Genomic DNA, 40,589 nt, shown 5'->3' with positions numbered 1-40,589 from the left:
CCGACGGACACACCCACCTCGCCACCTACTACACCACCAACACCCCCACACCCCCCACCCCCACCCAACTCCGCACCCACCTCACCCACCACCTCCCCCCCGCCATGATCCCCACCTACCTCACCCACCTCACCACCCTCCCCCAACACCCCAACGGCAAGACCAACACCACCCAACTCCCCCCACCCGTAGCGGACTTCGAGGGTCAGGGTTCGGTGGGCGCGGAGCGCGTGGAACCGAGGGACGAGGTGGAGCGGGAGCTCGCGCTGATCTGGACCGAGGTGCTCGGGACGCCCGCGTCGGTGGGAGTGCGCGACGACTTCTACGCGCTGGGCGGCCACTCGCTGCTCGCCGTGCAGATCGTCTCGCGGGTGCGTGACACCTTCGGGGTCGAGCTGCCGCTGGAACGGATGATCAGTGGTCGGCCCACGGTCGAGGCGCTCGCGGCGGCCGTCCAGGAGATTCAGCTCTCCGACACCGACGAGGCCGAACTGCTCGCCGCCCTGGCCGCCTTGTAACCGTCGGCGCGCGCCGAACGGCCCCGGGGGACATCCGCCCGGGGCCGCTCGACGAGAGGTGCGGTGGTCAGCCGCGTACGGTCAGACCCACCGCTGTGACGTCGGTCAGGCTGGCGCCCCAGGTGCCCCACGTCAGGTCCTTGGGAAGGGACCCCGCGCCCTGCGGGAGGCCGCGCGAGTACGCGGTGACGCGCAGCGGGATCTCTCCCTTGCCGGTGACCTTCACCGTGATGTCGAAACCGGCGGCGGGGATGCTGTAGAGGGCGAAGCCCCACTTCCACGGCCCGGCGGACGTGGGCCGGTTGGTGCCGCCCTTCACATGGGCGCCGATGACATCGGCCCCGGCGACGGTGTGCGCGGAGGTGTCGGCGAACAGGCTCACGTACGAGGTGCCCGGCTCAGGCTTGATGTGGAGGCGTACGGTGCGGGCCCCGCCCCGTCCCGCCGGGCCGGGTTTCACCGTGACGGTCGGCGCGGCCGGGCCGCTGCCCGACGCGGCCGTCGCGATGTGCGTCTGGGTGGCGAGACCGCCTGCGAGGGTGGTCGGGAAGGTGGGGAACTCGGCCCGGATGTCGGCGTGTTCGGACCCGGCCAGGGCGCTCGTCCACTTCGGCGGGGCGTTGTCGGAGCTGATCCAGTGCCCCGTGCCACGGTCGGCGTCCCACGCGTAGGCCAGGTTGGTGTGGCGGGGGTGGTTCGCGTCGAAGGTGTCGAGGCGTACGCCGGTGAGGACAAGGGCGACTCCGGCCGCCAGGGCCAGCCATGTGGTGATCGGTGCGGTACGGCGCGGCAGCAGGCCGAGCAGCGGTACGGACGCCGTGGCGAGCAGCGCCATCACGGCCAGCGGCGCCACCGCGAGGGACAGGCCCAGCGTCGGGAAGACCAGCACGATCACCGGCAGCAGCAGCGGCAGGGCGGTGAGGGCCGCCACTGATACGGCCACCGTGCGCCAGGTGTCCCCGGACTCCGTGGGCTCCGTGGGCTCCGTGGTGCGCAGCGCGACGCACAGGGCCGCACTGCCGAGGAGTACCGGCCAGGTGAACAGGTAGGCGGCGCCGGGCGCGAGGAAGGCGGTGAGCAGTCCGAGGCCGGTGAGCCAGCCCCAGCCGCCCAGGGCGAGTTGAGGGGCCGTCACCTTGCGGCGCAGCAGCAGGTACCAGCCGAGTACGGCCGCCGCGGTCAGCGTCAGGAACGCGGCACGGAACCACCCGGGGCGGTAGCTGTCGCCCATCGAGAGGTCGGCGTATCCGGGCCGTATCGCGCACAGCAGCTCCCAGCCGCCGAAGCCGACCACGGCGGCGGCGAGCAGCGCGAGCGGGAAGGTCAGCGCGGCGCGGCCGATTCCGCCGCGGGCCATGCCTCGTCGGCCCGCGTACCAGACCGTGACCGCGTAACCCGCCGCGGCGAGCAGCGCGAGCGGCAGGACGAGGTAGCGCGGGTAGTGGACGAGCAGGCCGGTCACCGTGAAGTAGGTGTCGTCGCCGCCGTCGCGCAGTTCGGTGAGGTCACGTCCTGACAGGTCACGGGCGGCGGCCAGGGTGTTGTCGCCCTGGCTCTGGATGCTCGCGGCGGAGAGGTTCGCGACCGAGTCGCCGGGCGTGTGGTAGTTGGCGGACCCGTCCACGAAGGCGAAGTTGAGACCTCCGAAGCCCTCCTTCTTGAACTCGGAGAAGTCGGTGTCGTTGGGCAGGTACGTGTAGACCTCGTCGGCGAGTGACGTGGCGATGGGCCGGTCCGCGCCGCTCAGCGCGGACAGCGCTCCGCTGTTGCGGGGGCCCGACTCGAACATGATCGACGGGCCGGATGTGCCGCGTGCCTCCAGGTTCAGGACGACGGTGTTCGCCGGGTCGAGCGAGCCGCCCGCCACGAAGGCGTGCGCGCCGAGCAGGCCGGGCTCCTCGCCGTCGGTGAACAGCACGTCCACGGTGTTGCGGGCCGTCCTGCCGTCCGCCCGCAGGGCCCGCACCACTTCGAGTACGGCGGCCACGTTGGCGCCGTTGTCGGACGCTCCCGGCCCGGCGGGCACAGAGTCGTAGTGCGCCATCAGGAGCAGATGTCCGGCGTCGGCGCCCGCCGTGCCGGGGAAGACGGCATGGATGTTGGCGACCGTGGCCACCAGCGCGGTGCCCTCCTCGTCGCGGGACACCGGCTGCGCCTGCGCCTTCACCCTGCCGCCGAGATCGGTGAGGCGCCGGGTGAGGTAGTCGCGGGCCGAGGCCGAAGCCGGGCTGCCGAGCGGGCGCGGCTCCTTGCCGATCACCTTGGCGTCTTTCAGGGCGCGTGCGGCGGAGAACTCAGTGGGCGACGCGCCGGCCGGCTTCGCGTCCGGCGCCTGCAGTGTCCACACGGACGCACCGGTCAACAGCGCGAACAGGGCGAGGACCACGAGCGCGGCCCAGCGCGCTTTCGACGGTGCCTTCGTGTCCGACGGCGCCTTCGTGTTCGACGCTGCCTTCGTGTCCGATGGTGTCATCGTGCGCGCGGGAACAGGGGCGCTGGCCCCGGAATTGGGCATGGTGAAGCACCAGTCTCTCCGTGTCTCGGAATGTTCGGCAATTCGGGCGGTCGGCTCGGAACGCGTACTTCACCGGAATTATCGAGAGGCCCAAGGTGCCTTGTCGCTCCCATCTGACAAGGTGTTTCGCCGAGTTGACATAGTCCGGGCGGTCCGCCGGGGCGAATTGACAAAGTCCGGCCGTCGTTCTGGCGGCCCCTCGTTCGCTGGCTAGCTTTACGTCGGTATTGAACTTCCCCGTCGAATGCAGAAGCCGGAGAAAAACAATGATCAATGCTGCCGTTGAGACCTACTGGGTCGTCGTCAACGACGAGGAGCAGTACTCGGTGTGGCCGACCGGGCGTGAGGTGCCGGAGGGCTGGCGCACCGTCGGGGTGACCGGTCCCAAGGACGAGTGCCTCACCTGGATCGACGCGAACTGGACCGACATGCGGCCGCTGAGTCTGCGCCGTTCCATGGGTGACGCTCCGGCCGCCTCCGCCTGACCTCTCCCGCCGAACCGCCCAACCGACCAACGAGGGGGAACGAGCTGTGATGGCCCATTGGCAGCAACTGCTCGATGAGCTACTGGCCCAGGGTGGATCCGCCCGTGGGCTTGAGATCGCCGGGGACGCCTGGAGCGGCAAAACCCGCCGCCTGGACGAACTCGCCCGCCGTGCCGCGAACAGCGGCTGGTCCGTCGCCCGTGGCCGTCCGGGCCGGCTCCAGGACTCGGCGCCGTTCGGGCTGTTCCTCGATGCCCTGGACGATCTGGTGACCGCGCGGGGCGGGGAGCTGCGCGCCCGGCTCGGCGAGGAGGAGCAGGAGCGGCTCGCCGCCCTGTTCCCCTCGATGAGTCAGGGGGTGCCGCACGACCACCCCTCTTGCGATCTGTACCGCGAGTGCCGGGCCATCCGTACTCTGATCCATGAACTGGCAGGAGAAAGCGGCCTGTTGCTGATCCTCGACGATCTGCACCGGGCCGACGCCGACTCGCTCGACCTGCTCGGCTACCTCCTTGAGCGGCCGCCGGGCGGGCCCGTGCTCATCGCGGTCGCCCACCGCCCGCGCCAGCTCGACCACCGCACCCACACCCTGCTCGCCGACGCGGCGGCCCGCGGTTTCGCGCACCGCGTCGAGCTGGCCCCGTACGCCCTGGACGACCCCGAGCTCACCGCGCTCGTGCCGTCCGGCGCCGACGACCGCACCCGGCGTACCCTGCTGCGGCGCAGCGGCGGCAACCCCGGGCTGCTGCTCGCGCTCGCCGCGACCGGCACCCAGGCGCCCTTCGCCGTCCCGGCCGAGCCGCCCGCCCGGGTGGCCGCTGCCGCGCTCGGTGACTTCCAGGGGCTGGGACCCTCCGGCCGTGCCATGGTCGGCGCCGCCGCCGTGCTCGGTGACGCCTTCGACTTCGCCATCGCCGCCGCCGTCGCGGGACTCGACGAGAGCGCCGCGCGCGCCGGGCTCGACGAGGCGCTCGCCGAGGACCTGGTGCGGCCCGTCGGCGAGGGGGCCGACTACTGCTTCCGGGACGCCGTCGTGCGGGCCGTCGCCTATCACTCGGCGGGCCGCGGCTGGCGCTCGGGCGCCCACGCCCGTGCCGCCGCAGCCCTGCGCTGCCACCAGGGCCCGGCCGAACTCCGTGCCCAGCAGCTCCTGTACGCCGTCGAGGTGGCCGACGACGAGGACGTACGCGCTCTGGTGGACGCCGCCGAGGACGCCGCCCCGCGCGATCCCGACGCGGCCGTGCGCTGGGCCCGGCACGCGCTGCGGCCCGCCGTCACCGCCGACGTCGCGCTGCGGGCCCGCGCCCAGAGCGTGCTCGGCCGGGCACTGCTGCACAGCGGTGAGTTCGAGGAAGGCGCGGCCGTGCTGCAACGCCTCCTCGCCCCCGGTGCGGACGTTCCGGCCGCGCAGCGCTCCGAGGCCGTCGCCTCGCAGGCACTGGCCCACCGCTTGATGGGCCGCCCGGAGGCCGCACGCCAATTGCTGCACGCGGAATTCCCCTCCCTCACCACGTGCGAGGGGGACTGCGCCGCTTCCGCTTCCGCTTCCGCCGACACCGAGGACGCCGCCGGGGCTGGCTGCTGTGCTCTCCGGCTCGCCATGACGGCGCTGGTCCTGGAGGCCGGCGGCTCGTGGAGCGGGGCCGACCGGGCCGCTCTCACCGCGCTGGGCGCCGCCGCTCCCCGCGACCCGTCCGCGCTCGCCGCGCTCGCCGCCACCGAGGCGCAGTTCGGGCGTACGTCCGCGGCCACCGAGCACGCCGAGCGGGCCGCCGCCGTTGTCGACTCGCTCCCCGACGAGATGCTCGCCGCCCACCTGGAAGCCTTCCAGTGGCTGGCCGGGACCGAGCTGTTCCTCGGCCTGCCGCGCGCGGCCGAGACCCACCTGGAGCGGGCGGTCGCACTGGCCCGGCGCTTCGGGCAGGAGCACCTCGCGCCCCGGCTGCTCGTCGGCCTCGGCCAGGCACGGCTGCGCCTCGGCTACTTCCCCGAGGCGCTCGCCTGCGCGGACGAGGCCGAGCGCATCGCACGTGGCACCGGAGCGACGCCGATGCTGGCGCTCGCCGCGGGGCTGCGCGAGGAACTGGACCTGCTGCACGGCGTCGCCCGTCCCGCCCCTCAGGAGCCCGCGCCGCTGCTGCCCGAACTGAGCGGACGGGAGCGGGAGATATCCGTCCTGGTCAGCCAGGGCCACACCAACCAGCGCATCGCCCGCACCCTCGAACTGAGCCCGAAGACCGTCGAGACCTACCTCGCCCGCATCTTCAAGAAGCTGGGCGTGTGCTCACGGGCCGAGGTCGCCGCGATGGTCGGCCGCGCCGCCCACCTGGTCGCCCAGGAGCCGGTGCCCACCGCAAGGCCTGCCGCGTGAGGCGGCGCCCGGTGCGCCGGAGTACCGGAAACGACCTGGGAGTCCAGAGCCCCCAGGGTGCCCCGCGAGAAGGGACGGCGTCATGACGGCCGCGCCCGAGGAGGCCGAGCTGACCGGCGGGGCGGCGACAGCCCCCACCAGCCTCGGCGGACCCTTCTGGCGGCTGTGGACCACCACCTTCGTCGCCTCCTGGGGCGACGGACTGCGGCTCGCCGCGCTGCCGCTGACCGCCGCGCTGTTCACCCGCGACCCACTGCTGCTCTCCCTCGTGACCTTCGCGGGCCAGCTCCCCTGGGTGCTCGCGGGGACCTTCGCCGGAGCCTTCGTGGACCGGCACGACCAGCAGCGCGTCATGTTCTGGTCCGACGTCACGCGCGGCGGGGTCGCCGCACTGTTCACCCTCGCCCTGTTCACGGGGCACGGTCACATCGCGCTGCTCATGGCGTTCGCCCTGGTGATGGGGGTGGTGGAGACCCTGCGCGACAGCGCGGCGCTCGCCCTGCTTCCCCGCCTGGTCGCCGAACCCCTGCTCGACAAGGCCAACAGTCTGCTGCAGGGCGGCGCGATGCTCTGCGTGGAGCTGGCAGGGCCGCCGCTCGCCGCGCTCCTCCTCGTCTCCGGTACGTCCTTCCCGTACGCCGTCGACACGGCCACCTTCGTCCTCTCCGCGTTCCTGATCGCGGGCCTCGCGGGTCGTGTGCCGCCACCGCCCGCCCGTACCGCGCAGACCTCGCTCCTGGCCGACGCGGGAGAGGGGATCCGCTGGCTGTGGCGGCACAAGGCCCTGCGGACGGTGTGCGCGCTGGTCGGCGCCTTCAACTTCGCGCTCAGCGCCGTCGTCGCGGTGGCCGTCCTGTACGCCTACGACGTCCTGGGCGTCGACAGCGTCGGCTACGGACTGCTCATGGCCGTCATCGCGGTCGGCGGGGTGGTCGGCGTGATCGTCACCCCGGCGCTGACCCGCAGGCTCGGCCGCGAGCGGACGGTGCTCCTCTTCTGCGGGCTCGCCCCGCTCTCCTTCGCCGTCGCCGGCGCCACGTCGCAGCCGCTGTTCGCCGCCGGGGTGCTCAGCACCGTCGGCATGGCGCTCGCCGTCATCACCATCGTCACCACCTCGCTGCGCCAGGTCCTGGTCCCCGCCCACCTGCTCGGCCGGGTCGGCAGCTCCTACCGGCTCGTCGCGGTCGGCATGTCCCCGCTCGGCGCCCTCGCGGGCGGCGCCACCGCCTCCCTCGCCGGGATGCGGGCCCCCTTCTACCTGGCCGCCGCCGTCCTCGCCGTGGCCTGGGCGTTCAGCCTCCCCGTGCTCTCCCGCACCCCGAAAGGAACCTCATGACCACCCCCAGGACCGCGCGCACCGGCCCGGCCGTGATCGCCATGTGGAGCCCCCCGCGCTGCCGCTCGACCGCCTTCGAGCGCATGATGATCGAGCGCGGAGACGTGACCGTCCTGCACGAGCCGTTCAACGTCCTCGTCAGCAAGGGCAGTTACGAGATCGAGGGCCGCGCCCTGCGGAGCCAGACCGAGCTCCTTGACGCGATCATCGATCTCGCGAGGACCGGTGGCCGCCCGGTCTACTTCAAGGACACCACCGACTTCCGGTACGCCGAACTGCTCGCCGACGCCCGGTTCACCACCGAGATCCAGCACACCTTCATCATCCGCGACCCCGCCGAGGCCATCGCCTCGCACTTCGCCCGCAACCCCGAACTCACCGTGGACCAGGGCGGGTTCGGCCTCTGCCACGAGATCTTCGAGACCGTCCGCGCCGCCACCGGCACCGTACCGGCCGTCGTGGACGCCGACGACCTGGTGGCGGACCCGGCGGGCACGGCAGCCGCGTACAGCCTGCGCACCGGACTGCCGCACCGGCCCGACGCGCTCAGCTGGCAGGCCGGTGAGCGCGGCGAATGGCAGGTGTTCGAGGAGTGGCACCGCGACGCGGCAGCCAGCACCGGCATCCACACCCGGTCCGGCGACTACGCGGACACCGTCCACAACAACCCGCGCCTCGCCGCCCTGCACGCCGCCCAGCTCCCCTTCCACGAGGAGCTGCGCGCCCACCGCATCGGGGACCGCGTCGCCACGCGGGGAGGAGCCGCCGTATGACAAGCCGCTTCGAACAGCTCGCCGTGGACTGCCTTGAGCCGCGCAGGCTCGCCGCGTTCTGGTGCGCCGTCCTCGACTACACCGTGCACGAGGACCGCGACGGCGAACTCGTGGAGATCGGCCCCGCCGCACTCGCCCCGCTCGACGAACTGCGCCGCACCCCGGTCGCCCCGCAGATCGTCTTCGCCCGCGGCCACACCACGAAGATCCGCAAGAACCGGCTGCACCTGGACGTCTGCCCCATCGACAGCGATCAGGCGGCCGAGGTGCAGCGCATCATCGCGCTCGGCGCCCGCCCCATCGACATCGGCACGGCCAAGGAGGCGAGCTGGACGGTGCTCGCCGACCCCGAGGGCAACGAGTTCTGCGTACTGCGCAGCCTCGCGCCCGGTCACTTCGAGGAATAAGAGGAGCGGTAGGGGCATGAGCGGTTCATCCATCCCATCCTCGGCGCAGACGCAGACGCAGACGCAGACGCAGACGCAGACACAGACGCAGACGCAGACGCAGACGCAGGCGCAGGCGCAGGCGCAGGACGAACAGCGCCGTGCGGTGGGGGCAGGCTCGCCCTGGCTGCGGACCTGGCACTCCGGCGGCCGCACCCGGCGGCGTCTGCTGTGCCTGCCGCCGGCCGGTGGCGCCGCGCACGTCTACGGCCGGTGGGCGACTCGGTTGCCCGCCGGGACCGAGGTGGTCGCCGTCGAGCTGCCCGGCCACGGCACGCGCATCGGCGAGCGCCCGCTGACGCGGATGGCCGACGTCGTCACCGGCGTCGAGACGGCGCTCGACGGCCTCCCCGAACTCCCGCTGGTGATCTTCGGCCACAGCATGGGCGCGGTCGTCGGCCTGGAACTCGCCCGTTCGCTGCGCCACCGCCACGGCCACCCGGTGCACGCGGTGATCGCCGCCGCGTCGCCCGCCCCTTCGACGCCGCCGCCCGACCGCTGGGCGAAGGGCGCGGCCACCCCCGACGAGGAACTGCTCGCCCTGCTCGACCACTCCGGCAGCCTGCCGGACCAACTGCGCGAGCACAGCGAGTTCCTCGACCTCTACCTGCCGGTGCTCCGCGCCGACCTGGAGATCCTCTCCGGCCACCGCTCCCGCCGCGAAGAACCCCTGCCGTGCGCGCTGCGCGTGTACGTGGGCGCCGACGACCCGCTGGTCTCCGAGGCCGAGGCATGGCCCTGGTCGCCGAGCGACATCGCGGGCGACCGCCGCCTCCGCCTCTTTCCCGGCGGCCACTCCTTCCTGCACGAGCACCCCGGCCCCGTCCTCGACGGCCTCGCCCGCGATCTCGCCCTCGTCACACCCGGCGCCTGAGCCCAGGAGCAGCAGATGAACCCCCAAGCCCCACTCGCCGAGACCCTGGCCGGGCTCACCCCGCAGCAGCGCGCGCGGCTCACGCTCGAACTGGCCCGCCGCAAGGCCGCGAAGAACCCGGTGGTCCCAGCCCTGCCGCGCACCACCGGCGGCGAACAGACCTTCCCCGCCTCGCCCGGCCAGGAGCGGCTCTGGTACCTCCACGCCCTGGAGCCCGACTCCACGGCGTACGTCCTGCCCATCGTCCTGCGGCTCGGCGGCACCGTCGACACGGCCGCCCTGCGAGGAGCACTCAGTACGCTCGTCCGGCGCCACGAAGTGCTGCGCACCGTGTTCCGCGAGGACGCCAACGGCCTGATCCAGCAGGTCGTGCGGCCCGCGGGCGAGGTGCCGCTGCCGGTCACCGAACTCGCGCCGGGAGTGAGCGACGACGCCCTCTGGGAGCGGGTGCGCGGTGAGACGGCCCACCCTTTCGACCTCGCCGCCGGACCCCTGGTGCGGGCCTCGCTGCTGCGCCGCACCCCGACCGAGTGGGTGCTCGTGCTGTGCGTGCACCACATCGTGGTGGACGGCTGGTCGCTCGGCGTCCTGGTCGGTGAACTCGCGCAGGCCTACGAGGCCTGCGCCGAGCGGCGCGCCCCGCGGCTGCCCGAACTCACCGTGCAGTACGCGGACTTCGCCGTCTGGCAGCGCGAGCGCCTCTCGGGCGAGCAGCTCGCGGAGCACCTGACGTACTGGCGTGGCCACCTCGGCGGCGCCCCGGTGCTCGACGTGCCGGGCGACAGGACGCGCGCCGCGGAGCAGTCCTTCGCCGGGGACTCGGTGCCGCTCGACCTGCCCGCCGCCCTGGTCGGACGGCTGACCCGCCTTGCGGAGAGCGAGTCGGCGACCCTGTTCATGGGGCTGCTCGCCGGGTTCTCGGCGGTCCTGGGACGCTGGGCCGGGCAGCCGGACGTCGTCGTGGGCACCCCGGTCGCGGGCCGTACCCGTACGGAGCTTGAGCCGTTGGTCGGCTTCTTCGTGAACACCCTCGCGCTGCGCGTCGATGTGGGGGGTGGTGCCTCGTTCCGTGAGGTGGTGCGGCGGGCACGGCGGACCGCGCTCGACGGCTTCGCCCACCAGGAGGTCCCGTTCGAGCGCGTGGTCCAGGAACTCGGCGTCGAACGCGGCACCAGTCACCCCCCGGTCGCCCAGGTGATGCTCGCGCTGCGCAACGTCCCCATGAGCCCGCCCGCCCTTGGTGACCTGAGCGTCGAGGTGGTCGAACTTCCCCGTCCCGTGGCCCAGTTGGACCTGAGTGTCGAGTTGGCGCCCACGCCGGACGGCGGCCTGAGCGGCGCCCTCGAATTCTCCTCCGAGCTGTACGACCGTGCCACCGCCCGGCGTCTGGCGGCGGGCGCCGTCGCGCTCCTGGAGGCGGCCGTCGCGGACCCGGAAGCCCCGGTGGCGCACCTCGACATGGTCGGCGATCAGGAGCGCGCGTTGCTGCACGCCTTCGGGGGCAGGGACATCGAACCCTTCGCGCCCGCGTTGTTGCACGAGTTGGTGGAGCGCCGGGTGGACGTGGATCCGGCCGCGACGGCGGTCTGTGGTGACGGTGCGGATGAGACCGGCAAGTGGTCTTACTCGTACGGCGAGTTGGACGAGCGGGCCAACCGGTTCGCGTGGTGGTTGCGCGAGCGCGGGGTGGGTGCCGAGTCGCTCGTGGGGGTGTGCCTGGAGCGCGGTCGTGACCTGGTTCCGGTGCTGCTCGGAGTGCTGAAGTCGGGCGCCGCCTATCTGCCGCTCGATCCGTCGTATCCGGCGGACCGGATCGGTCATCTGGTCGCGGACGGGCGTCCGGCCCTGGTGCTGACATCGGCGGGCGCGGACGCGGTGCTCGCGGGCATGGCCTCGGACACCCTGATCGTCCGTGTCGAGGGCATCGCCGACGAGCTCGCGACCCGGCCCACGACCCGCCCCGCCGTCCCGCTGCACCCCCTGAGCGCGCTCTGCATGCTCTACACCTCCGGCTCGACCGGCCGCCCCAAGGGGACGCTGCTGCACCACCACGCCCTCACCAACCGGCTGCGCGGCATGGTCGACCAGTACGGCTTCCACCCCGGGGACCGGGTCCTGCACAAGTCGCCGCTCGGCTTCGACCCGCACCTGTGGGAGTGCTTCGTCCCGCTGATGACGGGCGCCCGCGTGGTCATGGCGGCGCCCGGCGGTCACCGCGACCCGGGGTACCTGCTCGACCTGTGCGAACGCGCCCGGATCAGCTGCGCCGACGTCGTGCCGTCCATGCTGCGCGCGCTCCTCGGCCACGGCGGGCTCGACGCGCGCGCCGCCGGCCTTCGGCTCATGCTGTGCGGCGGCGAGGAACTGCCCCCGGACCTGGCCGCGGAGTTCGTACGCCGTCTGCCGGGCGCCGAGCTGCACAACATGTACGGGCCGAGCGAGACCACCATCGACGCGACCACCCACCACCTCACCGCCCCCGTCCCCGACGGCCGCGTCTCGATCGGCCGCCCGGTCCCGGGCTCCCGGGTGTACATCCTGGACGAGGCCCTGTGCGAACAGCCGGTCGGCGTCCCCGGTGAACTCTGCGTCGGCGGCGTGCCGTTGGCGCGGGGGTACCACGCCCGGCCGGGCCTGACGGCCGACCGCTTCGTGCCCGACCCCTTCGAGGCGGGACAGCGGCTCTACCGCACCGGCGACCTGGCGCGCTGGCGGCACGACGGCACGGTGGAGTACCTCGGCCGCCTCGACCACCAGATCAAGATCCGCGGCCAGCGCATCGAACCCGCCGAGGTCGAGGCCGCGCTGCTCGACCACCCCGCCGTCGACCAGGCCCTGGTCACCACGGAACCCGGCGCGGACGGCGCCGCCCAACTGGTCGCCCACCTCACCGGCACGGGTGCCCTCGACGCCGCCGAGCTGCGCGGCTTCCTCGCCGAACGGCTGCCCCCCGCCATGCTGCCCAGCTCCCTGGTACGCCTCGACGCGTTCCCGCTCCTGGCCAACGGCAAGGTCGACCTCAAGGCCCTGAGTGCCGCGCCGGGCGAGCGCCTGGTCACCGTGACCGCCTACGAGCCGCCCCGCGACGCCCTCGAAGAGGTACTCGCCGGGATCTGGGCCGATGTCCTGAAGGCCGAACGGGTCGGCGCCCAGGACGACTTCTACGACCTCGGCGGACACTCCCTGCTCGCCACCCAGGTGGTCTCCCGCATCACCGCGATGCTGCGCGTCGAAGTCCCGCTGCGGGCCTTCGTCGGGGTGTCCACCGTCCGCAGGCTCGCCGCCGTGGTGCGCGAGGCCGCCCGGGGCGAGGGGCTCGACGTCGACCAGATCGCCGGACTCGTCCTCCAGATCAGCGGCCTGGCCGCGGACGAGATCACGCAGCAGCTCAAGGACTGACCAGCCCACGGCTCCACCACTTTGGAGGTACGACACCGATGGCCCTCGCGCCCTTCTCCGCCGAACAGCAGAAACTCCTCGATCAGCTCCTCGACGGCCAGGGAGTGGCCCGCCGGTCAAGCGCCATCGAGCGCCGCCCCGACCCCGCGGCCCCGGCCCCCCTCTCGTACGCGCAGGAGCGCCTGCACTTCTTCGACCGGATGCAGCCGGGATCGCCGCTCTACTCGATGACCGGCCTCGTCAGGCTGCGCGGCGCCGTGGACGTATCGGCCCTGGAGGGCGCGCTCGGCGACGTGGTGGCCCGGCACGAGGTGCTGCGCACCGTGTTCCGCCCGGCGGCCGACGGTACGGTCCACCAGATCGTGCGACCCGCGACGCCGGTGACGCTGCCCGTCACCGAGGCGCGGGACGGCGGCGAGGCCCCGGACGGCGCTGAGGACGCGGTGCGCGAGCGGGTGCGACAGGAGAACGAGCGCGGCTTCGACCTGGCCGAAGGCCCTCTGCTGCGCGGCTCCCTGATCCGGCTCGGTGACACCGAGTGGGTGCTCGTGCTGTGCGTGCACCACATCGTGGTGGACGGCTGGTCGCTCGGCGTCCTCGTCGACGAACTCGCCGAGACCTACGCGGCCAGGGTGTCGAACCGTCCCGACGAACTGCCCGAACTTCCCGTCCAGTACGCCGACTTCGCCCTCTGGCAGCGCGAGTGGCTGACCGGCGAGCGCCTGGAGCGTCAGCTCGCCTACTGGCGCGGACAGCTCGACGGCGCCACCGCCCCGGAGGTCCCCGGCGACCGGCCCCGTCCGGCGGTGGACTCCTTCGCGGGCGACTCCGTACGCGTGGAGGTACCCGCCCCCGTGGTCGCGGGCCTCACGCGGCTCGTGGAGGACGAGTCGGCGACCCTGTTCATGGGCCTGCTCGGCGCCTTCTCGGCGGTCCTGGGCCGCTGGTCGGGCCGTGGTGACGTGGTGGTCGGCACGGCTGTCGCGGGCCGTACCCGTACGGAGCTTGAGCCGTTGGTCGGCTTCTTCGTGAACACCCTCGCGCTGCGCGTCGATGTGGGGGGCGGTGTCTCGTTCCGTGAGGTGGTGCGGCGGGCACGGCAGAGCGCGCTCGACGGCTTCGCCCACCAGGACCTGCCCTTCGAGCGGATCGTGCAGGAGCTGAGCCCCGAACGGCACAGCTCGGGCCGCATCCCCTTCGTCAACCACATGCTGGTCCTGCACAACACGCCCTACCCCGAAGTGCGGCTGCCCGACGTCACGTTCGAGGTGGTGCCGCAGCACACCGGCACCGCCAAGTTCGACCTGGAGCTGGAACTGACGCTCACCGCCGACGGCTCGCTCACAGGCGCCCTGGAGTTCTCCTCCGAGCTGTACGACCGGTCCACCGCCGAACGTCTGGTCGAGGGCGTGATAGCCCTGCTGACCGCCGCCGTCGAGAACCCCGACGCGCAGGTTGATCTCCTGGACGTCATGGACCGCGAACAGGAGGCTCGTGTAAGGGAGTTCAGTGGCCTCGGCGTCGCGCCATTCGCTCCTGCGCTGCTGCACGAACTGATCGAACGCCGGGTGGATGTGGATCCGGCGGCGGTGGCGGTGTGCGGTGATGGTGTGAGGGAGGCCGGTAAGTGGTCTTATTCGTATGGTGAGTTGGATGAGCGGGCGAATCGGATCGCGTGGTGGTTGCGCGAGCGTGGGGTGGGTGCCGAGTCGCTTGTGGGCGTGTGCCTGGAGCGTGGCCGCGATCTGATTCCGGTGCTGCTGGGTGTGCTCAAGTCGGGCGCCGCCTATCTGCCGCTCGACCCGTCCTACCCGGCGGAGCGGATCGGTCAGCTGGTGACGGACGGGCGTCCGGCTCTGGTGCTGACATCGGCGGGCGCGGACGCGGTGCTCGCGGGCACGGCCTCAGACATCGGGATCGTCCGTGTCGAGGACATCGCCGACGAGCTCGCGACCCGGCCCACGACCCGCCCCGCCGTCGCCGTCGACCCGCACAATCCGGCCTACGTCCTGTTCACCTCAGGCTCCACCGGCCGTCCCAAGGGCGCCGCCAACTCCCACCACGCCATCACCAACCGGCTGCTGTGGATGCAGGAGCGGTACCGGCTCGACGCCACCGACCGGGTGCTGCACAAGACGCCGATCGGGTTCGACGTGTCCGTGTGGGAGCTGACCTGGGCGCTCCTCACCGGCGCCCGGATCGTACTCGCCGACCCGGGTGGCCAGCGCGACCCCGAGTACCTGGCGCGGGCCGCCGCTGCCGCAGGCGTCACCACCGCCCACTTCGTGCCCTCCATGCTGAAGGTGTTCCTCGACACCGCGCAGGCTCCGGGCACTGCCGGGGCCGTGGGCGCCGCGCTGCCGGAGCTGCGTCGCGTGGTGTGCAGCGGCGAGGAGCTGACACCGGAGGTCGCCGGGCGCTTCCACGCGCTGTTCCCGCACGCCGAGCTGCACAACCTGTACGGGCCGACCGAGGCGTCCATCGACGTCACCGCCCACCACGTCACCGCTCCGGTCACCGGCCGCATCCCGATCGGCACCCCGATCACCGGGGCCCGTATCCACATCCTCGACGCGGCCCTGTGCATGCAGCCGATCGGCGTCGCGGGCGAACTGTGCATCGGTGGCGTGCCGTTGGCGCGCGGCTACCACGGACGGCCCGGCCTGACGGCCGACCGCTTCGTGCCCGACCCCTTCGAGGCGGGGGAGCGGCTCTACCGCACCGGCGACCTGGTGCGCCGCAGGGCCGACGGCGCGGTCGAGTACCTCGGCCGCCTCGACAACCAGATCAAGATCCGCGGCCAGCGCATCGAACCCGCCGAGGTCGAGGCCGCCCTCGTCGGCCACCACGCGGTCGACCAGGTCCTCGTCACCACCGCGCCCGACGCGGACGGCACACCCCAGCTGGTCGCCTACCTCACCAAGTCCGCGAAGCCCGCCGCCGCCGGGCACGACGCGCAGGTCGACCGGTGGAGCGAGGTCTTCGACCAGATCTACCGGGCGGGCGAGCAGCAGACCGCCGACCCGACGTTCGACATCTCCGGCTGGATCAGCTCGTACACCGGGGAGCCGCTCGGCGCGGACGAGATGCACGGGTGGGTCGACTCGATCGTGGACCGCGTGCTCGCGCTGCCCCACCGCCGGGTCCTGGAGATCGGCTGCGGCACCGGCCTGCTGCTCTTCCCCATCGCCCCGCACACCGAGTACTACCGCGCCGTCGACGTCTCCGAGGTCGCCGTGCGCGACCTGGCGGCCAAGCTGCACCTGCTGCCGCCGGGCTCGGGCGAGGTGGAGCTCGTGCACGGCTCGGCCGAGCAGTTCGACGGAGTGGCCGACAACAGCTTCGACACCGTCCTCATCAACTCGGTCGCCCAGTACTTCCCCAACGCCGACTACCTCGCCGACGTACTGACGCGGGCGCTGCGGGTAGTCAGGCCCGGCGGCGCGGTGATCGTGGGCGATGTCCGCAACCACGCGCTGCTCGACACGTTCCACGCCTCGCTCCAGCGGACCGACCCGGGCGGCGAACAGGAGCAGGGCCAGGAAGGGGAGGAGTTCGAGCGGGCTGTCGCCGAGCGGGTCGCCCAGGACGCCGAACTCGTCATCGACCCCCACTTCTTCACCGCGCTCGCCGGTGACCGCCCCGAGATCGAGGGCGTCTCCCTGCTCGCCAAGCGCGGCCACCACCGCAACGAGCTGGTCAAGTACCGCTACGACGCGGTTCTGCACCTCGCGGACGAGCACCCGGCCACCCCGCCCGCCGACGCACCGGCCACCTGGTCCTGCGCGCCCGTCGCCGACCTGGCGGCGCGCCTCGACGCCGAACGGCCCGAGAGCGTACTGATCCCGGACGTCGCGGACCAGCGGCTCGGCGCCGACCTCGAAGCCGCCCGGGGCGACAGCGCGCTCGACCCGGCGGAACTGGCCGCCGCGGTGGCCGACTTCGGGTACGAGGTGGTGCCGGCCCTGCGTCCGGAGCGCCCCGGCCACCTCGACGTACTGCTGACACGGGACGCGGACCGCGCCCTGCGTCCCGTACGCGATCTGCCGCTGCGGGCCCCCGACCGGGGCTGGGCCGCGTACTCCAACAACCCGATGGAGGCCGCCTGGCGCAGCTCGCTCGTGCCGGAGCTGCGTGCCCACCTCCAGGACAGGCTGCCCGAGTCGATGGTCCCGCGGCATTTCCTGGTCCTCGACGCCTGGCCGCTGAGCGCCAACGGCAAGCTCGACCGCAAGGCGCTGCCCGAGCCGAGCGCGGGACGCGATGCCACCACCGCCGTGTACGTCGCGCCGCGCACCCCCACCGAGCGGGCCGTCGTCATGGTCTGGTCGGACGTCCTGGGAGTGAGCCGGGTCGGCGCCCTGGACAACTTCTTCGAACTGGGCGGCCATTCGCTGCTCGCCACCCGGGTCACCGCCAGGCTCGCCGACGCCTGCGGCACCGAGGTACGCCTCGGCGCCTTCTTCCAGCACCCGACGGTCGCGGCGCTCGCCGCTCACATCGACGAGGAGGCAACTCGGCAGGTCACCGTCCGCGCCCCCGTCCGCAGGGCCGACCGCAGCCGCTACCGCGGCACCCGTCCGGCCCCCGCTGCCACCCCCGTCCCCACCGAGGCGACGGCCTGAGAACCGGGCCCAACCCATCAGGAGAGTGACCACCACTGTGACCACGACGACCACGGCCGGGCCCGAGACCGCGCCCGCCCCTCCACACCTCCCCCCGGCCCCGACTCCCTGCCACTGCACCTGCGGTGCCACGGTCTGGCTGACCGGCCTGCCCAGCGCGGGCAAGAGCACCATCGCGGGACTCCTCGCCGACCGGCTCCGCGCCGCGGGCCGCCGCGTCGAGGTCCTCGACGGCGACGAGATCCGCCGCTTCCTCTCGGCGGACCTCGGCTTCTCACGCGCCGACCGGGACACCAACGTGCGGCGGATCGGCCTGGTGGCAGAGGTGCTCGCCGCCAACGGCGTGATCGCACTGGTCCCGGTGATCGCGCCGTACGCCGACAGCCGCGCCGCCGTCCGCGCCCGCCACGCCGCCCGCGACGCCGCCTATCTGGAGGTGCATGTCGCCACCCCGGTCGAGGTGTGCGGCGCCCGCGACGTCAAGGGCCTGTACGCCAGGCAGGCGTCCGGCGAGCTGACCGGCCTGACCGGCGTCGACGACCCCTACGAGATCCCCGTACGCCCCGAACTGCGCCTGGACACCCACCGCAGGAGCGAACGGGATTCGGCGGACGCGGTCTGGGCGCTGCTGGCCGACAGGGGGCTGGTGTGATGACCACCCTGACGAGCGAGATGACGACGGCTCCGACGACGGCACCCCCCGCCCCGCTGACCCACCTCGACGACCTGGAGTCCGAGGCGGTGCACATCTTCCGTGAGGTGGCGGGGGAGTTCGAGCGGCCGGTGATCCTGTTCTCCGGCGGCAAGGACTCCATCGTCATGCTGCACCTCGCGCGCAAGGCGTTCGCCCCCGCCGCGGTGCCGTTCTGCCTGCTGCACGTCGACACCGGGCACAACTTCCCCGAGGTGCTCGACTACCGCGACCGCGCCGTCCTGCGGTCGGGCCTTCGTCTGCACGTGGCGTCCGTGCAGGAGTACATCGACGCGGGCAAGCTGCGCGAACGCCCGGACGGGACACGCAATCCCCTCCAGACGGTGCCGCTGACCGAGGCGATACAGGAGCACCGCTTCGACGCGGTGTTCGGCGGCGGGCGCCGTGACGAGGAGAAGGCCCGCGCGAAGGAGCGCGTCTTCTCCCTGCGCGACGAGTTCTCGCAGTGGGACCCGCGCCGCCAGCGCCCCGAGCTGTGGCAGCTCTACAACGGCCGCCACGCCCCCGGCGAGCACGTCCGCGTCTTCCCGCTGAGCAACTGGACCGAGCTGGACGTCTGGCAGTACATCGCCCGCGAGAACATCGAACTGCCGCAGATCTACTTCGCGCACGAGCGGGACGTCTTCCAGCGCTCCGGCATGTGGCTGACAGCGGGCGACTGGGGCGGCCCGAGGGAGGGCGAGAGGGTCGAGCGGCGTCAGGTCCGCTACCGCACGGTCGGCGACATGTCCTGCACCGGCGCCGTCGACTCCGACGCCACCACCCTTGACGCCGTCATCACCGAGATCGCCGCTTCCCGTCTCACCGAGCGCGGCGCCACCCGCGCCGACGACAAGATGTCCGAGGCCGCCATGGAAGACCGTAAGCGCGAGGGGTACTTCTGATGACCACGATCGACCTGAGGGCGGCGGCAGCGACCGCCGCCGCCACCGGCGCCACGCCGACACCGCCCGCCGCACCGACACCGCCCGTCGCACCCGCCGTCGACACCCTGCGCCTCGCCACCGCCGGATCAGTCGACGACGGCAAGTCCACCCTGGTGGGCCGGTTGCTCCACGACTCCAAGTCGGTCTTCACCGACCAACTGGAGGCCGTGGAGGCGGCCTCCCTGCGGCGCGGCCAGGAGACACCGGACCTCGCGCTGCTCACCGACGGCCTGCGCGCGGAACGCGAGCAGGGCATCACCATCGACGTCGCCTACCGCTACTTCGCCACCGCGCGACGCCGCTTCATCCTCGCCGACACCCCCGGCCACGTGCAGTACACCCGGAACATGGTCACCGGCGCCTCCACCGCCGAACTGGCGGTCATCCTGGTCGACGCGCGCAACGGCATCGTCGAGCAGACCCGTCGGCACGCCGCGGTCGCCGCCCTGCTGCGCGTCCCGCAGGTGGTGCTCGCCGTCAACAAGATGGACCTGGTCGGCTTCGAGGAGCGGGCGTTCGCCGCCATCGCCGACGAGTTCACCACGTACGCGGCGTCGCTCGGTATCCACGACGTGACGGCCATCCCGGTATCCGCGCTGCTCGGCGACAACGTGGTGGACGCGTCCGCGAACATGGACTGGTACGCGGGCACCACCGTCCTCGAACACCTGGAGACGGTCGCGGTGGGCGGCCGTGCCACCGAGGCGCCCGCCCGCTTCCCGGTCCAGTACGTCGTGCGCCCGCAGAGCGCCGAACACCGCGACTACCGCGGCTACGCGGGCCAGATCGCGTCCGGGGTCCTTCGGGTCGGCGAGCGGGTCACGGTGCTGCCCGCCGGACGGACCAGCACCATCACCGGCATCGACGTCCTCGGCGAGCCGAGCGCGAGCGCCCGCGCCCCGCAGTCGGTGACCTTGCTGCTCGCCGACGACATCGACATCTCGCGCGGCGACCTGATCGCACCGAGCGCCTGCGCTCCCGCGGTCACCCAGGACGTCGAGGCGACCGTCTGCCACCTCGCCGACCGGCCGCTCACGGTGGGGCAGCGGGTACTCCTGAAGCACACCACCCGCACCGTGAAGGCGATCGTCAAGGACATCCCGTCCCGGCTGACCCTGGCCGACCTCAGCCGCAGCCCCGAGCCGGGTTCGCTGTCGGCCAACGACATCGGCCGGGTGGTGCTGCGCACCGCGGACCCGATCGCGCTCGACGCGTACGCCGACTCGCGCCGCACGGGCTCGTTCCTCCTGATCGACCCGGCGGACGGCACGACGCTGGCCGCCGGGATGGCGGGGGAGGAGGACCTCTCCACCGACTGACGCCAAGTCGGCCTGCCCGCGCCCGACTCGGGCACGGGCAGGCCGTCACTGCGTCCGGTACTCCTGCTCGGGCCGCCCCGTGGTCCCGTACCGCAGGCTCATCCGCAGGAGGCCCGAGGTGACGAGCGAGGCGAGGTAGCGCTGCGCGGTGGCGCGTGAGACGCCGATCAGTTCGCCGACCTGCCCCGCGGACAGCGACGTGGGAGAGTTCCGTACGGCGGTCAGCACCGCGTCGGCCGTCACGGTACGGGTGGTGGGCCGACGGTCGGGGCGGCGGCCGACGGTCTCCCGCAGTGCGCGGTACGTGCTCTCGACGGTGCTCTGGTCCACGGACTGCGCATCCGTCAGCTGCCGGAACCGGGCGTAGCCCCGCAGCTTCTCGGCGAGCAGCTCCGGCGGGAACGGTTTGATCAGATACGCCAGTGCGCCCGCCGACAGCGCGCGCCGCACCACGGGCCCCTCGGCCGCCGCGCTGAGGACGAAGGCGTCACAGTCCAGGCGGCGCAGCAGGTCGATGCCGGAACCGTCGGGCAGATAGATGTCGACCAGGGCCAGATCGACGGTGGCGCCGGCGGCCGTGAAGGCGCCGACGGCCTCCAGCGCCGCCGTCGCGGTGTGCGTGGTACCGGCCACCCTGAAGCCCGGCACCTCTTCGACCAGCGAGGCGTGGATACCGGCGACGCGGAAGTCGTCGTCGACCACGAGGACGGAGAGGGGGGAGAGGGGCTCGCGTTCGGCGGCTGCGCGGTCGGTCATCGTTCGTCGTCCTTAGTCCTTCGTCCTGCCTCCACGACCTCCATGACACCGGGGAGCCGGGCCACGAAGACCGCGCCGCCGGAGATCTGTTCGGGGGGCCGGTTGATGGTCATGTCGGCGTCGGCCTTCGGGGGCGGCGGGGGCGTACCGGGTTCCGCGATGTACACGTCGCCACCCCTGGTGCGGGCGATCTGGCGGGCCAGGGCGAGGCCGATGCCACGTCCGCCGACGACCGAGGCGTGGTTCTTCGTGGACACGCCTTCGCGGAACACGTCGTCCTCCGCCTCCGGGTCGGCCGGGTCGACCCGGCCGACCGGAACACCGTCACCGGTGTCGGCGACGGTGATGAGCAAGGTGGTCTCCTCCGTCATGAGTTCCACTTCGACGAACTTGGCGGCCCGCTGCCCGTGCTGGGCTGCCTCGATCGCGTTGTCGACGAGATTGCCGAACACGGTGGTGACATCCACGGGCGCGTCGAGGGTGCCGTCGACCCAGGTGGCGCTCCCGATGACCACGGTCACCCCGCTCTCCCGCGCCTGTGCGGCCTTCGCCGAGAGGAAGGCGCGCAGGTAGGAGTCACGGACCGCGTCGATGCCCGGCAGCGCTTCGCCGAGCCGTCCCGTACCGAGGATCGTGTCGATGTACTCGGTGGTCTCGGCGAGGTGCCCGCCGTGGGCGAGCGCGGAGACGACGTGCAGCCGGTTGGCGAACTCGTGGCGCTGCGCGCGCAGCGCCGAGCTCATGGCCTGCACCGCGTCGAGCTGGCGCGTCAGGGACTCCACATCGGTACGGTCCTTGACGGTCAGGAGCGTGCCGAGATCGCGCCCGTCCCGGCGCACCGTGCGGGACGAGATCACAAGCACCCGCTCGCCGACGGCGGTGATGACAGGACCGTGAGCGGGTCCGGGTCCGGGTCCGGGACTGCGCAGCGCATCGACCACCCGGGGAGTCAGCCCCAGTTCCCCGAGGTCACAGCCGGAGGCGGCGTCGGGCACGAGCAGCAGGCGACGTGCCTCGTCATTGACGACCGTGACCTTGCCCTCCGTGTCCAGGGCGAGGACGCCTTCGCCGATGCCGTGCAGGACCGCCTCCTGTTCCTGCACGAGCCCGGCCAGTTCCTCCGGTTCGAGCCCGAGCGTCAGACGCTTCCACCGCCTGGCGAGCAGCGCGGACGCGGCGACGCCGAGCAGCAGGGCGATCACGAGCCAGCCGAGGCCACCGAGCAGGACGCGCAGGAACTGGGCCTGCACGGCGGATACGGCGAGCCCCGCGTTCGCCTCGCCGACGACCTCGGTGGTCGAGCCGGGTGCGTACACGGGAACCTTCGCGACGACCTCTTCACCGAGGTGGGCGCGGTGCCGCGCGAGGACTTCGTTTCCGGCGAGCGCGCCGGACGGGTCGGTGCTCACTTTCCTGCCCAGCTGTGAGCGTTCCGGGTGGGCGAGCCTGATGCCACGGTCGTCCGTGACGACGACGAACAGTGATCCGGTCCTGACCCGGGCGGCCTCCGCCACGGTCTGCGCCGTGCCCTTCGCGAGCGTGGCACGCGCGGTGTGTGCCGCGCCGCTTCCGGGGCGGTCGTTGGCCGCGGAGAACTCGGCGGTGGCGCGCCGGACGGACGGCTCGGAGGCGATGGTCCTGGCCACCGCGAGCGCACGCAGCTGGTACTCCCGGTCGAGCCGGTGCTCATTGGAGTACGCGAAGGCGGCGAAAGCCGCGGCGACGGTGATCGCGACCACCGCGCACTGCAGGAGCAGCACCTGGGTCCGCAGCCGAAGCCGGGTCCGTGGCCGGGTCCGCGGCCGGGGACCCGGCCGGGGACCCGGCCGGGGGCGTTTCCGACCCGGCGGTTCGACGATTCTCACCAACCGAAGGTAACCCCGGCGCGGGCCGTGCACAGAATGCGCAGAACGCTCAGATCAGGGGTTTCACGGGTTACGAGCACAACCTGGAGGCGCCGGGTGACCGGCCGATACGTTCCCGCCGGGACACAACGAGCCGCATACCAGGAGTTTCTTCAATGACGACGGCACTCACCGCATCACGCCCGCGTACGGGCCTGTCCACGGGCCCCGACGGCCGCTCGGGAGGCCGACTGTGACGGGCCACACGTGGACGCTGTTGATCATCCTGGCGGCGGCCATCGCCGCGCTGATCACGCTGATCAACTCACGGCTCCGGTTCCACCCCTTCATCGCTCTGATGACCGTCTCGGTCGGGGTCGCCCTGGCGGCGGGACAGCCGGTCGAGAAGATCGCCGAGTCCCTGGAGTCGGGCGCGGGCGGCATCCTCGGCGACGTCGGCGTCACGCTCGCGTTCGGCGCGATGCTGGGACGGCTGCTCTCGACATCGGGCGCCACGGACCGGATCGCCCGCCTGATCGTCGACCGTGCGAGCGCCCGCTCGCTGCCCTGGTACGTGACGGGCGCGGCCTTCGTCATCGGCATCCCGATGTTCTTCGAGATCGGCCTCATCGTCCTGCTCCCGCTGATCTTCAGCGTGGCCCAGCGCCTGGAACGTACGCACAAGATCAACGGATCCCCGTACGTGTACCTGGCGGCGCCCGCGATCGGCGCCCTGTCCACCCTGCACGGCATGGTGGCCCCGCACCCCGGCCCGCTGGTCGCGGTGGAGGGCCTGCACGCGAATCTCGGCATGACCATCGCCGTGGGCCTGATCTGCGCGATCCCCACGATCATCATCGCGGGCCCGGTGTACGGCCGGTGGATAGCCCCGCGCCTGGACGTGCGCCCCGACCCGGAGCTGATAGCCAAATTCACGGGGAGCGGCGACGAGCCCCAGAAGCCCCAGAAGCCCCAGAAGCCCCAGGAATGCGAGGAGCCCCAAGAGGCTCCGGAAGCTCAGGAACCGCGGAAGAACAAGGTCCGCACGGGCTGGGCGCTGGCCGCCGTACTGGTCCCCGTGGTCCTGATGCTCCTGCGCACCATCGCGGAACTCGCGTACGACGAGTCCAGCCAGGTGCGGCACGTCCTGACCTTCACCGGTGAGCCGGTGATCGCCATGCTCATCGGCTTCCTCTTCGCACTGTTCGCCCTCGGATACCGCAGCGGTCTGTCCCCGGACTCGATCCGCTCCTCGCTCGCGGACAGCCTGAAGGCCGTCGCGGGCATCCTGCTGATCATCGCGGGCGGCGGGGCGTTCAACCAGGTCCTGGAGGACTCAGGGATCGGCAAGGCCGTCGAGTCCGCGGCATCCGGCATGCACATCAACGTGATCGTGCTCGGCTGGCTGATGGCCCTGCTCCTGTCCTTCTCCACCGGCTCCGCCACGGTGGGCATCGTCGCCGCGACGGGCATCCTCGCCCCTCTCGCACAGGGCGGCAGCACCCTGCACACCTCGCTGCTCGTGGTGGCCATCGGCGCCGGTTCGATCGGCCTCAACTACGTCAACCACGCGGGCTTCTGGCTGGTGAAGGAGTCCTTCGGAATGACACTGGGCCAGGCCACGAAGTCCCACACGGCCATCCAGACCATCGTGAGCGTCTGCGGACTGCTGATGGCACTGCTGGTGTCGACGCTGGCCTGACCGTTGCACGTGATGTACGCGACGGTGCCCTGCCCGGGATGTGCGTCCCGTCCGGGCAGGGCACTCGCGCATGCGTCGGCGGCGTCAGTGCCGCGCCGCGTACGAGAGGAAGCGCTGCCCCGCCCGACCCGCGTCCGGCGTGTGCCGCGTACCGCCTCCATCGTCGTGCGCTTTGATCTGTGAGGGAAGCGTCGTGTCGCGGATCGCGTCCGGCAAGGCAAGGCCAGGCCAGGCAAGGCCAGGCAAGGCAACAGATCGTCAACGGAGCGCTCGGCATGACTGCGGACGAGGCGGAGAAGGTGGGGGAGGCGGAGGAGGCAGGGGAGGCGGGGGAGGCGGGGGAGCCCGGTACTCCCCACTGGCTCTTCGGCGACCAGCTCGGTCCCCATTTCGTCGATCCGGCGCGGGGCGGCCCGCACAGGGACGCGCCGCTCCTCATGATCGAGGCCCGCGGCGTCTTCCGGCGGCGGCGGTTCCATCGTGCCAAGGCCCACCTGATCCTCTCGGCGATGCGCCACCGGGCCGCCGGATACGAGCAGACAAGAAGCGGCGGAGAGGAACAGCACGTGGGTCAGTCGGCCGGAGAGCCCGCCTCGGGAGAGACCGCCCCGAGAGCACCTGAGCAGCAAGCGCTCTTCGGGTGGTCGGACGCCCCACCGGCCCATGCCCCACCGGCCCATGCCTCACCGGCCCAGTCCGCATCGGCCCAGGCCGCGCACGGGTCGTTCCGGGACAGTCCGCAGGCGCGTCGGATGCTCGACGTACGCGAGGTCTACGCGGAACCGGCGGCCCTCGACTCACCGCGCGGTCAGCAGATCATGGCCCGGCTGCCGGAAGCCCGCGTGACCGAGGTCGCCAGCCACTGGAACATCCCCGCCCTGCACGGCAACGACGGCAACATCGCCCGGTGGGTCCGCATCAAGACCGAGACGCTCGTCCTCGGGGTCAAGCACACGCTCGCGACGCGCCCCAACGGCAGATCGGCCGACTGGATCGCGCCGGGCCCCTCCAACGGCTGCGCGATGGCCTGCGCCTACTGCTACGTCCCCCGTCGCAAGGGCTTCGCCAACCCCATCACACTGTTCACCAACATCGAGGCGATCGTGGCCCATGTCCGGCGTCACGTGCGCGCCCAGGGCCCCAAGACGGAGCCCAACCAGTGCGATCCGCGGGCTTGGGTCTACGACATCGGCGAGAACGGCGACTGCTCCGTCGACGCCCTTGTCTGCGACAACACGGCAGATCTCGTCGCCGCGTTCCGCCGCCTTCCGACCGCCAAAGCCTCCTTCGCGACCAAGTTCGTCAACCCCGACCTGCTCGCCCTCGACCCGCGGGGACGTACTCGCGTGCGCTTCTCCCTCATGCCGCCCGACGACGCCCGCCTCCTCGACATCCGCACCAGCCCGGTCGACGAGCGGATCGCCGCGGCCGCCGACTTCCTCGACGCCGGATACGAGGTCCACTTCAACCTCTCACCCGTCGTCCTGCGCCCCGGGTGGCAGCGCGACTGGGCCGACCTGCTCACCCACCTCGACGACGTCCTGCCCGCCCGCGTGAAGGAGCAGGCGGCGGCCGAGATCATCATGCTGACCCACAACGAGCAGCTCCACGAGGTCAACCTGGGCTGGCACCCCCGCGCCGAGGACGTGCTGTGGCAGCCGACCGCACAGGAGACCAAGCGCTCCCAGAACGGGGCCGTGAACGTTCGCTACGCCCTGGAGGTCAAGCAGCAGGCCCTGACACGAATCCAGCAACTCCTGGCGGCACACGCACCGTGGCTGCGCGTCAGATACGCCTTCTGAGGCGGGGCCCTGAAGGCATTCGGGCGGGCGGAGTCATGTGAGTGCTCCCGTTGGAGGCGGCGGCACTCGGATCACTGGGCGGTTTGGAAGCGTTTCGGTTCGGCCAGAGCGGCGCGTGCCCCGTCGAAGTCGGCCAGCCTCGCCGACAAGGTGGCCACGGCCAGTCGTTGGGGGAGCGCTGCCGAGAACTTCAGGCCGCGCACCGCCCGCTGGTCGACTTCGGGAAAGACCAGTGCCGGCCCGCCCTGTGAGGCGTTCAGTGCTGGCCCGGCCTGGACGGCGTCCAGCGCTGTGCGCCACATGCCGGGGCTCAAGTCCTCCCGTAGCCGCAGGTAGCAGTCCGTCGGCCGCTGAACGGGATCAGCGATGGACGAGAGTGTCGCGCCCAGCGTCGCGTTGGCCCGATAGCCCGCCCACGTCCACCAGCGGACGTCGTTTCCGCGCCGCGAGATCAGCGTCCCGCCGGGGTGGACCAGGTGCTGAGCGTCCTCGTCACGCCACTCCTGGAGGCAGACCTCGGCTCGTCGGGTGATTGAGACCTGCGGGTCCGTGCCCAGGAGGACATCCCGCATGGCCCGCGTCATCTGGTACGAGAGCCCGACGAGTGTGCCTCCGGACCACTTGGCGATCCCACCGCCGTCGACCGGTTCGACGAAGACCCGCTTGCGCCCCCAGTCGATGTATGTCACCTGCCAGCTGCGGCCCGCCAGAAGCAGTCTTCGCGGGCCTGGACGTTCCTCCGTGAGCACGGACGGATCCATCCGGCCGATCTCGGAGCGTCCGGACAGGACGGTGAACTGCGGTGGCGCGGTGAAAGACGCGGTGAGTTCGATGAAGTGGCGTCGCCCGAAACGCCGTTCGGCCTCCAGGCCGATGAACAGCATGCCTTCGTCGGTGTCCAGGAAGCCTTCCTCCGTCAGGTGACGCAGGATGGGAGTGGCGGAACGGTCGAAGGGGGCGAGGCCGTTCCACTGCTCGGGCCACACCTGATCGCCCAGCTTGTGCTCCTGGAGTGTCGCGGCCAGCAGCTGCTGTGCGACGAGGTGGCGCGGCGCAGGTGGTGCGACAACCGGTTCGACCCAACCGCGGCCCCACAGGAGCAGCAGCGCGGCGGCCTGCAGCAGGGTGTCCTTGTGGGTGGCCAGGAACAGGCAGTTGCGGGTGTTTCCCTCGCGACGCCCCGTACGCCCGACGCGTTGGAGGAAGGAGGCGACTGTGCTGGGCGAATCAATTTGGACGACTCGGTCGAGGTCGCCGACATCGATGCCCAGTTCCAGGGTCGACGTGGCCACGATGACACAGTCACGGGCCTCGGCGAATGCCTGCTCGGAGCGGGCCCGCTCGTCGGCGGAGAGAGAGGCATGAGACAGGAACACCGTGACGTCACGCGCCCGCAGCGCCGCGCCCAGCTCCTCGACTTGCCTTCGCGACTCACAGAAGACCAGCCGCTTCTCGCCTCTGTGCAGGGCCGCGATGACCTTGGCGGCATTGGACAGCGAGCCTACGTAGTCGAGTTCGATCTCGCCGGGTGGGGGCCCGGTCGCGTCCTCCGTGGGCACCTGGGCGGACGGCACAACCGACGGGGCCGTGAGCTCCGGGCCGATGACCCGCCCTACGCGCCGACCGGCGCCGGATCCTTGTAACCAGGTGAGCAGTTGGTGGGGATTTCCGACGGTCGCCGACAAGCCGATCCGCTGAATGGGCCGCCCGGTGACCCGTTGGAGGCGTTCGAGGACCGCCAGAAGATGCCATCCCCGGTCGTCGCCCGCGAACGCGTGGACCTCGTCGACGACGACGGCCCGGACGCCGCCCAGCAGGTGCGCGTGATCCGTCTTCACCCCGATCAGCATGGCTTCCAGCGACTCGGGCGTCGTCAGCAGGATGTCGGGCCTGTCGGTGCGGATGCGCTGGCGCTGCGACTCCTGTGTGTCCCCGTGCCACAGTGCCGCGCGCCGTCCGAGCCATTGCGCGTAACTGTCGACGCGTGTCACGAGGTTGTTGAGGAGCGCCTTGAGGGGGCAGAGGTACAGAACCGAAGTGCCGGTCCAGCCCCGTTCGGACATGGCCGACAGGATCGGCAGACAGGCCGCCTCGGTCTTGCCGCCGGCGGTGGGCGCGAGGAGCACGGTGTCCTCGCCGTCCATCACCGGATTGATCGCAGCCCGTTGCAGGGGCCGCAGGTCCGGCCAGCCGAGCGTGTTGACCACGTGGTGCAGGATGACGGGGTCGAGCCGGTCGACAGGATCCGTGGCCGAAGTCATCACAGCTCCAGGTCGATGTCGTCGGCCGACGGCGATCCGGCCAGATTCCGCTCCACATCGGTGAGTTCACTGCCGCCGACCGTGAGCCGATAGTGCTGCCGTGGGTCGAAGTCCGGGAACTGGTCGATCCGGTCGAGGACATCGCCGACCAGCTTCTTGAGGAAAAGCCGGGGCGCGACGCCCACCTTGCCACCGAGGGCTCCGCCCACCGCACGGGCAAGATCGGCAACATACGCGTCGTCCGCCAGCGCTTTGACCCGGTCGGGAGAGTCTGCTCCGGACGCGAAAAGATCCCGGATGGTCACACCGAGGCCGGTCAACGACTCCAAACTAAAACCGGGAAGGCGCAGTTGGACCGCCCGCGGGTTGTCGAAGCGTGGATCGGTCGTGAAGTCCGTTGCGAGCCGCTGGGCGAGCGGCGGGAGTCGCTGCACGCCCTGCTGGCCGTCGTAGAAGGCGGGTGTGCCGGTGATGACCAGATAGAGGCCGGGGAACCGTCCCGAGTGGACTTCGTCGATCAGCTGGCGCAGGGCGTTGAGTGCCTTGTCCCGGGCATCCGATCGCACTCTCTGAAGGGTTTCCACCTCATCCAGTACGACGAACAGCCCTCGGTGGCCGGAGTCCCGCAGGACGGTGAGCAAGCCCTGCAGGAAACCCAGGGCCCCGAAGTGGTCGAGGTCGCCGCGTACCCCCGCGGAACGGCGGGCCGCAGCCGCCACATGGGGCTGACCGCCCAGCCAGGCGAGGATGGCCGCTGCCGTCGCCTCGTCGCCCTCGGCGAGCGCGGTCCGGTAGCCGCGCAGCGCGGCAGCGAAGGACGGTGCGTGCCGGGACACCTCAGTCAGCCGGGCGGCCAGCAACTCCTCCACCGCGCTGCTCAGATCGTCCTCGTCGGCACCGGCGGCGAGGGCGTCCTCCTCCAGGGCGTAGAACCATGCGTCCACCACAGGCCGCAGGGCACTCGGCGGGAAGCTCGGGGTGGACAGCCGTTCGGTGAGACGCCGGTAGACGGTCTCCAGCTTGTGCAGCGGAGTCTCCGTCTCCGAGACCTGGACCTCGGCAACGGCGAAGTTGCGCTGCTTGGCGCGCTCTCCGAGCCACCGGGTGAAGAACGTCTTGCCGGAACCGTACTCACCTCGCACAGCCTTGAAGACCGAGGCACCCGAGGCGACCGCGTCGAGTTCCGCGTCGAGCGCGGACTCGAAACGGTCGAGGCCGGTGGCAAGAAGATCCAGGCCGCTCTCGGGCACCGCACCACGCCGGAGCGCGTCCAGGGCTGTGCGCCGCCGGGCGGCGGAGACGGGAGAGGGGCGGGGATCGATCACTCGCTCATTGTCCCATCCGTGCATGGTGAAGAACCGTTCTCCCGCATGGTGAAGTACCCCCCTCGGGGGTCACCTGCGGCGGTGGCTGCCGTATCCGAGGTTGGTCGTGAGGTACGAGACGAATTCGCTGCTCTTCGCGGTCTTGTCGGCCCCCGACCGGTTCTCTCGCTGGAAGTTCTCGAACTGCTCCTGTAGCGATGCCCACAACGATTCGAGGCGCGCCGCGCTCGGAAAGACCTCTTCTCTGGCGGCGTTGTCCAGGGCCTCCGGCTTGCTGAACACGCGGCCCATGAGGTCGACCGCGCCGAGCATGGCGAGATGGAAGTGGAGATTCGTGTGCAAGGAGCGGGCGGCGGGATCCGACATCGACTGCAGGAACTCGTCCACTTGGCGCTGGGCTTTGGCCAGCCACAGGTAGACGGGAAGTTCCGTCTTCGCCGAGAAGACGCGCCGGTAGTCGGTGTCGGACTTCAGCAGGCTGGAGGGGCGGGCGCGGGCGTCGTCGGGCCGTCCCAACGCCATAGCCATCACGGACTGTGCCAGCAAGGGAATGCTGACGATGCGGTCGGTCGGCTTGCCTTGGTTCCGATAGAAGTTTTTGCGCCGGTCGTAGAACCAGTCGTGCTCCAGGAAGTACGACTCGATCTGCCGTTGGATGTCGTCAGTGGCCCGGAGAGAGGCGACCGGCACGCTCGTCTGCCGGTTGGTGGCGCGGATGACGGAGTCCCGCGCGGCTTGGTCCACGGTGACGAGGATGCGTACCTGCACGAGCCTGTCGAAGACGGGGTCGGTGGGCTCGGTCAGGTAGAGGTCGTGCAGCGTCTCGTGGAGCGTGTACGAGGTCTGGAGACCGTTGACTATCTGTACGTCGGAGAGGCTGAGCCGCTTTCCGACGGAGGTCGCTTGCGAGCACACGATGGTGATGCCGTTGTTGAGCCACCAGAACTCCGGCGCCCCAGGGTTCTGGAGGGAAGCCGTGATCTCCCGGTTCACCTCGACATTGCCCTGATAGTCACGGACGTTCCAGTCGAAGATGTGCGACTTGATCGCCCCGGTCTCGTCGCTGAGGAAGTCGAGGTATTCGCCCAGACCGACGAGCGCGATGTGGCTCGTGCCGTGGGTGATGCTCTCCCTATAGGGCAGTTCCAGGGTGTACGAGGGGAGGGTGCTGGCGCGCTGCCAGAGTTCCGCGGGGCCGAGGAACTCGACCTCACCCGTGGAGATGGCGAAAGCGTTGGAGAACTGCGTCTCCAGGATCTTGGCCTTTGCCTGAACCTTGGGGTGCACCTCGCTCGCCTCACCGCGCGTCACGTACGAGAACTTGATGAGGACGGTCGGGTGGCGCGTGAGGAGACGCGATAACGCGGTTCTGAAAAGTCTGAAGCGGGCGAGGAGATCGGCGGTGTACAGCACCCCGACGGTGCCCTCGTCGACCTCCATGTCCAACAGGTTCGCGCAGGTGGACGCCGCCTTGTCCAGGGCCGTTTCGGAGAACCCCGCGCTGGTCTTGGCCTGGATGAGCCAGAGCGTCAGCTGGCTTCCCTGCTCCACGTTCGAGACAGCGGAGTGCTGCTGGAAGATCTCGCTGTCCTCGTGCAGGAGCCGGCCGCCGAGGAAGACGTAGGCCCCGTCGATGCCGCCGTCGTTGGCGCCTCCGATCACGCCGGCCTCGATCTCCTCCTCGGAGAGGCCGAAGCCGTGCAGCGCGTGTTCACCGGCGAACCTCTCGAAGGCCGCGTCGAACGTAAGCGGGACAGCGCGGGCGTTGCGGCGCTCCTCGATCATCTGGTTGATCAGCACACGGTCGTTGGCGCTCATGGCTCCCGGCTCATCGGTGGAGGGGACGACGGATGGAAGGTCAGGCTAGGTCGAACTGCAGGCGCAGCAGGGCGAGATCGAGGCGGAGGGTGCGCCCGTCCGGCAGGGTTTCCAGGACCTGCACCCCGTCGTAGTTGAGCAGTTGGCGCAGGATCGCTGCGAAGCCGTCCGCCCGGGTCACCGGGTAGGACACGCGCTGCGCCAGCGCGGACACCGGCAGCGTGCCTCCGGCGTCGAGCAGGGCTCGGATCGCCAGTTCGACCTTGTCCATGGGCGGCTTGCGGGCGAGCAGGCCGGTCTGTCCCTGGAACGCCTCCGAAGCGAAGAGGGACGAGACGAGGGTGTCGTCGGGGCCGACAAATGCGGTGGTCACCAGTGCTCCCTCGCTGTCGGGTGCCGGAACCAACGCGACCTCGAACAACGAGTCGTGCGTACGGGCCACTTGGGCCTGCGCCTGGACCTGGGCCTTCGTCGGCTTCTGCCGCGCCTGCCGCTTCGCCGGGGCTGTCGGGGCGGGCGGAACACTGACTGCGGGAGGCATGGACCCGGTAGGCAGCCACCAGGCCGGTCGCTGATCCGCCAGCTCCCGCCAGACCGGAGGAGGCGTCGCTCCGAAGGGCAGGAAGGCCAGCACAGGAATCGTGAACTCGGCGAGGGACGCTCCGCCGTGGTATCCGGCCTTGCGAGCTGTGTACCGCGAGTCGGCGTCCCACAGCGCGGTGATCGATCCACCGGACTCCGGCGCGATGACCCGGGGCCCGTGCAGCGCGACCTCCGTCGGGCCCACCTCGCCGTCCGGTGTCCGGTGACGGGCGGACTGCGGCGAGCCGGTGTCCACCTTCACCCCGTGCCGGTCCACGACATGCCCGTGGTCGCTGGTGACGACCACGGCCATCCCCTGCGAGGCGGCGATCCGCAGCAGATCCGGAAGGCCCGGGATGTGCCCGGACTGCCAGGCGCCGTCCCCCAGCTTCTGCTCCTTGGCCAGTCGGTCGTCGATCGCGTTGAGGACGACGGCCACATGCGTGCGGCCGTCCATGAGTGCTTCGGTGAGCTCGGGCCCGAAGGTGTCTCCCGCGCTGTCGGCTCGCAGGCCGTCCTTGTGGAACACGGCCGCCCGCGCACCGTTCCAGAGCGGAAGTGTGGGAAAGAGCTGGGCTTCGTCCTTCTGCGTTCCCTGCGTCAGCCTGCCCGCGAACAGCGAAGTACGGGACACGGAGGTGAGGGTGGGCAGAGCTGCTGCCATCGCACGACGGAGTGGAGCACCTTCAGCGGCCACCGGGTCGAACTCGGCCCACGAGGCGCGCAGTTCCTCGCCCAGTTCGGTGGCGATGGCCGCACTCATCCCGTCCAGGACGATCAGCAGCACGCGCCGGTCGGGGGCCCCTCGGACCACAGGCTTCACCACCCGGTCCAGGAACGTCTCCACCGTCAGCATTCCGCCGGGATCAGTACCGGCAGCGGTCCAGGTCGCCAGGACACGTGCGAATTCACGGTCGATCTCATGGCGCCGCTCCCGCACGCGCACGGCCAGTGAGTCGTACGCGGTCCTCAGCCGGTCGTCGGAGTCCCCGCCCGCCTCGATGTGCTCAAGGGCGCGATCCACCCAAGCGGTCTCTTGGAGGTGCCGTTCTATGGCTCCGCCCACGTGAGACGCCTCGGCCTGCGGCTCGGTCGCCAGCCACCCGACGAGCCGCTGGGCCATGCGGGTCCGCTCGATCCGTGACTGAACCTCCGGCCCTTGTGCACGCCGGTGCTCACTCAAGGAAAGCACGGCGGCGTCGAGCGGACCCGGCTCACCGGCGGTCAGAGCCATTCCGACAGTCGTGAACCTGGCGTCCAGGCCTGCTGACAGGAGAGGACTGGCTCTGGCGGCGGCTTCCGCACCGAACTGGCGGACCAGCAGCGAGGCACGCTCCAGCACCGTGTCGCTGGTTCGTCGTGCCTCGCGGACCGACTCCGAGCCCGCAGCCGCGGAACGTTCCCTGGCGGCTGCGGCGAGCAGTGTGCCCACGTAGTCCTCCGAGGCCCGGCCGAAGGCGGTCGCCATGGCGTCGAGCTGCTCACCCTGCGCCGAAGGGCGCTCTCCGAACCAGCGCTCCGCGCGACCGCGCGCCGTGTAGACGGCGGCGTCCGGTTCGGCGTGGCACCACAGCGAGGCGCAGACGAGTCCGAAGGCCACCGCGTCCGGACCGTGTTCGGCCTCGACGAGGTCCAGAAGCGCCCGCCCCGCGAGTCCGGCGCGGTCGTCCTCACTCAGGAACCGCGCAAGGCCGCCGCGTTCGGGTCCGCGGAGGGCCAGGAAGTGCTCCGGACGGCCCTGAAGCAGGGACCAGCCAAGGAGCGCGTGGGTGTCGAGGCGGTCGGCGGACGTGGTGTGGTCCTGGCGGGCCGCCTCGTCCTCGTAACTGCCCAGTCTCAGGCGCCGCAGCGCGAGCGCTGACAGCGCGGTGCCGCGCGACAGGATGCCGCCTCCAAGACGGGGCCAGCCGCCCCTCGGCGGCGACGCGTCAAGGAGGGCCTCCGCGGCCCACTTGTCGTCCTTGAGCCGTTGGTCGACCTGATGGGCTCCGAACGCGTCCCGCACCACGTCCCAGCTGTCCACCGTGTCGATGCGCTTCTTGTGGGTGCGGGCCAGGATTCCGGGGTCGAGCTCGTTCGGTTCGCGGTCGGTCAGGACGACGAGTACGGCAGGGCCGGACGCCGCGTCCGCGTCTGTGTCCGCCAGGTGGCCGAGCAGCAGTTCGTGCACGGCGAGCGGGGAGGGCGCCGCCACTATCCGAGCCGAAAGGCCGTCGCCCCATATGTGTTCGGCGGGGCCGTCCCACTGCGGTGCGGAGCGCAGCAGCACGGCCCGGTGTCGGCCCTTGTCCTCGTCCGCCAAGGCGTCGGCCAGAGAACTCTGGGTCGACAGGTACTGGGTGATCGTTGCGAGGTTCAGCCGCACGGCCACCGTGCTGGTCGTCGCGGTGCTCATCGTTCGACGACCTGCCAGGTGATCTCGACCTCGATGCCGGGCTCGCGTGCGGCCAACTCCGCGATTTCGGCCTGAAGTTCGGCGGCCGCCCTGGAAGCGGTCGTCCGTCCGCCCCCGGAGCGCTTCACTTGTACCTGAGCGGACGCGCCTGTGCCCGATCTCTGTACGGGGATGGCCGGATGGCTCGTTCGGGTGTCGAGGCGTACGTCACCGGGGCGTGGCGCTGGGTCAGCAGGCGGCGGAGTCGGATTCGCAGTCGGCGTCGCACGGTTGCGCTTCACCAGCGCAAGGACCTCGCGCTGCGTCCTGGCCAGCGCCTCCTTCAGGTCGTTGGTCCGCTGGTCGCTCTGTGCCACGTTGCGCAGGGACTCCAGCAGCGCTTCTCCCTCCGGCCCCTCCGAGGTGGCGAGGTCGAGGGTGGTCCAGGACGCCGAGTCCAGAGCCTGTGCGACCGCACGAGCCTGCTTGACGGAGGTCCCGAACCGGTCCGCGCCGACTTGACCGAAGTCGAAGGTGGCCAGGGCCTCCACCGTCTTCCTTGCTCCGGCAGCGCCCTGACCGGCCGAGCGCGTGAGCTCCTCAAGCAGCTCGACGGCCCGCCGAGCGAGGGCGAGGCGCCCGCCTTCGACGGTTTCGTCGAGATGGAGGAAACCGGTGTGCCGTTCCAGCTGCGTCACCAGCTCGCGGGCCGACTCCAGGTGGGCGCTCGCCTGCTGGGCGATCTGCCGGGCGAGCTGGTTGACCATGCGGCCACGTCGCAGCGTGGGGGCAGGATCGCCGAAGACCGTGGAGAAGCGCTCGCGGGCGCCGGACCAGTCCTCCTCGGAGGGCAGCGGCTGGCTGCGCAGCGCGTCATGGTCCTTGATCTCGTTCAACTGGGGCGCCGGGTCGAGCGGCGTGCCCGCGCGGACCCACACCCGGTCGTCCATCTCGGCGAACGAGGCCACGATGAGGCGGGCGAGGAAGACCGGCAGACCGCGTGGTGTCGGCCGGTCCGTCCAGTCGGTGAGGGTGATCAGGCTGAGGTCTCCGGTCACGCCCTGCCCCCTGGCGAGCTGCCGGAAATGATCGGCCCAGTACTCCGACACCTCGAAGTACGCCTCCTTCTGCTGCCCGAGCCGCAGCGGGGCGGCTACTCGGCGCATCAGGTTCCGGTCGGCGGCGGGGACTTCGGCGCGTCCGTCGCGGGCCTCGGCGGCGGCTCGTACGTGCGTGAAGACCTTCTTGGCGTCAACAGGCTTGACGACGGTGCCGTTGCCCTCGGGGTCGAGATTCGGGTGGTCCGGGAACTGGCTCGCGAGCAGCTTGCCCGCGATGTGCCGGATGCCGTCCCGCAACGACTGGCCGAAGGACAGGGTCAGCCCTTCGACCTCGCGCAGCGACCGCAGATGGTCGCCGAAGCCGAGTTCCACATCGGTGGCCTTCTTGTCGGCGAGGCCGTACGCCTGCTTGAAGGCAGCTTTCACGCTCTTGAGCAGCGACTCGCGCTGGGTCTCCAGGAGTCCCTTCGCGCGGGCCCGGTTGTCGGGGCTCAGATGGCTCGCGTACTGGCCGTCGAACCGCTGGCTGTCGGACAGGGCCTTGTCGATGACGACGAGGCGGCGGAAGTCCGCGTACCGCTGGCTGGAGAGGTGAGTGGGTAACCAGGCGACGCTGCGGGACGGCTCGCCCTGCCGCTCACGCAGCCGTTCCATCCGGATGGCGTCGTCGCGTGGCCCGTACTCGCTGTCGTCGAAGGGGAGGTCGATCACGAGCCGCCAGTGCCCGTCCTGCTGAGGCATGAGGTCGTGGTCCGGCAGCTCGTCCGTATCGGCGACATTGCCGAACACCACCTCGACACTGCGCTCAGTGCCCCGCCAGGCGAAGTGCAGCTCGTTGATCAACTGGTCTTGCTCGACACAGAGTTCATCGACGAGGAGCCGTTTGGCGAGGGCCTCGCGGTTGCCGGGGTTGTCGTTGACGTTGGCGTTGGCGATCACCGAGTCGACGTCGACGCCCGACAGCTCGAGCCGGACACCCGGATTGGCCTCGGTTCCGGTCTCCTTGATCTCGGGGAAGCGGCCCGCCCACTCGGCCACCTTGTTCTTGAGGATGCCGTACTCGCGGCCCGGGATCGGGGCGGCCACCGAGCCGTAGTTGAGCGCGGACAAACGGCGGATGGTGAGATCGGACAAGGCCGGGACGCTCGGGGCGAGTGCCGAGAGCAGCAGCGTGCCCACGATGCGGTTGTCACCGGTGAACTGTTTGATGCGGGGGAGCAGCTCCGGATCGGTGATGCTGTCGGGCCGGTGGGCGTACTGCTCGATGACCTCCTCCGACACGTTGTGCGTGAGGAGGAGGTACGGCCGCAGCTTCGTCCGGTAGAGCTTGTCGGCGGCCTCGAAGACCACCTTGAGGCTGTCGGTGAACGGCTTGTCGCCGCCGGCTGTGATCAGCGGATATAAGTCGCCGACCGGGATCAGGTCGCCGAGCCGTAACTCGGCCCGGTGGTCGGCGAGCAGCTGTCCCATGAGCTTCATGCCGGTCCGGTTGCGCTGGAGCGCGGACGACACGTGTACGAGGGTGTCCATGAACGCCGGTGAGAAGGGGTACGTCAGCCGGAAGCTCTCCTCGTCCGCACCGACGCCGTCAGCACCGCGGTCGGATCCCAGGAGCGTGTCCCACACCTCCTGGCGGATCCTGCGGGTCTTCTCGAACTCGGCCTCGACGAGCGCGGCGGACTTGTCGTCCTTGGGCTTGAGCAGGCGGGCGTGCGCGACCTGGGGGAGGTTTCGGTCCTCCAGCGTGATCTTGTCGAACCGGCCCGAGGCCAGGTTGAGCGTGTCCTGGATGGACGCCTCGGCCGCCCCCGACACTTCCTCGCCGACCAGTTCGCGCAGGTCGCGCTGACGGGCGATGAACGAGATCACCGGCACGGCACGGCGGGCGTCGCCGCCCTCCACGAAGTTGGTGATCTTTCCGGCTTCCCGGGCCACGAACTTCTGGTCGTGGATGAGGGTCGCGAGCCACAGGATCAGCTCGTCCATGAAGAGGATAAGGCCGTCGTAACCGAGCGACTTGGCGTGCTCGGCGATCACGGACAGGCCGGCGTCGAGCGAGACGAACCCGTGCTCGTCCTCGACGGCGTTCTTCGCGAAGCCCGGCAGCAGATGCGTGCTCGCGTCCTGCACAAGGCGTGCCCGCAGCTCGGCGGGCGTCGACGGACTGACCAGGTTGAGTGCCTGGCCGCCCTCGTGGACCTCCTCGGCGGCGAGGGCGGTGTCGAGCAGTTGAGGCGTCCAGCCGAACGCCTCGCCCCACTCGTCCTCCTCGTCCCCGGCGCCGTCGCTGTCGTCCGCCGAGGTGAGGCCGCCGATCACCGCCTGGTCGCCCATGCGGGACCGCATCGCGCGAATGTCCTCGAACAGGGTGTCCGTCCGGTACACCTGCGGCGTCGGAGCCTCGGGGTGCAGCTTCTTGACGTGGCTCACGTACCCACCGAGGATCCGCTGCTCAAGCGCCTTCGCACCGAGCATGTGGTACGGCACGAGCAGGAATCGCTTCCCCTCCGTGCCGAGCCACTCGTGCTTGGTGAGCACCGGGTCGAGGTCCGTCCGCGCGCGGGCCGCCGGGGCCCCGCTGAGCAGTGCGTGGAGCACCGCCATGAAGTGCGACTTACCGGAACCGAACGACCCGTGGAGGTAGGCCGCCTTCGACGTGTGTCCGTCGAGCGCGGCCCGGATAAGACCGAGCGCCTCGTCGAAGTTCTCCAGCAGCCGTTCCGTGACCACGTAGTCCCGCAGCGCACGTTCGGCGCCTTCCGGGGCCGTCGCCTCCGAGAGCTGGAGGACGAAGTCGGACGTGGATATGGATTCCTTGATGTCGATGACATCGCGGAGTAAGAGCGGCTGTTGGGCCATGAACGATCACTCCCCCGACGAGCGGCTGCACAGGCTCATCCGATCGTAGGACGTATCGCTGTCAATCGATGCCCTCTTTTCGCATATGCCCGACTAGGCGAGGGCGGGCGCTTCCACCCTGGACGTCGGATGCACGAGCGAGCGCAGCTTGTCGCGCGTCTCCGGGTCGGTCGAGTAGATGACCGTGCCGACCATGCCCCGCGTCAGCAGCACCTTGTAGGTGTTGCGGATCAGCCGGCCGATATCGCTGTCCGGCGTCGCCTTCGTGAAGATCGGATCCTTGGACGCCGACCGGTCCACGACCCAGTGGTCCGTACGCCACACCAGGTCGGGGCCGATGATGACGCCCGACCAGTCGTACTCGAAGCCCTGCGCGGTGTAGACACAGCCGACCTGCCCGAAACCGTCCGGGTCGGTGGCCCACAGGGGCGCGGGCGGCGCACCGAGGAGGGATCGGTCGCCGTACACGTTCCAGGGCCGCGCCCACTCACCGATGACGACATCGGCGGGCAACTCGGTCATGCCCGGAGTGACCTTGGTGGTCCACTTCCAGCAGTAACCGGCCGACATCCGCGCCCCGTAGCCCTCCGCCCGGCGGGCGACGAGGAAATCCTCCAGCTCCTGCGGGCTCTCGGCGGTCCGCAGGTCCAGCTTGCCGTCCGGCTCCCACGGTCCGGGTGAGCCGCCCTCCAGGCCGAGCAGGTCGACGACCCACTTCTCGTACGCGTCACTGCCACCGCACCGGAACTGCCCGCCCAGCGCCACGACCGTGCACTCAAGACCCTGAGCGGCGGCGGCCCGCTGGATCTCCGCCTTGGTGCCCATCTCGCCGGGCCGCACCACCTGGTGCTGGTCGAGCAGGAACACCGGAACCCGGGCGGCGTCGATCAGCTCCGCCACCTGAGGTCGGCCTGTGCGCAGTTCAGCCTTCGTGTAGCGGTTGGCGGACGTCTTGCGCAGCCGGTGGGCCTCGTCGCAGATCAGCACGTCGAGGTCGTTGGGCTCGGCGTCCATGAAGCTGTTGAAGTACATGAACAGCTTCTGCACGTCGGGCTTCCGCGCCCCGGCGACCTTGCGCATGGTCTTGGTGAACGACGCGGACCCGGTGGCGTGCAGCGCGGTCACCCCACGCCGGTACAGCTCGCCGAGCAGCGACAGGGCGACCACACTCTTGCCGGAGCCGGGACCGCCGGTCACCACGACGACCTGCTTGTGGTTGGACTGCTTGGCCTTGCGGACGGCGGACATCACCTTCTCGTAGGCGACCCGCTGCTCGGCGATGAGGACGAACTGCTCCCGGTCGCGGATCTCGGCCGCCGCGAGGGCCATCAGCTGCTTCGACGGCCGGATCTTGCCGTCGAGCAGTACGTCAGCCGCCTCCGCACCAGGCTTTGCTGCGAGGCGCGAGCGCAGGAAGTCCAGGAAGGCCCCGCGCTGCTCGCCGGTGTACAGCCGGCCGTGCTGGTCCTCCTCGACGCCGCGCAGACCTGCGATGCGGGATTCAACGGCGTTGTGCAGGAACGCCACCCCCGCTACCGACTTCGGCATCCGCTCCAGCGCGCCGTTGAAGGACAGCAGGTACTCGCAGTAGCCCCGGACCTGTTCGATCGGGTTGAGTACGGCGGCCGGGTACGCGTCGATCCGGCACAGCAGCGGCTCGTCCTCCTCCGGGTAGGCGGCGCTCCACTGCTTCAGCTCGACCACGACGTACGACGGTTCGCCCGTGGCGGGGTGCACACCCGCCAGTACGGCGTCCGCGCGCTTGCTGGTGAGGGGCAGGCTGTACTCGATGAGCACCTCGACGTCGTCGAGCCCGGCCTCGACGAGGGCGTTGACGAGAGCGGGGAGACTGCGTTCCCATGACCGGATTTCCGACTGCCCGGCGCTGTGGCCGTGCAGATGACGG

Annotated in this window: 23 protein-coding genes (1 of these 23 running past the window's edge); 14 read left to right on the top strand and 9 right to left on the bottom strand. The window is 71.0% G+C overall.

From position 1 onward, the window contains the following. Positions 1-518, top strand: a 518-nt coding sequence (locus ACFVXC_RS05100; RefSeq protein ID WP_389901501.1) for a phosphopantetheine-binding protein, incomplete at its 5' end; no start/stop codon positions are given. 67 nt (positions 519-585) lie between these two features. On the opposite strand, the gene ACFVXC_RS05095 is transcribed toward ACFVXC_RS05100, so the two are convergent. Beyond that, positions 586-3,033, bottom strand: coding sequence for a M20/M25/M40 family metallo-hydrolase (locus tag ACFVXC_RS05095; protein WP_389901499.1), 2,448 nt, complete (start codon positions 3,031-3,033; stop codon positions 586-588). 266 nt (positions 3,034-3,299) lie between these two features. On the opposite strand from ACFVXC_RS05095, the gene ACFVXC_RS05090 reads away from it, so the two are divergent. The 11 genes from ACFVXC_RS05090 to ACFVXC_RS05040 all read left to right on the top strand — a co-directional run bounded on the left by ACFVXC_RS05090 (position 3,300) and on the right by ACFVXC_RS05040 (position 20,299). Beyond that, a complete protein-coding gene (locus tag ACFVXC_RS05090; RefSeq protein WP_383275329.1) occupies positions 3,300-3,518 on the top strand; it encodes an MbtH family protein in 219 nt (72 codons plus the stop codon). A gap of 49 nt (positions 3,519-3,567) precedes the next feature. Beyond that, positions 3,568-5,889, top strand: coding sequence for an AAA family ATPase (locus tag ACFVXC_RS05085; RefSeq protein ID WP_389901497.1), 2,322 nt, complete (start codon positions 3,568-3,570; stop codon positions 5,887-5,889). A gap of 82 nt (positions 5,890-5,971) precedes the next feature. Further along, the gene (locus ACFVXC_RS05080; protein WP_389901496.1) at positions 5,972-7,225 is read left to right on the top strand and encodes an MFS transporter; all 1,254 of its coding nucleotides are present in this window, start codon (positions 5,972-5,974) and stop codon (positions 7,223-7,225) included. Next, positions 7,222-7,998: a sulfotransferase family protein gene (locus ACFVXC_RS05075; protein ID WP_389901495.1), complete on the top strand. Its 777-nt coding sequence runs from the start codon at positions 7,222-7,224 to the stop codon at positions 7,996-7,998. The genes ACFVXC_RS05080 and ACFVXC_RS05075 overlap by 4 nt, the downstream gene beginning before the upstream one ends. After that, positions 7,995-8,405: a VOC family protein gene (locus ACFVXC_RS05070; protein WP_389901493.1), complete on the top strand. Its 411-nt coding sequence runs from the start codon at positions 7,995-7,997 to the stop codon at positions 8,403-8,405. The genes ACFVXC_RS05075 and ACFVXC_RS05070 overlap by 4 nt, the downstream gene beginning before the upstream one ends. Before the next feature lie 16 nt (positions 8,406-8,421). Continuing rightward, positions 8,422-9,318: a thioesterase II family protein gene (locus ACFVXC_RS05065; protein WP_389901491.1), complete on the top strand. Its 897-nt coding sequence runs from the start codon at positions 8,422-8,424 to the stop codon at positions 9,316-9,318. Between the two features lie 15 nt (positions 9,319-9,333). Beyond that, on the top strand, positions 9,334-12,717 hold the full coding sequence (locus tag ACFVXC_RS05060; RefSeq protein WP_389901489.1) for an amino acid adenylation domain-containing protein: 3,384 nt from the start codon (positions 9,334-9,336) through the stop codon (positions 12,715-12,717). Between the two features lie 38 nt (positions 12,718-12,755). Beyond that, entirely contained in the window at positions 12,756-17,342 is a 4,587-nt protein-coding gene (locus tag ACFVXC_RS05055) for an amino acid adenylation domain-containing protein (protein WP_389901487.1), read from the top strand. 25 nt (positions 17,343-17,367) lie between these two features. After that, entirely contained in the window at positions 17,368-17,994 is a 627-nt protein-coding gene (gene cysC / locus ACFVXC_RS05050; protein WP_389901485.1) for an adenylyl-sulfate kinase, read from the top strand. A gap of 20 nt (positions 17,995-18,014) precedes the next feature. Next, positions 18,015-18,938, top strand: coding sequence for a sulfate adenylyltransferase subunit CysD (gene cysD, locus ACFVXC_RS05045; protein WP_389901588.1), 924 nt, complete (start codon positions 18,015-18,017; stop codon positions 18,936-18,938). Further along, positions 18,938-20,299: a sulfate adenylyltransferase subunit 1 gene (locus ACFVXC_RS05040; protein WP_389901484.1), complete on the top strand. Its 1,362-nt coding sequence runs from the start codon at positions 18,938-18,940 to the stop codon at positions 20,297-20,299. The genes cysD and ACFVXC_RS05040 overlap by 1 nt, the downstream gene beginning before the upstream one ends. Before the next feature lie 45 nt (positions 20,300-20,344). On the opposite strand, the gene ACFVXC_RS05035 is transcribed toward ACFVXC_RS05040, so the two are convergent. Together ACFVXC_RS05035 and ACFVXC_RS05030 are read right to left on the bottom strand one after the other, a co-directional pair. After that, the gene (locus ACFVXC_RS05035) at positions 20,345-21,055 is read right to left on the bottom strand and encodes a response regulator (protein WP_389901482.1); all 711 of its coding nucleotides are present in this window, start codon (positions 21,053-21,055) and stop codon (positions 20,345-20,347) included. Beyond that, positions 21,052-22,815 carry an ATP-binding protein gene (locus ACFVXC_RS05030; protein WP_389901481.1) on the bottom strand — a complete coding sequence of 588 codons (1,764 nt, stop codon included), beginning with the start codon at positions 22,813-22,815 and terminating at the stop codon, positions 21,052-21,054. The genes ACFVXC_RS05035 and ACFVXC_RS05030 overlap by 4 nt, the downstream gene beginning before the upstream one ends. 337 nt (positions 22,816-23,152) lie before the next feature. Here ACFVXC_RS05030 and ACFVXC_RS05025 point away from each other — a divergent pair, with 337 nt between their 5' ends. Together ACFVXC_RS05025 and ACFVXC_RS05020 are read left to right on the top strand one after the other, a co-directional pair. Next, entirely contained in the window at positions 23,153-24,601 is a 1,449-nt protein-coding gene (locus tag ACFVXC_RS05025; RefSeq protein ID WP_389901479.1) for a GntP family permease, read from the top strand. 275 nt (positions 24,602-24,876) lie between these two features. Next, entirely contained in the window at positions 24,877-26,403 is a 1,527-nt protein-coding gene (locus ACFVXC_RS05020; RefSeq protein WP_389901478.1) for a spore photoproduct lyase family protein, read from the top strand. A 71-nt stretch (positions 26,404-26,474) separates the two neighbouring features. Here ACFVXC_RS05020 and ACFVXC_RS05015 read toward each other — a convergent pair whose 3' ends face one another. The 6 genes from ACFVXC_RS05015 to ACFVXC_RS04990 form a co-directional block, all read right to left on the bottom strand. Beyond that, positions 26,475-28,664, bottom strand: coding sequence for a DEAD/DEAH box helicase (locus ACFVXC_RS05015; protein ID WP_389901476.1), 2,190 nt, complete (start codon positions 28,662-28,664; stop codon positions 26,475-26,477). After that, a complete protein-coding gene (brxD, locus tag ACFVXC_RS05010) occupies positions 28,664-30,013 on the bottom strand; it encodes a BREX system ATP-binding protein BrxD (protein WP_389901474.1) in 1,350 nt (449 codons plus the stop codon). The genes ACFVXC_RS05015 and brxD overlap by 1 nt, the downstream gene beginning before the upstream one ends. Before the next feature lie 45 nt (positions 30,014-30,058). Beyond that, positions 30,059-31,807, bottom strand: a complete 1,749-nt coding sequence (locus tag ACFVXC_RS05005; RefSeq protein WP_389901473.1) for an AIPR family protein — start codon at positions 31,805-31,807, stop codon at positions 30,059-30,061. 40 nt (positions 31,808-31,847) lie between these two features. Then, positions 31,848-34,784 (bottom strand): BREX-2 system phosphatase PglZ, encoded by a 2,937-nt coding sequence (gene pglZ / locus ACFVXC_RS05000; protein WP_389901471.1) that lies wholly within the window; start codon positions 34,782-34,784, stop codon positions 31,848-31,850. Then, entirely contained in the window at positions 34,781-38,683 is a 3,903-nt protein-coding gene (locus tag ACFVXC_RS04995; protein WP_389901469.1) for a DUF6079 family protein, read from the bottom strand. The genes pglZ and ACFVXC_RS04995 overlap by 4 nt, the downstream gene beginning before the upstream one ends. 93 nt (positions 38,684-38,776) lie before the next feature. Next, positions 38,777-40,589: the 3' portion of a DNA/RNA helicase domain-containing protein gene (locus ACFVXC_RS04990; RefSeq protein ID WP_389901468.1), read on the bottom strand. 128 nt of this gene lie beyond the right edge of the window; the window shows 1,813 of its 1,941 coding nt (coding positions 129-1,941); the start codon falls outside the window, past its right edge; its stop codon occupies positions 38,777-38,779.

This window comes from Streptomyces sp. NPDC058257 (assembly GCF_042881845.1).
In the GTDB taxonomy this organism is placed as follows: Bacteria; Actinomycetota; Actinomycetes; order Streptomycetales; family Streptomycetaceae; genus Streptomyces.
Note: the sequence above shows the minus strand (reverse complement) of the source record. Positions and strands in the feature narration are given on the sequence as shown.

Bases quoted from the DNA above. Each gene is read 5' to 3' on its own strand.
- ACFVXC_RS05095 (WP_389901499.1), bottom strand. From the start codon at position 3,033: ATGCCCAATTCCGGGGCCAGCGCCCCTGTTCCCGCGCGCACGATGACA.
- ACFVXC_RS05090 (WP_383275329.1), top strand. From the start codon at position 3,300: ATGATCAATGCTGCCGTTGAGACCTACTGGGTCGTCGTCAACGACGAG.
- ACFVXC_RS05085 (WP_389901497.1), top strand. From the start codon at position 3,568: ATGGCCCATTGGCAGCAACTGCTCGATGAGCTACTGGCCCAGGGTGGA.
- ACFVXC_RS05080 (WP_389901496.1), top strand. From the start codon at position 5,972: ATGACGGCCGCGCCCGAGGAGGCCGAGCTGACCGGCGGGGCGGCGACA.
- ACFVXC_RS05075 (WP_389901495.1), top strand. From the start codon at position 7,222: ATGACCACCCCCAGGACCGCGCGCACCGGCCCGGCCGTGATCGCCATG.
- ACFVXC_RS05070 (WP_389901493.1), top strand. From the start codon at position 7,995: ATGACAAGCCGCTTCGAACAGCTCGCCGTGGACTGCCTTGAGCCGCGC.
- ACFVXC_RS05065 (WP_389901491.1), top strand. From the start codon at position 8,422: ATGAGCGGTTCATCCATCCCATCCTCGGCGCAGACGCAGACGCAGACG.
- ACFVXC_RS05060 (WP_389901489.1), top strand. From the start codon at position 9,334: ATGAACCCCCAAGCCCCACTCGCCGAGACCCTGGCCGGGCTCACCCCG.
- ACFVXC_RS05055 (WP_389901487.1), top strand. From the start codon at position 12,756: ATGGCCCTCGCGCCCTTCTCCGCCGAACAGCAGAAACTCCTCGATCAG.
- cysD (WP_389901588.1), top strand. From the start codon at position 18,015: ATGACGACGGCTCCGACGACGGCACCCCCCGCCCCGCTGACCCACCTC.
- ACFVXC_RS05040 (WP_389901484.1), top strand. From the start codon at position 18,938: ATGACCACGATCGACCTGAGGGCGGCGGCAGCGACCGCCGCCGCCACC.
- ACFVXC_RS05035 (WP_389901482.1), bottom strand. From the start codon at position 21,055: ATGACCGACCGCGCAGCCGCCGAACGCGAGCCCCTCTCCCCCCTCTCC.
- ACFVXC_RS05020 (WP_389901478.1), top strand. From the start codon at position 24,877: ATGACTGCGGACGAGGCGGAGAAGGTGGGGGAGGCGGAGGAGGCAGGG.
- ACFVXC_RS05015 (WP_389901476.1), bottom strand. From the start codon at position 28,664: ATGACTTCGGCCACGGATCCTGTCGACCGGCTCGACCCCGTCATCCTG.
- brxD (WP_389901474.1), bottom strand. From the start codon at position 30,013: ATGCACGGATGGGACAATGAGCGAGTGATCGATCCCCGCCCCTCTCCC.
- ACFVXC_RS05005 (WP_389901473.1), bottom strand. From the start codon at position 31,807: ATGAGCGCCAACGACCGTGTGCTGATCAACCAGATGATCGAGGAGCGC.
- pglZ (WP_389901471.1), bottom strand. From the start codon at position 34,784: ATGAGCACCGCGACGACCAGCACGGTGGCCGTGCGGCTGAACCTCGCA.
- ACFVXC_RS04995 (WP_389901469.1), bottom strand. From the start codon at position 38,683: ATGGCCCAACAGCCGCTCTTACTCCGCGATGTCATCGACATCAAGGAA.